General features: G+C 37.5%; 47 protein-coding genes and 1 riboswitch (2 of these 48 cut by a window edge). Of the genes, 23 read left to right on the plus strand and 24 right to left on the minus strand.

Going from position 1 to position 57,671, the window contains the following annotated elements; all coding sequences use genetic code 11:
- The 3 genes from CW736_RS10000 to CW736_RS10010 all read left to right on the plus strand — a co-directional run.
- Window positions 1-353 carry the 3' portion of a DUF4920 domain-containing protein gene (locus tag CW736_RS10000; protein WP_101013807.1) on the plus strand. 199 nt of this gene lie to the left of the window's left edge, so only the last 353 of its 552 coding nucleotides appear in the window; the start codon falls outside the window, past its left edge; the stop codon is at window positions 351-353.
- Window positions 354-1,070: a tRNA (5-methylaminomethyl-2-thiouridine)(34)-methyltransferase MnmD gene (gene mnmD, locus CW736_RS10005; RefSeq protein WP_101013808.1), complete on the plus strand. Its 717-nt coding sequence runs from the start codon at window positions 354-356 to the stop codon at window positions 1,068-1,070.
- 68 nt (window positions 1,071-1,138) lie between these two features.
- Window positions 1,139-2,596, plus strand: coding sequence for an aminoacyl-histidine dipeptidase (locus CW736_RS10010; RefSeq protein ID WP_101013809.1), 1,458 nt, complete (start codon window positions 1,139-1,141; stop codon window positions 2,594-2,596).
- A gap of 199 nt (window positions 2,597-2,795) precedes the next feature.
- Here the strand turns inward: CW736_RS10010 and CW736_RS10015 are convergent, their stop codons facing one another.
- From CW736_RS10015 to CW736_RS10035, 5 genes are all read right to left on the minus strand, one after another.
- Window positions 2,796-3,554, minus strand: a complete 759-nt coding sequence (locus CW736_RS10015) for an ABC transporter ATP-binding protein (protein ID WP_101013810.1) — start codon at window positions 3,552-3,554, stop codon at window positions 2,796-2,798.
- Entirely contained in the window at window positions 3,554-4,561 is a 1,008-nt protein-coding gene (locus CW736_RS10020) for an iron chelate uptake ABC transporter family permease subunit (protein ID WP_410503946.1), read from the minus strand. The genes CW736_RS10015 and CW736_RS10020 overlap by 1 nt, the downstream gene beginning before the upstream one ends.
- Before the next feature lie 260 nt (window positions 4,562-4,821).
- Window positions 4,822-5,406, minus strand: a complete 585-nt coding sequence (locus CW736_RS10025; protein WP_101013812.1) for a hypothetical protein — start codon at window positions 5,404-5,406, stop codon at window positions 4,822-4,824.
- A gap of 183 nt (window positions 5,407-5,589) precedes the next feature.
- Window positions 5,590-6,777, minus strand: a complete 1,188-nt coding sequence (locus tag CW736_RS10030; protein ID WP_101013813.1) for an NAD(P)/FAD-dependent oxidoreductase — start codon at window positions 6,775-6,777, stop codon at window positions 5,590-5,592.
- A gap of 58 nt (window positions 6,778-6,835) precedes the next feature.
- Entirely contained in the window at window positions 6,836-7,993 is a 1,158-nt protein-coding gene (locus CW736_RS10035) for an ABC transporter substrate-binding protein (RefSeq protein ID WP_101013814.1), read from the minus strand.
- Window positions 7,994-8,157: 164 nt separating this feature from the next.
- Window positions 8,158-8,370, plus strand: a riboswitch (cobalamin riboswitch).
- Window positions 8,371-8,533: 163 nt separating this feature from the next.
- On the opposite strand from CW736_RS10035, the gene CW736_RS10040 reads away from it, so the two are divergent.
- Entirely contained in the window at window positions 8,534-10,492 is a 1,959-nt protein-coding gene (locus CW736_RS10040; RefSeq protein ID WP_101013815.1) for a TonB-dependent receptor plug domain-containing protein, read from the plus strand.
- 106 nt (window positions 10,493-10,598) lie between these two features.
- On the opposite strand, the gene CW736_RS10045 is transcribed toward CW736_RS10040, so the two are convergent.
- Window positions 10,599-10,820 carry a hypothetical protein gene (locus CW736_RS10045; RefSeq protein WP_317044393.1) on the minus strand — a complete coding sequence of 74 codons (222 nt, stop codon included), beginning with the start codon at window positions 10,818-10,820 and terminating at the stop codon, window positions 10,599-10,601.
- 54 nt (window positions 10,821-10,874) lie between these two features.
- On the opposite strand from CW736_RS10045, the gene CW736_RS10050 reads away from it, so the two are divergent.
- Window positions 10,875-11,270 (plus strand): nucleoside triphosphate pyrophosphohydrolase family protein, encoded by a 396-nt coding sequence (locus tag CW736_RS10050; RefSeq protein WP_101013816.1) that lies wholly within the window; start codon window positions 10,875-10,877, stop codon window positions 11,268-11,270.
- A gap of 121 nt (window positions 11,271-11,391) precedes the next feature.
- Here CW736_RS10050 and CW736_RS10055 read toward each other — a convergent pair whose 3' ends face one another.
- The 5 genes from CW736_RS10055 to clpB all read right to left on the minus strand — a co-directional run bounded on the left by CW736_RS10055 (window position 11,392) and on the right by clpB (window position 22,961).
- The gene (locus CW736_RS10055) at window positions 11,392-16,110 is read right to left on the minus strand and encodes a T9SS type B sorting domain-containing protein (protein ID WP_101013817.1); all 4,719 of its coding nucleotides are present in this window, start codon (window positions 16,108-16,110) and stop codon (window positions 11,392-11,394) included.
- Between the two features lie 118 nt (window positions 16,111-16,228).
- A complete protein-coding gene (locus tag CW736_RS10060; RefSeq protein ID WP_101013818.1) occupies window positions 16,229-16,939 on the minus strand; it encodes an SAM-dependent methyltransferase in 711 nt (236 codons plus the stop codon).
- A 57-nt stretch (window positions 16,940-16,996) separates the two neighbouring features.
- Window positions 16,997-18,256, minus strand: a complete 1,260-nt coding sequence (locus CW736_RS10065) for an exonuclease domain-containing protein (protein ID WP_101013819.1) — start codon at window positions 18,254-18,256, stop codon at window positions 16,997-16,999.
- Between the two features lie 102 nt (window positions 18,257-18,358).
- A complete protein-coding gene (locus CW736_RS10070; RefSeq protein ID WP_101013820.1) occupies window positions 18,359-20,137 on the minus strand; it encodes an AMP-dependent synthetase/ligase in 1,779 nt (592 codons plus the stop codon).
- Window positions 20,138-20,354: 217 nt separating this feature from the next.
- Window positions 20,355-22,961 (minus strand): ATP-dependent chaperone ClpB, encoded by a 2,607-nt coding sequence (clpB, locus tag CW736_RS10075; RefSeq protein ID WP_101015110.1) that lies wholly within the window; start codon window positions 22,959-22,961, stop codon window positions 20,355-20,357.
- A gap of 224 nt (window positions 22,962-23,185) precedes the next feature.
- On the opposite strand from clpB, the gene ytxJ reads away from it, so the two are divergent.
- The 4 genes from ytxJ to katG all read left to right on the plus strand — a co-directional run bounded on the left by ytxJ (window position 23,186) and on the right by katG (window position 28,183).
- Window positions 23,186-23,584, plus strand: coding sequence for a bacillithiol system redox-active protein YtxJ (ytxJ, locus tag CW736_RS10080; RefSeq protein ID WP_232735344.1), 399 nt, complete (start codon window positions 23,186-23,188; stop codon window positions 23,582-23,584).
- A gap of 3 nt (window positions 23,585-23,587) precedes the next feature.
- A complete protein-coding gene (locus CW736_RS10085; protein WP_101013821.1) occupies window positions 23,588-24,412 on the plus strand; it encodes a M48 family metallopeptidase in 825 nt (274 codons plus the stop codon).
- A gap of 50 nt (window positions 24,413-24,462) precedes the next feature.
- Window positions 24,463-25,797, plus strand: coding sequence for an MFS transporter (locus tag CW736_RS10090; protein ID WP_101015112.1), 1,335 nt, complete (start codon window positions 24,463-24,465; stop codon window positions 25,795-25,797).
- Between the two features lie 142 nt (window positions 25,798-25,939).
- Window positions 25,940-28,183 carry a catalase/peroxidase HPI gene (gene katG / locus CW736_RS10095; RefSeq protein WP_101013822.1) on the plus strand — a complete coding sequence of 748 codons (2,244 nt, stop codon included), beginning with the start codon at window positions 25,940-25,942 and terminating at the stop codon, window positions 28,181-28,183.
- A 78-nt stretch (window positions 28,184-28,261) separates the two neighbouring features.
- On the opposite strand, the gene CW736_RS10100 is transcribed toward katG, so the two are convergent.
- Genes CW736_RS10100 through CW736_RS10115 form a run of 4 tightly spaced genes read right to left on the minus strand, consistent with a single transcriptional unit; the run spans window position 28,262 to window position 31,286 of the window.
- Window positions 28,262-28,990, minus strand: a complete 729-nt coding sequence (locus tag CW736_RS10100) for a head GIN domain-containing protein (protein WP_101013823.1) — start codon at window positions 28,988-28,990, stop codon at window positions 28,262-28,264.
- Window positions 28,991-29,048: 58 nt separating this feature from the next.
- On the minus strand, window positions 29,049-30,149 hold the full coding sequence (locus CW736_RS10105) for a hypothetical protein (RefSeq protein WP_101013824.1): 1,101 nt from the start codon (window positions 30,147-30,149) through the stop codon (window positions 29,049-29,051).
- Complete coding sequence (locus CW736_RS10110) at window positions 30,133-30,741, minus strand: hypothetical protein (protein ID WP_101013825.1); 609 nt, start codon at window positions 30,739-30,741, stop codon at window positions 30,133-30,135. Before CW736_RS10110 ends, CW736_RS10105 begins: the two co-directional genes overlap by 17 nt.
- Window positions 30,738-31,286: an RNA polymerase sigma factor gene (locus CW736_RS10115; protein WP_317044394.1), complete on the minus strand. Its 549-nt coding sequence runs from the start codon at window positions 31,284-31,286 to the stop codon at window positions 30,738-30,740. Before CW736_RS10115 ends, CW736_RS10110 begins: the two co-directional genes overlap by 4 nt.
- Window positions 31,287-31,558: 272 nt before the next feature.
- Between CW736_RS10115 and lon the strand changes: the two genes are divergently transcribed.
- Window positions 31,559-34,012, plus strand: a complete 2,454-nt coding sequence (gene lon / locus CW736_RS10120) for an endopeptidase La (RefSeq protein WP_101013826.1) — start codon at window positions 31,559-31,561, stop codon at window positions 34,010-34,012.
- 119 nt (window positions 34,013-34,131) lie between these two features.
- On the opposite strand, the gene CW736_RS10125 is transcribed toward lon, so the two are convergent.
- The 6 genes from CW736_RS10125 to dnaK form a co-directional block, all read right to left on the minus strand.
- Window positions 34,132-34,566: a hypothetical protein gene (locus CW736_RS10125; protein WP_101013827.1), complete on the minus strand. Its 435-nt coding sequence runs from the start codon at window positions 34,564-34,566 to the stop codon at window positions 34,132-34,134.
- A gap of 76 nt (window positions 34,567-34,642) precedes the next feature.
- The gene (locus CW736_RS10130) at window positions 34,643-36,475 is read right to left on the minus strand and encodes an ABC transporter ATP-binding protein (protein WP_101013828.1); all 1,833 of its coding nucleotides are present in this window, start codon (window positions 36,473-36,475) and stop codon (window positions 34,643-34,645) included.
- A gap of 217 nt (window positions 36,476-36,692) precedes the next feature.
- Window positions 36,693-37,598: an aldo/keto reductase family oxidoreductase gene (locus CW736_RS10135; protein ID WP_101013829.1), complete on the minus strand. Its 906-nt coding sequence runs from the start codon at window positions 37,596-37,598 to the stop codon at window positions 36,693-36,695.
- A gap of 52 nt (window positions 37,599-37,650) precedes the next feature.
- Window positions 37,651-38,370, minus strand: a complete 720-nt coding sequence (locus CW736_RS10140) for a 3-ketoacyl-ACP reductase (RefSeq protein WP_101013830.1) — start codon at window positions 38,368-38,370, stop codon at window positions 37,651-37,653.
- 381 nt (window positions 38,371-38,751) lie between these two features.
- Window positions 38,752-39,138, minus strand: a complete 387-nt coding sequence (locus CW736_RS10145; RefSeq protein ID WP_101013831.1) for a DUF6122 family protein — start codon at window positions 39,136-39,138, stop codon at window positions 38,752-38,754.
- Between the two features lie 220 nt (window positions 39,139-39,358).
- Window positions 39,359-41,266 (minus strand): molecular chaperone DnaK, encoded by a 1,908-nt coding sequence (gene dnaK / locus CW736_RS10150; protein ID WP_101013832.1) that lies wholly within the window; start codon window positions 41,264-41,266, stop codon window positions 39,359-39,361.
- Window positions 41,267-41,857: 591 nt separating this feature from the next.
- Here dnaK and CW736_RS10155 point away from each other — a divergent pair.
- The 7 genes from CW736_RS10155 (at window position 41,858) to CW736_RS10190 (ending at window position 48,818) form a co-directional block, all read left to right on the plus strand.
- Window positions 41,858-43,306, plus strand: coding sequence for an L-serine ammonia-lyase (locus CW736_RS10155; protein WP_101013833.1), 1,449 nt, complete (start codon window positions 41,858-41,860; stop codon window positions 43,304-43,306).
- Between the two features lie 169 nt (window positions 43,307-43,475).
- Window positions 43,476-43,982: a PH domain-containing protein gene (locus CW736_RS10160; RefSeq protein ID WP_101013834.1), complete on the plus strand. Its 507-nt coding sequence runs from the start codon at window positions 43,476-43,478 to the stop codon at window positions 43,980-43,982.
- Complete coding sequence (locus CW736_RS10165) at window positions 43,975-45,552, plus strand: PH domain-containing protein (protein ID WP_101013835.1); 1,578 nt, start codon at window positions 43,975-43,977, stop codon at window positions 45,550-45,552. Before CW736_RS10160 ends, CW736_RS10165 begins: the two co-directional genes overlap by 8 nt.
- A 226-nt stretch (window positions 45,553-45,778) precedes the next feature.
- Window positions 45,779-46,237, plus strand: a complete 459-nt coding sequence (locus tag CW736_RS10170) for a MarR family winged helix-turn-helix transcriptional regulator (RefSeq protein WP_101013836.1) — start codon at window positions 45,779-45,781, stop codon at window positions 46,235-46,237.
- Window positions 46,238-46,242: 5 nt separating this feature from the next.
- Window positions 46,243-46,875, plus strand: coding sequence for an NAD(P)H-dependent oxidoreductase (locus tag CW736_RS10175; protein ID WP_101015114.1), 633 nt, complete (start codon window positions 46,243-46,245; stop codon window positions 46,873-46,875).
- Between the two features lie 17 nt (window positions 46,876-46,892).
- On the plus strand, window positions 46,893-47,696 hold the full coding sequence (locus CW736_RS10180) for a type 1 glutamine amidotransferase domain-containing protein (RefSeq protein WP_232735345.1): 804 nt from the start codon (window positions 46,893-46,895) through the stop codon (window positions 47,694-47,696).
- Between the two features lie 297 nt (window positions 47,697-47,993).
- Window positions 47,994-48,818, plus strand: coding sequence for a sugar-binding protein (locus tag CW736_RS10190; RefSeq protein WP_101013838.1), 825 nt, complete (start codon window positions 47,994-47,996; stop codon window positions 48,816-48,818).
- 143 nt (window positions 48,819-48,961) lie between these two features.
- Here CW736_RS10190 and fumC read toward each other — a convergent pair whose 3' ends face one another.
- Window positions 48,962-50,356: a class II fumarate hydratase gene (fumC, locus tag CW736_RS10195; protein ID WP_101013839.1), complete on the minus strand. Its 1,395-nt coding sequence runs from the start codon at window positions 50,354-50,356 to the stop codon at window positions 48,962-48,964.
- A gap of 277 nt (window positions 50,357-50,633) precedes the next feature.
- On the opposite strand from fumC, the gene CW736_RS10200 reads away from it, so the two are divergent.
- The 3 genes from CW736_RS10200 (at window position 50,634) to CW736_RS10210 (ending at window position 52,617) form a co-directional block, all read left to right on the plus strand.
- Window positions 50,634-50,816 (plus strand): hypothetical protein, encoded by a 183-nt coding sequence (locus tag CW736_RS10200; protein WP_101013840.1) that lies wholly within the window; start codon window positions 50,634-50,636, stop codon window positions 50,814-50,816.
- 536 nt (window positions 50,817-51,352) lie between these two features.
- Window positions 51,353-52,105, plus strand: a complete 753-nt coding sequence (locus CW736_RS10205; RefSeq protein ID WP_101013841.1) for a YebC/PmpR family DNA-binding transcriptional regulator — start codon at window positions 51,353-51,355, stop codon at window positions 52,103-52,105.
- A 134-nt stretch (window positions 52,106-52,239) separates the two neighbouring features.
- A complete protein-coding gene (locus tag CW736_RS10210; protein ID WP_101015116.1) occupies window positions 52,240-52,617 on the plus strand; it encodes a LysM peptidoglycan-binding domain-containing protein in 378 nt (125 codons plus the stop codon).
- A gap of 81 nt (window positions 52,618-52,698) precedes the next feature.
- Here the strand turns inward: CW736_RS10210 and CW736_RS10215 are convergent, their stop codons facing one another.
- Together CW736_RS10215 and CW736_RS10220 are read right to left on the minus strand one after the other, a co-directional pair.
- Window positions 52,699-52,911, minus strand: a complete 213-nt coding sequence (locus CW736_RS10215; RefSeq protein WP_101013842.1) for a hypothetical protein — start codon at window positions 52,909-52,911, stop codon at window positions 52,699-52,701.
- Between the two features lie 418 nt (window positions 52,912-53,329).
- Entirely contained in the window at window positions 53,330-53,644 is a 315-nt protein-coding gene (locus CW736_RS10220; protein WP_101013843.1) for a YbaB/EbfC family nucleoid-associated protein, read from the minus strand.
- A 148-nt stretch (window positions 53,645-53,792) separates the two neighbouring features.
- Between CW736_RS10220 and CW736_RS10225 the strand changes: the two genes are divergently transcribed.
- From CW736_RS10225 to CW736_RS10235, 3 genes are all read left to right on the plus strand, one after another.
- Complete coding sequence (locus CW736_RS10225) at window positions 53,793-55,844, plus strand: S9 family peptidase (protein WP_101013844.1); 2,052 nt, start codon at window positions 53,793-53,795, stop codon at window positions 55,842-55,844.
- Between the two features lie 127 nt (window positions 55,845-55,971).
- Entirely contained in the window at window positions 55,972-57,012 is a 1,041-nt protein-coding gene (locus tag CW736_RS10230) for a PLP-dependent cysteine synthase family protein (RefSeq protein ID WP_101013845.1), read from the plus strand.
- 207 nt (window positions 57,013-57,219) lie between these two features.
- On the plus strand, window positions 57,220-57,671 hold the 5' end (the start) of the coding sequence (locus CW736_RS10235; RefSeq protein WP_101013846.1) for an aminotransferase class I/II-fold pyridoxal phosphate-dependent enzyme. 805 nt of this gene lie beyond the right edge of the window; only the first 452 of its 1,257 coding nucleotides appear in the window; its start codon is at window positions 57,220-57,222; the stop codon falls past the right edge of the window.

Consider the following 57,671-nt stretch of genomic DNA (forward strand, 5'->3'; position numbering starts at 1 on the left):
GCGACACTGCAGCTGTAAAAGTAAAAGGAATCATTGCAGAGGTATGCGTAAATAAAGGTTGCTGGATTAAAATGCCAGTAGGAGATGCATCTGCGACAGTGAAATTTAAAGATTATGCTTTTTTTCTTCCTAAGAACGGTCAAGGAAAAGAAGTTGTGTTAAATGGGAAAGCATTTAAAAACATCACTCCTGTGGAAGAACTACGTCATTATGCTGAGGATGCTGGAAAATCTAAAGAAGAAATCGCAGCAATTACAGAAGAAGAAATTACCTTGAGCTTTGTAGCCGATGGTGCTCTTGTAGAGAAGTTTGACAATCCAGATGTAGAAGAAGCTGCAAAAACAGAAGAATAAATGAAGCGTGAGATCATGACTACCGGCGATGGATCAAAAACCATTCATATGCCTGATCTCAATGAACAATACCATTCCAAACACGGCGCCTTGCAAGAGGCGCTTCATGTTTTTATACAAACCGGAATGGAATATTTTTTAGAAGTCACGCTTTCGCGAAAGCGAAACTTCCATCAAGAACCTCTACAGATTCTAGAATATGGTTTTGGAACTGGGCTTAATGCCATGCTAACAGCTCAGCATAAATCCAATACACCTATAGTTTATACTGCGGTAGAGGCTTTTCCTATTAATGAGGAAGAAGTTAGCGCTATGGATTACGGTCAGTTTTTAAACGATCAGCAATTGTACAAATCCATGCATCAATCTGGCTGGGAGGAAGATCAAGAGATCACCTCTTATTTTACTTTGTGTAAAAAGCAAAAAACTTTTGAAAACATTGCAAATGAGGATCAATTTGACTTGATCTATTTTGATGCTTTTGGGCCGCGCACTCAACCAGAATTATGGACAGAAGCTATTTTTAACGCCGCATATAAGGCATTAAAGAGTGGGGGTGTTTTAACCACTTATTGTGCTGCTGGACAAGTGCGACGCAATATGCAAAGTGCTGGATTTACCGTAGAGCGTTTGCCTGGACCACCGGGAAAAAGAGAAATGCTAAGGGCGACAAAAAATGAAGTGTCCCCAATTATAGATCAGCATTCAAATCAATAATCTTTTAGCAAATTGTTAAGGCGGGTACCCACGATGTACCGCTATATTTGTAAAAATCATAAATTTCTATGTCTAAAGAAGTAAGAGAACAACAACCCCAATTACTATGGAACCATTTTGCAGATTTAAATGCTGTACCACGACCTTCTAAAAAAGAAGAACGTGTTCGAGCATTTATGGTAGATTTTGGTAAATCACTTGATCTAGAAGTGATAGAAGATGCTATAGGTAATGTCATTATTAGAAAACCTGCTACGTCAGGAATGGAGGATCGCGAGAGTATCATCATGCAATCACACCTAGACATGGTGCATCAAAAGAATAATGATACCGATTTTGATTTCTTAACTCAAGGAATTGATATGTTTGTTAAAGGAGATATCATCAAAGCTAGAGGAACTACTTTAGGGGCAGATAATGGTATAGGGGTTGCAGCAATCATGGCAGTACTTTCCTCAACTGACATTGCACATCCAGCAATAGAAGCTCTGTTTACGGTAGACGAAGAAACTGGAATGACCGGAGCAAAGGAACTGGATACAACCATTCTTACCTCAAAAATTCTATTGAACCTAGATACAGAAGAGGATGACGAGATAGACATAGGTTGTGCTGGTGGTGTAGATGTCACAGCTACAAAAACCTATAAGCTAGAGCCTGTTTTTGATCATTATATATCTAAAAAAATCATGGTTAAAGGCCTTAATGGTGGTCATAGTGGTATGGATATTATAAAAGGATTGGGTAATGCAAATAAATTGATTACTCGTCTTTTAGATGCTATGCAAAAAAGAGGTGCGGTACATTTTCAATCTTTAAAAGGTGGTAGCTTAAGAAATGCGATTCCGCGAGAAGCTGAAGCAGTAATTAGTTTACCTGAAAGCGACTGGGAGCAAATGTGGAACACTTTTAACAGATGTAAAGATGCGATTCTAGACGAGTATGCAGCTCTAGAAGAGAATCTTACGATATCCATAGAAGCTGTAGAAAATACTGAAGTGCTTACCGAAAGTGATAGCCGTGAGCTGGTATACTGCTTATTGGGAATTCATAATGGTGTATACCGTATGAGTCCAGATATTGATGGTCTTGTAGAAACTTCTAACAACCTAGCTCGAGTAACTTTAGAAAAAGGGGAACTGCAGATTGCTTGTTTGACAAGATCCTCTGTAAAAAGTTCTAAGACTGATCTTTCTTCCAGTATCGTTGCTGTAATGAAGCTTGCGCAAATGGACACCAAACTCTCAGGGGATTATCCAGGATGGCAACCTAATGCCAGCAGTGCTATGTTAGATATTACCAAAGCAAAATATACAGAACTGTTCGATCATGAACCTAGAGTGGTAGCCTGTCACGCAGGACTAGAATGTGGTCTCTTAGGAGAGCGTTATCCTGGACTGGACATGATATCCTTTGGGCCAAATATAAGAAGAGCACACAGTCCAGATGAGTATGTAGAAATCACATCAGTACAGAAGTTTTGGAAACTTCTTTTAGAAGTTTTAAAAGAGATTCCTAAAGCTTAATTTTTTATAGAATAATCTAAAGCTCTTGAGAAATCAAGGGCTTTTTTTTGTTAGTACATTAGTAAGAAACTACAGCTCCAACGCGTATACATTTGTCATTCCAGAAAATTTGCTAAAATTAATATGGATTAAAGAAAAAACGATGGCTTCAAACTGATCTGGAATCTAACACTGCGATATAAGCTGTAATGGAGATTTGCTATTCAAACCTAAAAGCCATCTTTCCATTCTCAAAAATCACATTTTTTGATGGAAAAATGCTTTGTAATTGGTTAGACGCCATAAAGTCAAAAGTAGATTGATGGGCTATGATGCCTTTATGTATACTTACGACTTCATCGCTTAAGGACAAGGCCAGTTGGATTTCGTGCGTCGCATAAATAATCGTTTTCCCCTTTTCATGACAGTAATCTCTCAATAGCAGTAGCAAATCGGCTTTATGGTTGATGTCTAGGTGGCTGCTAGGCTCATCCATCAGTATGTATGCTGTGTCTTGAACAATGGCTCTAGCAATTAAAACTCGTTGCAATTGTCCATCACTCAAGGTGCCTGCTCTCCGGCTTTCCAGTCCTTTAAGATCAAAACTCTCTAAGACGTCATTGATAATTTCGTGATCTACATCACTAAGTTTGCCTATATAGTTAGTGTAAGGTGCACGACTTAACTCCAATAACTCTCTAACACTTAAGAAATAGCTAAAGGCCCTTTCGGTGAGGACTATGGAGATATATTTGGATCGTTCTAGTGTAGTAAAATCCCTCCAGTTTTGATTTTCTAAGAGAACCTTTCCGTTGATGAGGTGCTGTCCACTAGCTATGGCTCTTAATAAAGTAGATTTTCCTGATCCATTAGTTCCTATAATGGATATGAGTTTCGCTTTCGCGAAAGCGAGATCACCAGCATGCTCTGCCACAACACAATGACCATATCCTACTTGTATGTTTTCTAGTCGAATCATTAAAAGTGAAGATTACGTTTTCTCATGATGAGCCAGATGATCAATGGCGCTCCTAGCAATGAGGTAACTGCGTTAATAGGTAAAGAATAGTTCGAAAAGGGCAGTTGTGATACCAGATCGCAAAAGAGTAGGAGTGTAGCGCCTAATAATAAGGCAGTAGGGATTAATATTTTGTGATTCACTGTAGGTAATAAGAGTCGGGCTAAATGTGGTACAGCAAGACCTATAAAAGCAATAGGCCCAGCAAAAGCAGTAATACTACCTGCTAGAATACTGGTGATGATAATGATGATCCAACGTGTTTTCTTAATGTTGATTCCTAAACTAAGTGCGTAACTTTCTCCTAATAGCAATGCATTCAAAGGTTTGATGATCCAGATTAATAAGAGCATAGCAATTACAAACAACAAACCTATAATAAGTAAATCATCCCAATTGATGCTTCCTAAACTGCCTAAAGACCAAAAAACATAACGCTGCAATTCTTCACTACTGCTGAAGTAACTTAAAATACCTACCACAGCGCTACTCAAACTACCTACCATCAACCCTACAATCAATAAACCCATAGTGTCTTTGATCCTGAGCGACATCAGAATAATCAATAACAATACGGCTAGACTTCCTATAACACTTGCTGTAATGATCCCGAATCCAGAAATAGCGCCTAATCCTAAGGCTGTTGTGCCCATAATAACAAGGGCCACACCTAATCCTGCGCCACTAGAAATACCTAGAACAAAGGGACCCGCCAGCGGATTCCTAAACAGCGTTTGCATGAGTAATCCTGCAATGGCAAGTCCAGCACCAGTAAGTACTGCCATGATCGCACGAGGCAATCTCAAATCGGTGACGATGTACCTCAATGTGGTACTGGTATCTGGGTTTTTAAGACCTAATAAGGCATCCAAAACCTGTTGAGGTTTTATATAGACGGTACCTAGACAAATGTCTGCAATAAAGAAGACGAAGAGCAGGATGCTGAGTATGATGAATTGTTTTTTCAAAAAGATAATTATAATCTCATTTTGTAAATAAAAAACGAAGGTAAGGTAGAAAGGAGAATTAGACTTTTTTATTAGAGGTATTGTTCATTGTAAAGAAGTCCTCTTTTTAAGATGAACGTCTTTACAATGAAGAGCGATTTATGGTTATAGGCATTTAATTGAATTACTTATTTAGCTCAAAAAGACTCCCTGTATTTTAAATATATGTTTAAAATACAGGGAGTTTAAATAGAGCTTATTTCAGTCCTTTCTAGTAAAAATTAGTTGGTAGAACTTAAATCAACATTTAGTAGTTGTACAATACCAGTTCTATCGTAATAAGAGAAAATATTTTTTATTTTATCATCATCGTTAAAAGAGAAAACCAGGTGTTGCCTTACTATTGTAGAACCGGCCTTACCGTAGATAGTAATGTCACCATAGTACAGTACTACAACTCCAACGACATTATATTGATCATTGGACCTATTTGTTCTAAGAGGCATAAAATCAGAGTTATAGAATTGCATACTTTCTACGCCAGAAGTTGCTCTCCAATTTTTCCAAAAGTTGATCACATTTTCCTTTCCTTTAATAATGGAACGGGTTTCCATACCACCATTAGGCCAGTACCATTGTACATCATCTGCTAAGTAAACCCCCAAACCATCAAAGTTAAAATCTTGCATGACGTTCAAACATTCTTCAACAATATTAGCATATTTTTGAGATGCTGCTTCAACTGCTGGTTGTTCTATGATTACTTCGGCAACTTCATTTTCTTTTGTTTCTAAACAGGATATTAAAAAGACAGAACAAAATAACAGTCCTAATGGTAACCTGAATTTTTTAGTTATTGTTTTCATTTCGTTTCCTTTTGATTAACAGTAACTTAAAGATACTCTTTTTTAAGTTTATTAGTTTAAGGAGATGTGTAGCTTAGAATGTAGAATCATTTTATTTGTCATTCAAATGCTTAAAAACCATATTATTCTATTAACCTTAAAAGCAAAATTTAAAACCTACCCAACTTTGATCAATCCCTCAGCTTAACGAATCTTATTCAAATAATCAGCTAAAAAGACACCTGTACTTGCACAAGCTTGTAATAAATAACCACCAGTAGGCGCATCCCAATCCAACATTTCTCCAACACAAAATTGATGAGGTAGTTTTTTTAGTTCAAACTGGTCTGATACTGCTTTGAGATCTATGCCACCAACAGTAGAAATTGCTTCGTCTAAACTTGTTGTATGCGTTATTTCTAAAGAGAATTCTTTAATGTTTATGGCCAATGATTGGGTGTCTAAATAAGAATCTTTAGATAAATATGTTTTTAATAAGTCAATGGCAGGAGTACTTAATTTGAGCTCTTTTTTTAGGATGTCCGTTGTAGTTCTATACTTAGATAAGTGTATTTTAGAATGAATTTTTTCTAAAGTTAATGAAGGTTTAAAATCTATATACACACGAGCAGTGGAATTTGTTTGTAGTTGTTCTCTTATTTGCGGACTCAGTCCATAAATAGCGTTTCCTTCTAATCCATATGTTGTAATAACCGCTTCTCCTTTTTGAACGATATTATTGCAAGAAATAGCAATGTTTTTTAAAGGTGTGCCTTCATTCTTCTTTATAAAATCAGCTTTCCAATTGATGTGATAACCGCAGTTGGACGCTTGAAAAGCTTTGGTTTGGATTCCTTTTTTTGAAAAAGTATCCAGCCACCCACCATCAGAACCTGTGACTTTCCAGCTGGAGCCTCCTAATGAAAAGACCGTATAATTTGCCGAAATAGCTTGGTTATTAATAATCACATTTCCATATTGATCCCAATCAGAAAAAGTATGCTCATATTTTATGACCACGCTCTTTTCTTTAAGGTGTTTAAGAATAGCATTAAGTACTTCAATAGGTTTGATACCTTTCTTTGGGTATACTCTTTTACTACTTCCTATATAAGTAGGAATACCTATTTGATCGAGCCAATTTCTAAAATCAGTATTGCTAAAATGAGATAGGGCATTGGCCAAAAAGTCGTCTGGGGTATACCTCTGGATCAATTGTTCCACCGCCTCTGAATGCGTTAGATTAAAGCCACCTTTGCCAGCAACTAAAAATTTACGACCTGAAGTTTTATTTTTCTCATAGATGGTAACCGAGAACTTTTCAGCATCCAAAAAAGCAGCCAGTAAAAAAGCTGCTGGCCCACCACCAATAATCGCAACTTTTTTTTTCATGAGGTAATGTGCTAGTTATTATAAAATTAGAAATATCTTAAGGAACTCTTGATGGAGTTTAATCTTCCAGCTGTTTAAAGAAATACAATTCATGATCCAGAAGTAGCTCTGGGTGCAATATTTTAACTAAATCTTTTAAAACCAGATCTGGTCTCATGCTGGCTTCTTCGTAATAAGTCACTCCGCCTTTTGCACCTACAGTAAGGGCATGAGTATATATCTGTTTGTTTTTAAAAGCATCAAAAAGAGCGTATGATTTATTGTCTGCTAGCATTTTAGAATAACTGGTATATTGTGCGGGTGCGATCCAGTAAGTAGCTTCACGACCGTCCATCAGTACTTTTTCTATGTTATAGGCTAGAGAGCCATTTCCTTCTGTTGCGGCATAAATATAATCTGCTCCTGCGTCTTTTAAAACCTTCCCTTGCCAAGAGTTTCCGTAAGGCAAATACCATTGATCTTTATAAGTCGCGCCGCTTAATACTTTTGGTTTTTCGACCTTTTCAATAAGTTTCAAGGTGTTTAAATACTCTTTTTCTATAGCATTAAAAATGCTGTCGGCTTCCTTTTCCTTACCGTATAACACGCCAAAAAGCTTGATCCATTCTGCTTTCCCTAATGGATGTTCTTCTACCCATTCTCCATTATACAGCACAGGAATACCAGCCTCTTCTATTTTTTGATAGGTGGGGTTGCTGTCATCGATGCTAAAACCCATTACCAGGTCTGGTTCTAGTAGTATGGTGCTTTCTACATTCATGAGTTGGTTGGTCCCCAGTTCTTTTACTTTTCCAGATTCGATGAATGCTCTTATTTCTGGAGCACTGATATAATCGGTGCCTGGAAAACCAGTCAAGGATTTTCCTTCTCCTAATAACACTAATGGCGGAATGTGAGTAGTGGAAGTCAGGACTATATTTTCTATAGGAATTGGAATGATTAGGGATGCACCTGCTTCTTTAACTAATTTCCTCCCTCTATTTTTAACCAGTTTAAAAGGGTAATTGACGGCGCTTTCTGGCCATGGATTCATTATGGTCACGTCGTAACCGGTCTCGGTAGTTTGAATCTGGAAACCATGAGCATAGTTTACCTCGATATTTTGGTAGGTAGAACCATCAGATTTCTTTACAGTATTTTCAATAATTTTGTTCTCATTCTTACAAGATGGTAAAATAGAGCAACCAATAAGAAGGTATAGAAAAGTCTTTTTCATGAGACTTCAAAAGTAGCAATAATGATGGGTTTGAATGACTTTCTTTCTGATTTTGATAAATTTCTTCTGCTTCGTAGTTTCTAGATACGTTTTAAGAGTACTTTCGCGACTTGAAATATGGTTTTTTTAGCTGGAGCAAAATGCCGCTTTCTTTTTTTATAAATTAAATAAAGAAAGCCTATGCTGTACGAAAGCAAAAAATTAAAAGGGAATCTAGTGCAATTCTAGAACTGTTCCCGCAACTGTAAACAAAATGTCTCTTTAAGTAGAGGTAACCTATTTTTTATAGGATAAAATCAAAAGGCCACTGAGTCCAGGACTTGGGAAGGCGATTTTATTTTGAAGCCAGGAGACCTGCCACATTTTGAAATAAATTATTGTTCATCTTCGGGATAGAGATAACGATGAGTTTTATAATAATGGCTGGTCGAGTACTGAACTAATTTCTGTACAGTCTGCACCGATACCTTTTAATCGGTGTATCAAAAATATTATTGTACTTGCTCCTCAAATTTCCTTCCCGAGCTTAAAAACCCAAAAATGAAAAAACAAATCATCGCCTGGAGCGCCATGATTGCAGTAGCTGTGTCGGGAAATGCACAAGTAGATTCTACTGCAACAAAACTGGAAGAAGTAATCGTTACGGCTTCGTCAAAATTTGACTTACAACGCAAAGACAGCGGTAAACCAATCATTAAAATTACAAGAGCAGACATCGAAGCTCAACGAGCCTCGAGTATTGCCGATCTTTTAAATCAGTACGCTGGAATAGAAATTAATGGTGCACGCAGTAATGCTGGACAGAATCAAAGTTACTTTATTAGAGGCGGAAATAGCCGTCAAGTTTCTTTCTTAATTGATGGAGCACAGGTAAATGACCCTAGCAATATCGCTGGAGATTTTGATTTAAGATTGGTAGATCTAGATCAAATTGAAGAAATCGAAATTTTAAAAGGTGCTGCGAGCACACTTTACGGAGCTAATGCCAGTACCGCTGTTATCAATATCAAATTGCGTAAAGCTCCTACATCTGGAGTGAGAGTGAATCTAGCTTCGTTTGTTGGGACCAATAATAGTAGCCAGCAAAATACTTCTGGAATAGACGAGTACAACAATAGTGTGCAACTGCAAGGAACTGCTAAAAATGGTCTTACTTATGGAGTAGGGTTGAATCATCAAAGCACCAACGGACTCAGTGCCGCAGAGAGTGCTGATGAAAATGTAGTCTTTGATGCGGACCAATTTAATCGCGTTAATCTTTTAAGCCGCATAGGTTATAACAACCATAAGGACTTCAAATTGAGCAGTTATTTGTCTTTTGATGAGTATGTAGCCGAATTTGATAACGGAGCCTTTACAGATGGCGATAATGAGACCTATAGCCGCCAATTACGATGGGGAACCAATATGAACTGGAAGTACTCTGAAAAAGGAGAACTGGTTTATGCAGACGTCAGTACCCATACTCGAAGGGATAACAGGAGTAATTTCCCATCTCTTTTCAATGCTGATGGATATTCGTTAGACCTTTATAATAAATACACTTTTGATTTATCTGAAGATTCTAGTTTAAAAACCATTCTAGGTTTTAATTTCAATAATCAGACCTATGAAGATTTTAGTATCCCATTCGGTGGTACTTCGTTCGTTCAAAATGCAAATACAGACGAGGTGAATTTCCAGATTTATGATCCTTATTTTAATGTAGTTTACTTGAGTGGTACTGGTTTTAATTTAAATGCAGGGGCACGCTACAACTTGCACAGTAATTACGATGGACAATTGGTTTACAACTTGAATCCATCCTATAGATTTAATGTTGGCAACAACACCTTTAAGGCCTATGCTTCCTATAGTACGGCATATATTACTCCATCATTATTCCAATTGTATGCAAGTGGTTTTGGAAATGAAGACCTAGCTCCAGAAGACAATGCAACTTTAGAAGCTGGAATTTCATGGAGTAAAGACCAATCAAGTATAGGGGTAAGTGTTTTTCAACGGGAAGAAAATAACCTGGTTCAGTTTGTTACTATTGATCCAGTCAATTTTATATCTCAATATCAAAATGTGCAGGAACAATTGACTGCTAGAGGAGTGGAAGTTATGGGGCAAACTCTTTTGTTTGATGTATTGAACCTAACAGCTAACTACTCCTTCACTGAAAGAGATAATGTGCCTCAATTGAGACGTATTCCTAAACATAAAGTAAATGCAAGTGCTCGAATTGAAGCTTTTGAAGGAGCTTTTTTAACGGCAAGATACCAATACAATCACCAGCGAGCTGATGCGTTTTTTGACCTGAACACTTTTAGTACGCAAAACGTAGAGTTAGAAAGCTACCAATTGGTGGATCTGGATGCGACTTATAAATTAAAATCTAAAGAAGTTAGCTTCTTTCTAGGCGTGTCTAATGTACTGGATGATGACTTTCAAGAAGTAGTAGGTTTCCAAACCAGAGGGCGGAATTATAAAGTAGGAGTTCGGTTAGGGCTTTAAGAAAAAAGACGATAATAAATGTTGTTATATCAGGTAAGCCCTTCTATTTGATTTAAAGATTAAAATCAATATCCAAATAACCACTAAAAGAAATTTTAGTGGTTATTTATTTTTGCAGTCCAAATTTAATAGCAACGAGAAGCAAAATAAAAGAGATGAATCCTATAAGAACCCAGAATACGCCTTTATAATTTTTCTTGTGTAAATTTTTATCTTTGAGATACATGAATGAAATAATTACCACAAATACGATAAAAAAGCCTATTCCAAAATAAATTTGACCACTACTAAACATAGGATCTTTTGCAACTAGTGGAAATACATTCATAGAAAACTTATTTTTGCAAAATTACAAACCAATACAAGCAATTACACCATAGATATGAAGAAACAAATAGAAAGTGTCCATAAATTTCACACTGCCTTTAAACTAGGTATGAATAGCAGTCCTGTTGCACATATAACAGAGCGACGCAATCAATTGAGATTTGAATTGATGAAAGAAGAAAACGAAGAGTATTTAGAAGCTGCTCAAAATAACGACCTTGTTGAAGTGGCAGATGCCTTGGGGGATATGCTTTATATTCTTTGTGGAACCATTATAGAACACGGTATGCAGGATGTTATAGAAGATGTCTTTGATGAAATCCAGCAATCTAACATGTCTAAACTAGGCGCTGACGGCTTGCCTATATATCGTGAAGATGGAAAAGTGCTCAAGGGCCCTTCGTATTTTAAGCCTAATTTTGAACAGATCCTTAAGAAAACCCTTAAATAAACAGATTAAAATAAGAGGCGTTTTTATTTCGCTTTCGCGAAAGCGGAACACCTATAATTTAAAATACAAAAGCGAGTTATTGAAAAATAACTCGCTTTTATTAGTTAAGGAATCAGTTGGATTATCGCTTTAAAGCAAAGTGGCCTTTAAAACTACGCCCGTCAGCTAATTCTACCAAGTACCAGTAATCACTGGATGGCATAGGAGCTCCATTATAAGTTCCATCCCATCCTTGACCCGTAGCGCTTACTTGTTTCAATAATTTACCGTGACGGTCAAAAATATAAATACTCGCATCAGGAATGGTTTCTATTGCAATGACTTGCCAAGTATCGTGATACCCATCTTGATTAGGAGTAAAATAAGGAGGACCACCTATGATGACAGCATCCATTGATACAGTTCCACAACCGTTTTTATCTCGTACATAAATCGTGTAGAATCCTGGATACAGATTATTAAATCGCTGACTGTCTTGATACACAAAGTCATCTAATGAGAATTCGTAATCACCACTTCCAGTGACAATTGCTGTCAGTGTGTTGGTGTTTACTTCAAACTGTCCTACATCGATGCGTTCAATTATGGCTACATCAGAGGCTACAACAGTTACTGTTGCCATACTATCACAACCATCGCTGTTGGTTACCGTTACCGTATAATCGCCACCAGAGGCAACATCAATAGTCTGTGTCGTTTCTCCAGTAGACCACAGGTAGCTAGAGAATCCTGGACCTGCGTCAATAGTTTCAGCAACGCCTGCACAAATAGTATAAGGTCCTTGGTCAGCAATAAGAGGTCGTGCAAATACTTCTATTCTAAAAGTAGATAGGTCATAACAATCTTGATTAGCAGCATTCTCTATTCTTGCGTAGATCGTTTGTGATCTAGAAGTATTGGTATAAGGAAAACTCAAGGCATTGATATCATTGTTAGCATCTGTTAGACTGCTGTGATAAGTCACATTGAAGTCTGTAGTGTTTTGACCGTTATAGATCGCAGCATCTTGTGTGCTGAAATCAAATTCTTCAAAACCATCGTTGCTGATGTCATCACAACCTACCACGTCAGTTCCAGTTCCTGCCGTAGGCTGTTCACTTACGGTTAAGGTAAAACTGGTCGTATCAAAACAAACCGGATTTGAGATCGCTTCTATTCTTACAAAGATAGTTTCTGGAGTCGTCGTGTTACTAGCATAAGAAGTAGCTAACGCACCAGTATTCATGTCGGCATCATTTTGTGATGGGTGAAAGCTGATATTGAAATCACTGGAGTTTTGTCCATTTAATACTTGGCTATTGGCCATGCTTAAATCAAATACCTCAGAACCGTCATTTCCAGGATCATCACAAGTAATCATATCCACAACTGGATTTGCCGTTGGAGTAGGACTGATCACAAATCTAAAAGTAGAGGTCGTGTAACAGCTATCATTATCAGCGTTATCGATTCTGGCAAATAAACTAGGTGTGGTACTGCTCACTGCATAAGGGCTGGACAATGGATTTGCATTAGCATCAGCATCTGCTTGAGAGGCGTGATAGGTCACATTAAAACTAGGATTGGTCTGTCCATTGAGGATCGCATTATCAAACTGAGATAAGTTCACGTCTTCTGTTCCATCGTTAGACGGATCATCACACACAATAATATCTGCTGGAGTTCCTGCAAGTGGTAATGGATCTACAAACAGATCAAATACAGCAGTGTCGTAACAGCTGGTATTGGCATTGGTTTGAATTCTTACAAAAACTGTTGTAGAACCACTATTGTAACTAGTAGGTAATGGCGTTGCTCCACCTACAGATCCTAAATCAGCATCTGCTTGTGAAGTAAAGTATTCAATGCTAAAGTTAGCTGCGTTTTGAGTTCCTAAAACTTGATTGTCTTGAGTACTCAGGTCAAAATCTTCTAGCCCGTCGTTACTGGCATCATCACAAATACGGTATTCGGCAACGTTATTAGCTATTGCTTGCTCGTTGAGAATGATATTGATAGGTGTGGTATCAAAACAAGTTGGATTATCACTATTATCTATTCTTGCAATGATGGTTGTTGTACCAGTGGTAATGGTAAATGGACTCATAAGTCCAGGAGTATCAGCATCTGCATCTGCTTGATTTAAATGATAGGATACTACAAAAGTAGGAGTCGTTTGCCCATTTAAAATGCTAGCATCAAATTGTGACAGCGCAATATCTTCGGTCCCGTCATTACTAACATCATCACAAATAATTAAATCTGCTGGAGCTGTTGCTAGTGGGATATCATCTACAATGATATCAAATGATGTAGTATCAAAGCAGTCGGTATTAGTATTGTTTTCTATACGCACATACATGATTTGACCAGCACTACTGTAAAGGTTGCTCACAGGAGTCGCTCCACCTATAGATCCTAAATCTGCATCTGCTTGAGAGGTAAAGTATTCGATATTAAAATCTCCTGGATTTTGAGTGAGAAGAATTTCTGGATTTCTAGAAACCAGATCAAAGACTTCAGAATTATTGTTAGATGGATCATCACATAACCTGTAGGTCGCCACTGGGTTAGCTACTGGTTGTGTATCTAAGGTCACTATAAATGAAATGGTATCAAAACAAGGCTCGTTATTGAGGTTATCAATACGAACAAAGAAAGTTGTTGTTGCAGTAAGGTCAAATGGGGACACTTGATCATTTGCACCAGCATCTGCATCTGCTTGATTTAAGTGATAGGTAGTTACATAATCAGGATTTGTTTGAGCCGCAAGGACCTCGCTATCAAAGTCAGTTAGAAGGATGATTTCAGAGCTGTCATTTCCTGCATCACATACAGAGCTATCCATTACTGGATTTGCAATGGGAGTATCCCAAACAAATAAATCTACCTCAGTAGTGGAAGTACAACCACTAGGACTATTATCTTCAAGTCTAATAAAAACTCTTTCGGTAGTTACCGTACCGTTAGTGTAAGTTGCTGGATTAGGGATAGGATTCATTCCAGTTCCTGCTTCAGCGGCAGTATTGTGATAAGAAACAGTAAAGGCACTGGCAGGTAGTCCATTAAGAACCTCTGTTTCTGTAGATGTTAAATCAAAAGTAGAGAAACCATCATTGTCATTGTCACAATTATTTAAGTCCATAGGTCTCGTGGCTCCAGCACCACTGGCAACTATTACATCAAAGGACCCGGTATCAAAACACAATCTAGAAATAGCATTTAAATTATTCGTAATCCTTGTGTATACGGTTGTAGTACCTAAAGGAAAATCATAAGGTAAAGTAATAGCACCTACGTTATTGTCTGCTTGATTCTGAGTTAAGAAATAAGCAACTAAATAGCTAGGGTTGGTTTGCATGTTGAGTACTTGAGGAGTTTCTACTAGGTCAAGATCTCTACTTTCTATTCCATCTCCATCGCTATCACATAGAAAAACATCAGCCACTATATTGTAAATAGGGTTGGGGTAAATGGTAATATCTGAGGTTGCTGTAAATCTAAAACCACCATTACGTACAACTAAGGTAACGGTATAAACTCCAGGGCCAGGAAAGGTATGAATTGGATCCTGTAATGTACTAGATGGACTACCATCACCAAAATCCCAAGTCACTGTTGAAGTAACACAGAAATCTGCAGTAGAGGCTTCAAATTGCACAGGAGTTTGATCACAAAAGTTCACTTGGTTGATGGATCCACCACTAGCACTTCCAGCAACAAATGAACTAAATGAAGGTTCAAAAAACGAAGTGATAAACGGCGGTAATCCCTCTCGAGAATTATTGTTCAGGGCAACTCCATCATCGGTATAAGCAGCTCCAGCACCGACTATGTCAGGACTTCTTATCACTCCTAGCCAGTTTTGACATACTCGAGCGTGGTAAATTTTACCGTCAATCCCTAATTGCAAGGCACCACGACCACTATTTGCTCCAGTTGCGGCAAGCGCAACAGGCGAAGAGTTCCATCCACCACCACTATTGATGTTGTATTGTAGTATCTCTCTGGTGTTTGTTGCTCCACAACCATTTCCAGTATCATTTGAATTGGCATTTAAATAAACCAATTGCGAGTTTGGAGAGAACTCCGTACCATAAAATCGATCACGAGTACCAGGTGTGGTTAACGCGACAGGATTGCTAACGACACCAGTTATATTGTTAAAATCAGCCAGCCATGCGGTTCCGGCATTACCAATAGAGGTGTTTGATATTTTACTTGCATTTGGTGACAATCGAATATAACCTCTTGCATCAGTTAATCCATTTGTTCCTGCAACAGTTGAATTGACACCTCTGGATGGAAGTATGATACCACCAGCAGCGGGATAGGAACTGTATACCCCATTTTCAAAAGTTACAATCCAATAAAAATTACCGTTATCACTCAAGGCTGCGGTCACTTTTTCTTGAGTGTTTTGTTGTATAAGGATGTCTCGTCGGCCTGGTAAAACATCACCAAGCCCTGCGTTTAAAGTCATATCAACAATACTGTATCTCAGACCTTGAAATCCACCAATTGTGACTACAAAATACCTACTGGTACTACCTAAATCTGGAATAATAATAGCAGATTGAGCACTAGATGAATTTCCGGAGAGCCCGGTACCATTAGGCATAGGCAAGCCATTTCGATTCCAAATCGTGGTTCCATCAGAATACATTTGTAGGACTCCACAAGAGTCTGATATAGAACTACAACCTTCATCTGTATCTAAGCTACCAGCAGGGGCAGCTAAAGGAGCGCCAGTATTAAAATCTACGCTGGCATTAGTCCCGAAAAACCACCAAGCGGCTTCTAGCTGGGCAAAGGCTATTATGGGAATAAATATAAAACTTAGAAGGAATAGTTTTTTCATTACTTTTTGTTTTGGAAGCCCTAAAATACACTATTTTATTGGATTCCATGTACTGAACAAAAAGCCGATAACTAGACTATATATGAGATTTTACACTGTAGAAGTGTTAATTTATAAGTTATCCTTGAATTATAAAAATCGCTGGCCTTTTATGAAGTTCTGGAATTTGCTTTTTCCACAGATCTACGGTCAGCGTTTTTATAAACTCTGTGGGTAAACTGATATCGCAAGCGATGCATACTTTTGTGTTTCCAGATAAGGACAAGAGCAGCTCTTCTAGCATTTTGTTATTGCGATAAGGTGTTTCTATAAACGATTGGGATTGCTGGTTTTTTATAGAACTACTTTCAAGTTCTTTTATTTTTTTACGTCGTTCTTGCTTATCTATAGGCAAGTACCCGTTAAAGGCAAAATTCTGACCGTTTAAACCACTGGACATCATGGCCATAAGAATGGAGCTAGGGCCAACAAGGGGTTGTACTCGTATTCCTTTTTCATGAGCGATCGCAATAACATCGGCACCAGGATCTGCAATTCCAGGAACGCCTGCTTCACTCATAAGTCCCATGTTTTTACCTTCTAAGCAAGCTTGCAGAAAGGCTGGTAATTCGCTTTTTTCCGTAAATTTATTGATGGTGGAGAACTGTAAAGAAGGTTGTGATTTAGAAGGGTAAATACTCTTTATAAATTTTCTAGCTGTTTTTTCATTTTCTACAATATAATGATCGACCATTCCTACAACCTTTTTTACAGATAGCGGCAATACCTCTAAAGGACTTATGTCTCCTAAGGTTACTGGTATCAGAAATAATTTACCTTTTTCTTCCATGGTTTGAACTCTTGGTTTATTTTGAATAGTTGTATCGCTTTCGCGAAAGCGAGGTGTTTATAAATCAATTATTTGGTGGACTCTTTTATGCCTTAAGTAACTGCTTATAATATGAGTCACTTGCTTACCTCCGTCAATAGGAGTTAATAGGCTTTTGAGCATGGAAGCATCTGTCATTTGTATTCTTAGACTAACAAATGCATAGCCAATGACTTTTCCTTCTTCTATGAGAATGACACTGCGCTCGCTTGCCTCGCGACCTCGATCCACTATGATCTTACTTTTCCCTAAGATGCTATACTTTTCTTTTATTTCAGTAATAATAGCTTGAGGAGATTTATTTTCTTCTTCTTGCTTTTCTAAAAAATTAGTTCCAGATTTTGAAGAAGAAAAGCTAAGTATATAATTAGGATCCTTTACAGCAGACTTTACCTGAAGCGTCGGTTGATCTTGCTTATCTACATGTATATATAATCCATGTGAGAAATTAGTTCTTTTAATCTTACCATTCAAAATAGGTTCGTGCTTTCTAACTTCTATAAATTCCTTTAGGATGGAAATTAATTCATTTCCAGTTTTTTCAAAAGTAACATCGGCTACTTGCTTTTGAATTTCTTTAGATTTTTTATTAGAACCGGTAAAGAGTTGGGTTACTCTCTTCTTTATATTTTTACTTTTTCCTATATAAATAATCTCTCTACTGGAGTTATAGATGTAAAATACTCCTGTAGTGTTGGGAACGCTTTCCAAGATTACTTTAAGATTTGCCTCTATTTTTAAAGGTTTGAAATATTTTAAACTTTGAGAAATGATCTTTTTATCGACATCTTTTTGAAGTAATAATTGAAACAATTTCACGGTAGCAAGTGCGTCACCGGTGGCTCTATGTCTATCGGTAATAGGAATTCCTAATGCTTTAGTCAGTTTGCCTAGATTAAAACTTTGTTGTTCTGGTAGAAGGCTCTGTGCTAATTCTACTGTGCAAAGTGTCGGGCGCATGTAATCAAAGCCTAACCTGTCAAACTCTAATCGCAACATACGGTGATCAAAATCGGCATTATGTGCCACTAGGGTGACCCCTTCGGTAATTTCTATAATTCTTTTTGCTACTTCATAGAATTTAGGAGCGCGTTTTAACATCGCGTTATTAATTCCAGTAAGTTTTACCACAAACGGCTGAATTTCTTTTTCTGGATTTACTAAGCTTGCAAACTGATCTACTATTTCATGACCGTCAAATTTATAGATGGCGACCTCAGTAATACCCTCTTCATTATACTTTCCACCGGTGGTTTCTACATCTACTATTGCGTACAATTCTCCATTTTTAAAAGACCATTAGATCTATTATTATTATGCGTAAGCTAATAAAAAAAGCCGTGGTATAACACGGCTTTAGGTAATTTATGCAAGGACTTATTAAATCTTTGAACCATAGATCTTGATGTAAAGATCTTGGTAGCGTGCTTTAATATTTCTGCGTTTTAATTTTAGAGTAGGAGTGAGGTGTTCTGCCTGGATGGTCCACTCTTCTGGAGTGAGTTCAAAGGTTTTAACACGTTCCCATTTTCCAAATTTCTGGTTGTGTTCTTCGACTTCTCTTTGATATCTAGCGATGACTCTTTCATTGCTACACAAATCTTTCCAATTTTCAAAAGCAATTCCTTTGTGTTTTGCCCAATCAGTAAGGAATTGAAAGTTAGGCTGTATAAAGGCTGCAGGCATTTTTTCTCCTTCACCTATCACCATAATCTGTTCGATAAAACGACTTTGTTTCATCATATTTTCAATTAGTTGTGGTGCCACATATTTCCCGCCAGAAGTTTTAAACATTTCTTTTTTACGATCTGTAATTTTAAGGAAGCCTTCAGAATCAATTTCACCTATATCTCCCGTATGGAAATAACCATTTTCATCAATTGCTTCTTTTGTTTTTTCTTCATCCTTATAATAACCCATCATGCGTTGCGGTCCATTTATCATAATTTCTCCATCTGCAGCGATGATGACATCGGTATCTGCTAGCATTTTACCTACGGTGCCAATTTTAAAACCACCATCTCTCATATCATTAACAGAAATTACGGGACTTGTTTCAGTAAGTCCATAACCTTCCATTACAGGAACTCCCGCAGCATTAAATACTCTTGCTAATCTAGGCTGTAAAGCTGCACTACCACTGGCAATAGCTTTTAAATTACCGCCTAGAGCTTCTTGCCATTTAGAAAAGATTATTTTCTTTGCCAGACCTAGTTTTTTCTCGTACCACCATCCGTTTGCCCCGTAAGGTTCCCATTCGAGACCTAGTTCAACAGCCCAAAAGAATAGTTTTTTCTTTATACCGGTAAGATCACTCCCTTTTGTTATTATTTTATCATATACCTTTTCTAATAATCTAGGTACAGCGCTCATTACCTCAGGAGAGATTTCTTTTAGGTTATCTGAAATGGTTTCAAGTGACTCTGCAAAATAAATCCCAGTACCTGTGTAGGTGTACATATATTGAAGCATGCGCTCGTATATATGACAAACGGGTAAAAAACTTAAAGCTTTTGACTCACCTAATTCTAGAGGTAACCTGCCAGCACTAGTCATGGCGTTACTAGAAATATTTTTATGAGATAGCATCACACCTTTAGGGCGTCCAGTTGTTCCAGAAGTATAGATTAAGGTAGCAAGATCTTCTACATCAATAGAAGCCATGATATCTTCTAACGCTGGTTGATTGCTATCGTCTTTTCCTAATTCTTTAAGATCTTTCCAGCTTTTACATCCTGAAATGTCTTCAAAGGAATACACCTCTATTAAAGAAGCCACTTGATCTTTAATTTTCATGACTTTATCATAAACCTCTTTGTCTGAAACAAAAACATATTTTGATTCACTGTGGTTCAAGACGTAAGCATAATCTTCTTCAGAAATAGTTGGATAGATAGGTACATCCTGGGCTCCAGTTTGCATAATTCCTATGTCCATAATGTTCCACTCGGTTCTGTTAGTGGTAGAAATGATAGCTATTTTATCATTCTTCTGAACTCCTAATCTCAAAAGACCTCTAGAGACGGCATTTGCCTGCTCTACAAAGGACTGCGTAGAAGTTTTTATCCATTCACCATTTACTTTTGAAACTAGTGCATCTTCACGAGGGAATGTTTCTAGCTGATAATGAGGGAAATCAAAAAGTCTTTTATACTGCATGTTTAATTATTTCGTAGATGCAAAGTAGTGAAACATTGGGAATTTTCAAAAGCTCTTTTTACGATAATTATAATTTTATGGGTCTCGCTTTCGCAAAAGCGTAATTTTTAACAGCCTTATTCATTAAAAAAGCTCCTTCTTAACTAAGAAGGAGCTTTTTTCATCTTTTTGTATTGGAAACTAATCTTTCAAAAGTAGTTGCTTAAATGGTTTATTTTTATACATCTACATTGTTCGTTTGGTTTATAAAAACCAATTCGTTTTCAAAAGCGTCTATGAGAACAATACTATCTGCAGATATGTTACCAGATAATATCTGTTTGGAGAGTTCGTTGAGAACATCTTTTTGAATCACTCGCTTTACCGGTCTCGCTCCGTACTGCGGGTCATAACCTTTCTTTGCCAATAACTCAATAGCCTGCTCTGTTGCGTCAATAACAATCCCTTGTCCTTCAAGTAATTTAGTAATCCCTTTAAATTGTAAACTTACTATTTCCTTGATTTCAGATTCATTGAGAGGTGTGAACATAACAATATCATCAATACGGTTGATGAATTCTGGACGCACGCGTTGTTTTAAAACCGCAAGGACTTCTTTTTTAGTCGTTTCAGTTAGTGTCGCCAAATCACTTTGGTAATTATCAAAATTTTCCTGTATGATATCTGATCCCATATTAGAAGTCATGATAATAATCGTGTTCTTAAAATCTGCTACACGACCTTTATTGTCTGTCAACCTTCCTTCATCGAGCACTTGCAACAAAATATTGAACGTATCTGGATGAGCCTTTTCAATTTCATCTAGTAGTACGACGCTATAAGGCTTTCTGCGTACTGCTTCTGTAAGTTGTCCACCTTCATCATAACCTACATACCCCGGAGGAGCACCGACTAATCGACTTACGCTATGACGTTCTTGATATTCACTCATATCAATACGCGTCATAGAATTTTCATCGTTAAAAAGGAATTCTGCTAGTGCTTTGGCAAGTTCTGTTTTACCAACTCCCGTAGTTCCTAAAAAAAGAAATGAACCAACGGGTTTTTTCTGATCTTGTAAACCTGCGCGACTTCTTCTTACAGCGTCGCTTACAGCTTGTATGGCTTCTTTTTGCCCTACAACCCTATGGTGAAGCTCGTCTTCTAGTTTTAAAAGTTTCTCGCGGTCACTTTGAAGCATTTTAGTAACTGGAATTCCAGTCCATTTAGCAACGACTTCAGCGATGTCTTCATAAGTTACTTCTTCTTGAATCAAGTTGTTAGAATTGTCATTTGCTTCCATATCTGCGAGCAACTTGTCCAGTTCTTCTTGGGCTTGTTTGATTTTTCCATAACGCAACTCTGCTACTTTTCCATAATCTCCATCCCGCTCGGCGCGTTCCGCTTCGAGTTTGTAGTTTTCGATATCTGTTTTTGCGTTTTGGATATTATCGACTACGCTTTTTTCATTTTCCCATTGCGCGTTGAGTTCGTTGCGAGATTCTTTAAGATTAGCCAGTTCGGATCTTAGATTCTTTAGTTTAGACTCGTCATTTTCTCTTTTAATTGCTTCGTGTTCAATTTCTAACTGCATGATTTTGCGATCCAGCACATCGAGTTCTTCAGGCTTTGAATTGATTTCCATACGCAATTTTGCCGCTGCCTCATCCATAAGGTCAATGGCTTTATCTGGTAAAAACCTATTGGTAATATAGCGCTGTGATAATTCTACAGCACCTATAATCGCCTCATCTTTGATTTGTACTTTATGATGTGTTTCATATTTATCTTTAATCCCTCTTAAGATAGAGATGGCACTTTCTGTATCTGGCTCATCGACCATTACTTTTTGAAAGCGACGTTCCAAAGCTTTGTCTTTTTCAAAATACTTTTGGTATTCGTCTAAAGTAGTTGCGCCTATTGCTCTCAGCTCACCACGAGCAAGAGCGGGTTTTAAAATATTTGCGGCATCCATTGCGCCTTGGCCGCCACCAGCTCCAACCAGCGTATGGATTTCATCAATAAAAAGAACAATGTTGCCGGCACTAGTAGTTACTTCTTTTATAACAGCCTTTAAACGCTCTTCAAACTCTCCTTTGTATTTGGCTCCTGCAATAAGCGCTCCCATATCCAGAGAAAAAATTTGCTTGTCTTTAAGATTGTCAGGAACATCACCAGCCACTATACGATGTGCGAGGCCTTCGGCAATGGCAGTTTTACCAACACCAGGCTCTCCAACAAGTATAGGGTTGTTTTTAGTACGTCTAGAAAGGATTTGTAAAATGCGGCGTATTTCTTCATCTCGACCTATGACAGGGTCAAGTTTCCCTTGATCTGCTAGCTGATTGAGGTTTTTTGCGTATTTATTAAGGCTGTTATAAGTTTCTTCGGCACTTTGAGAAGAAACGTTATTTCCATTTCTCAATTCTTCAATAGCTAATTCTAGGTTTTTCTTAGAAATTCCTTGATCCTTTAACAGCTGTGCCGTCTTTGACTTTCCATCAAATATAGATAAGAGCAGGTGCTCAATACTCACGTACTCATCGTTCATCTTTGTAGCAAGGGTCATGGCTGCATTTAATACCCTATTAGTTTCCCGAGACATTTGCAACTCACCACCTTCAACTTTAGGTAGGGAATCAATCTGACTTTTAATTAACCTTAAGACCAGATCTAATTTTACATGAAGTTTTTTAAATAAAAAAGGCAGCACATTTTCATCTACCATAGTTATTGCGAGAAATAAATGCGCGTTCTCTATTTGTTGCTGGCCATACTCTTGTACCAGTTGTTGCGCTTTTTGAAGCGCTTCTTGCGATTTTATAGTCAGTTTATTTGGATCCATAATAGTGGTTTTTAAATTCTTTTCAATTGTTATACCTTTTATAAAAGTTGTCAATAAGACAGTTTGATCTGGTTTCGTAACAGACATTATGACATGTTTGTAAAAGCCTTGTAATTTTTGCTTATTGGGACTGGATATAGTTGTAATTTAGTACTTTATAAGTAGGAATACTATTGATATTTCGCTTTCGCGAAAGCGAAACAAAAAAAAATACTATGGGTTTTATGGATAAGCTGTTTAAAACACAGCAAAATAGTGTAAATGAAGAACAAACCGGCATCCAATGGGAACCGCTAGAATCAGTGGATCAGTTAGATAATGTGATCAAAAACTCTACCTTAAAGCCAAAGGTTATTTTTAAGCACAGCACAAGATGTGGTATTTCTAGAATGGTCCTAAGGCAGTTTGAAAACGGTTTTGAAAAAAACGATGACGAGGTGACCTTTTATTTTCTCGATTTATTAAACTATAAAGAGGTAAGTGCTGCCGTTGCCAGTAAGCTCAATGTGGTACACCAATCTCCACAAGTGATTATACTGTACAATAATGAGATTTTACACACAGAATCTCATCAAGGTATTGATATCAAAAAAGTTCAACAAATTGTGACTAATAAGAAATAGATCATGCATCCTAATAAATATCTTTTAATAGCTGTAGTTTTTGTTTTATTTTCTTGTAAAACAAATGTATTTACTGGTAAAAAAACCTTGAACTTTGTGTCTGATAGCACTTTGTTTCCAATGGCTTTTACTCAGTACGATCAGTTTCTAGGAGAAAACAAGGTAGTTACAGGGACTAAAGAGTCTGAAATGATCACTAGAGTTGGCCAAAAAATAAAAACAGCTGCTCAACGTTGGTTAAATTCCATCGGTGAAGAAAAGTACTTAGCTAATTACCAGTGGGATTATAAATTGGTTCAAGATGAAACCGTAAATGCATGGTGTATGCCTGGTGGTAAAATTGTTTTTTACACAGGTATTTTACCTATTTGTCAAGGAGAAACGGGTGTTGCCATAGTGATGGGTCACGAGGTAGCTCATGCCTTAGCAAACCACGGTGCACAGCGTATGAGTGCCTCACAAGTACAAGCATTAGGTGCTGTAGGAGTTGCTGTAGGTGGTCAAGCAGCTGGAGCAAGTCAAGAATCTCAACAGCTCTTCAATCAGGCTTATGGTATAGGTTCTCAGGTAGGAGGTATGCTGCCATTCTCTAGAGCACATGAAACAGAAGCAGATAAAATAGGTCTTTACCTAGCTGCAATTGCAGGATATAACCCAGAAGAAGGTGCTCGATTATGGGAACGTATGAAATCCAATAGCGGAGGGCAAGCACCACCAGAGTTTTTGAGTACGCACCCTTCTAATGACAGCCGTATTGCCAACTTAAAAAACCTCGCTCCTCAAGCAAAAGCAGAAGCTGCAAAATACGGAGTAACTTCTTTCCAATAATCGATTAAAAAACACATACTTTTAAAGGGTTCTTAATGAACCCTTTTTTTATGAAACATATTCTACCTCGAGGCTCTAAAAAATTACTAAATGCATGGGCATTTTACGATTGGGCCAATTCCGTATATTCTCTAGTAATCAACAGTGCTATTTTTCCTATTTTTTATGCAGCGATTAGCATCAAAGCATTTGAAGAAGGAAATGTACCCGAGATGCTTAAAGGAGTTAATAATGAATCCATCATTATCATAACCACAGCGATCGCTTTTTTAATCGTGAGTATTATTTCTCCTATTCTTTCTGGTATTGCTGACTACTCTGGGAAGAAAAAACGCTTTTTACAATTCTTCTGTTATTTAGGAGCTATTTGTTGTATGGGCTTGTCTCTATTTAGCTTTGATTATTTGTGGATCAGTTTATTGATTTATTTACTGGCACTGGTTGGGTTTTGGGGAAGTCTGGTTTTTTACAATTCTTATCTTCCAGATATTGCATTTCCCGATCAACAAGATGCTATTAGTGCTAAGGGCTTTTCTATGGGATACTTGGGGAGTGTATTGCTCCTTATAATCTGTCTCGCATTATTAGAAGGTGGTTTTTACCCAGAAGATGGTTTGTTGCCAGATAATGAGTATTTCAAACTCTATTCTTTTCAGCTTTCTTTTATTCTTGTAGGACTGTGGTGGATGGGTTTTGCTCAGTACACCTATAAATACCTGCCTTTAGGAACTAAAAAGGATCGCAGTGATGTTAAAAATATTTTTACTAATGGTTTTAAAGAACTCAAAAAAATATGGAAAAGCCTATCGGCTAACTTACAGATGAAACGTTACTTAGGAGCCTTCTTTATCTATAGTATGGCGGTTCAAACAGTTATGTTAGTGGCCACCTATTTTGGTACAGAAGAGGTGCAATGGGAAGAGGACGGTGCTACCATGGGATTAATCATAAGTATTCTATTGATTCAGTTGGTAGCTATTTTTGGAGCTTGGTTGGCCAGTTTGCTTTCGCGAAAACTAGGTAACATCAAAACCCTGATCGTCATTAACATACTTTGGGCTGTTATATGTGTTTATGGATATTTTGTGGTAACTCCTATGCAATTCTACATAACAGCAGGTTTTGTAGGCCTAGTTATGGGGTCCATACAATCTTTATCGCGCAGTACCTATTCTCAGATGATTCCTGATGGAAATCCGGACACCGCTTCTTACTTCAGTTTCTACGATGTTGCAGAGAAAATAGGAATTGTTATAGGTATGCTCATTTTTGCTGTAGTAGGAGAATTAAGCGGTTCCATGAGAGAGCCTATTTTATTTTTAATCGTCTTCTTTATCGTCGGAATTATTTTACTTTCTAGAGTGCCAACTTTAAAAAGGGGGTAACTAATTATAGATATAACATATGACATAATTAATAACGATAGTTTTTAGTTATGTCATCGTAGTCAGAAATAATAAATGATATAGCATCAATCCTTTATTTTGTTTAACTTTATACCTATAACAAACTGTAAAAATTCACCTTATGGATGCTAACGACGCTAATAAAACTCCTGTATGGGATATCAATCAGTCTTCAGCTGCAAAATGCCCATTTATGGGAGACCCTTCTCGCAATGCTGCTGGACAAGGAACTAAAAATAACGATTGGTGGCCTAACCAACTACGGCTTAATGTCCTGCGTCAAAACGCAACAAAATCAGACCCTATGGACCCTGATTTTGATTATGTAAAAGCCTTTAATAGTTTGGACATGAATGCTTTAAGAAAAGATTTAACTCATTTGATGACAGATTCTCAAGATTGGTGGCCAGCTGATTACGGACATTACGGAGGTTTTTTTATTAGAATGGCGTGGCATAGTGCTGGAACCTATAGAGTAGGCGATGGACGTGGAGGTGCTAGTGCAGGAAATCAACGATTTGCACCTTTGAATAGTTGGCCAGACAATGGAAACCTTGACAAAGCAAGATTGCTGTTATGGCCTATCAAACAGAAATATGGTAAAAACATTTCTTGGGCAGACCTTATGATACTAGCAGGGAATGTAGCCATGGAATCTATGGGATTAAAAAAGCTTGGTTTTGCAGGAGGAAGAGTGGATTCTTGGGAACCAGAACAAGATATTTACTGGGGCAGCGAGACCAAATGGTTGGGAAATGATGATAGGTATGAAAACGGTGAGTTAGAAGGAATGTTAGGTGCGGCGCATATGGGATTGATTTATGTGAATCCAGAAGGTCCTAACGGTCAACCTGACCCGATGGGAAGTGCACATGACATTAGAGAAACATTTGGCCGTATGGCAATGAATGACTATGAAACGGTAGCCTTAGTTGCTGGTGGTCATACTTTTGGAAAAGCCCACGGTGCTGCAGATCCTGATGAATATATTGGAGCTGAGCCAGCAGGAGCACCTATTGAAGAAATGAGTAAAGGCTGGAAAAATACATTTAAAAGTGGGGTAGGTGATGATACCATTACCAGTGGATTAGAAGGCGCATGGACTCCTCACCCAGATCAATGGGATCACGATTACTTTAGAGTATTACTAGATTACGATTGGGAACTAACTAAAAGTCCAGCAGGTGCCCACCAATGGAAACCCACTGCAGCTTCTAATGCCGATCAAGCTCCGAAGGCAGCTGACTCTTCAAAACGTCAAGATTTAATGATGTCTACAGCAGATATAGCCTTGAAGACCGATACAGAATACTTGAGAATTTCTAAGCATTTCAGAGAAAATCAAGAAGAATTTGAAGATGCTTATGCAAAAGCATGGTTCAAATTAACACATAGAGATATGGGGCCAGCTTCTAGATATTTAGGTACAGAGGTGCCTGAAAAAGAAGAATTATGGCAAGACCCTATTCCTGCTGTCACTCATGCATTAATAGATGAAAAAGAAACCTTACACTTAAAATTCCAAATTTTGGAGTCTGGTTTATCGGTGCAAGAGTTGGTTTCTGTTGCTTGGGCAAGTGCAGCTACCTATAGAGACAGTGACAAGCGTGGTGGTGCAAATGGAAGTCGTATAAGACTAGCACCTCAAAATGAATGGGAGGCAAATAATCCTAAACAATTACAAAAGGTACTTGATGTGCTGACTAAAGTGCAATCTGATTTCAACAAATCTCAAATAGGAGATAAACAAGTTTCTATGGCAGACCTTATAGTTTTAGGAGGAAATGCCGCTGTTGAAAAAGCAGCAAAAGATGCTGGATACGATATTACTCTTCCTTTTCATCCAGGAAGAGGTGATGCCACACAAGAACAAACAGATGTGGAGTCCTTCAGTTACTTAGAACCACGAGCAGATGGCTTTAGAAACTTTTTAGGTAATGAGCAAAAGGCAGCTGGAGAAGATTTATTAATTGATAAAGCAAATCTTTTAACCCTTTCAGTTCCTGAGATGACTGTTCTTATAGGAGGGTTAAGGGCGATGAATACCAACTATGATCATTCTGACTACGGCGTATTTACAAAGACCCCAGGGACTTTAACAAACGATTACTTTATCAATGTTCTCGATCTGAGCACTACTTGGAAATCAAAATCAAGTGCTGAGTTGCTTTTTGAAGGACGCGATCGCAAGACTGGAGATTTAAAATGGATAGGTACACGTGTAGACCTTATTTTTGGTTCTAATACAGAATTAAGAGCTATTGCCGAAGTCTACGCCAGTAACGACGGTAAAGAAAAAATGGTGAACGACTTTGCCGCTGTATGGTATAAAGTGATGAATTTAGATCGTTTTGATTTGAAATAAACACCTTTATTCTTGAAAAAAAAATCCCCAAATCATTTTGTTGATTTGGGGGTTTTTCATGTTATTTTATCGGGTACATTACATTTTTGTAATATCACCACTACCCATAATGCTTTTTTTAATTTTGCTTGTAGTTCCTTTATATCTTAAATCTCCAGAACCTATTATGGAGGCTTGAAGTTCTCCACCATTGCAATAGACAGATACGTCACCACTACCAGCAATGGAAGCATCTACATTATTTGCCTTAAGATTAAACGCAGAAATATCACCACTTCCAGCTACACTTGCATCAAGATGCTCGGTACGACCGCTCAATTTCACATCACCACTTCCAGCAATGCTTACACGAAGTTTTTCTGAGGTTACTTCTACATCAATATCGCCGCTTCCAGCTATAGAAATATGCATACTTCTAGATTTGAGCTTTACAAGGCTTCTAATATCTCCACTTCCAGCCATGCTCAAACTACTGATATTTTTTACAGGAACCCTAACTTGAATTCCTTTACGTGTATTGATATTGTAGCCATCTTCAATTCCTATTTCTAGTCGGTCCCCTTTTACTTCAACTTCGAGGTGCTCCATGATATTAGATTCTGCCTCCACTGTTATAGTTCCTTCTTCACCTTCTACAAGGACAATGTTAAGACTGTTTCGGCCAGAGATTTTGTCGTAATCAGATGTATTAAATACTTTTGTTACGATTAGGCCATTTCCATCGATGCGTTTATTACTGCTCCACCATTGGGCGTTTGCAGTATTGATTGCTAAAATAGCTATAAGTAGTAGGAGGATTTGTTTCATGATATTGTCCTTTTTTAGTTTGTTATCTTTTACTTAGTTTTTATTTTGAGTTCACTAACTAGTTGACTTTCTTTAGAGTGACCCCGCCAAAGCTAGATCTAATATTTATTAATGCTGTGCCGCCTTTCTGACCACTATAACCAGATTTTTGCTTGTCGGTACTACCACTTTTAGAACTTGTTACCGTTAGATCATCAGAGAGTTTGATGCTGGAATACTCTGTGTCAATGTCAAATCTAAAAGAGGCCTCAGGATGATAGTTGATTTTTATTCCTGTGTATTCTGATTTAATAGTGACTTCTTTAAAATCACGTCCTAGCTCTGCAATACTTATGGATCCAAAGTCTGTATTTAAATTCACTAGCTCATTGATGTTTCCTATTTTTATGGTAGTATAATCTCCACGTCCCACTAGTTTGATCACCTCATCTATTAGTAATGTAGAAAAGTCTCCATTAAAATCAAGAATTTTCACATCGTGAAAGCTAGCTTTTGTATAATCACCTTCGTAAGTTACTTTTTCTGCTCCGTAAAGTTCGAAGCCACTAAAATCGGCTTTTATGTTTCCAGACTTCATATAATCTATGTGTGAGTTATTCGTATAATCAAATTTAAGATCATTATTTTCTGCTAGGAGTTGTCCTATGTCCAGTCTTCCAAAGTCACATTTGATCGTGGCACGACCTTTTAATCTATCGAGAATCACCGCGCCATAGTCGTTACTTAGATCTAGTGAAGCGGTAACCGGCATCTTAATGATGTAATCTATTTTCATATTAGAGCTTCGGTTGGAATCGCTACCAAATAATAAGTTCCATAAACCGCCACTGTTGTTAGAGTTGTGTTCAGCATCAGTTATAGCACTTACTTTAGAAGCACTAGCTTGAAAATCTACATCTATACCTTTGAGTTGATCGATAACGCGATCTTCATTATCACCACTTACTTCAACAGTAATATCAATAGATACAATAGGAGAATCCCAGGTAGTAATGCTCACACTACCGAATTCGTTTTGAATAGCTACCAGACAATTTTTGTTGACGTTAAAAGTTTTATTAATTTTTTTGGACTTGGTATATTTCCCGTCTTCAGGACCGGCTACAAGCAGTGCTGGAAGTAAAAACAGCAGGATACTTAGTTTATATAAATGTTTCATCTTCTTGTTCTTTAAAATTTTTCAGTTGTTCTATTTGCTCCAGAGCAGTTTCTAATAAATCGATTCTATTTTGAAAATTTTGAATCATCGCAGCGATAACCGCTTTACTATCGTTGTTTATTTTAAAATCGGCCTTGATGGACTGGTAATCCAATTCTAATTTATTCAATGCGGTTTTAGTGTCGGCGATGATGCGCTCTGTATCTGGTGTTTGTTCTTTGTTAAGCTTTTCTAACTCTTCTTGGATAGTTGTTGTAAAAAAGTCTTGTGCTTGCGCCATTTCTGGTGACACACTAGAAAGTCCGTTATCTACTGCTGTGGTAGGAGCCAGGCGCATTCCTGTAAATCCTAATAAAACAGCCAGTCCGGCAACTAGCGACCACTTCAACCAGGAGTTTATAGGGATCACCTTTACATCTTTCTTAGCTTTATCAAAAGGGAGTGTTTCCATGAGGATCACGTCACTTTCTGGATTCCCTTTTTCTTCACAAGCTGCTTCCAGCTTTTCTAAAAATCTATTTCTGTGGCCGCTAGGCAATGATTCTGTGTTAAAATCTTGTTCTGCAAACCATTCTTTCATGTCCTTTTTCATATCAGTTGCATTTTATTTCTCAGGCTTTCTTTTGCTCTTGAGATCGTGGTTCTGCACATGGCATTTGACATTCCCATAATCTCACATATTTCATCATTATCCATACCTTCAATTAGGCTTAGCGTTAAAACATGTCGGTAATTATCTTTTAGTAACTTCATGACTTGGAGTACTTTTTTAGCCGTCATTCCAGCAGCTTCCATATCGATTTGCACATCTGTTTGTTGTTCCATCTCGTAGGCGACATCATCATAAGTTATTTTAGGCATTTTTTTTACTTTCTTTAAGTGTGTCAGGCTATTGTTGACCACGATTCTTTTTAACCAGCAGCCGAAAGTCGCTTCACGGTTCCATTGTGACATCTTTGCAAAAGCTGTGATCATGCTGTCTTGCATAATATCTTCGGCTTGTGCGCTGTCTTTGACAATTCTAAACGCGACATGGTACATTCCCTTAGCATATTGATCATAGACACGCATTTGTGCCTTGCGATCGCCTTGTTCACAGTGTTTATAAAGTTCTATTTCAGTTATTGTTAAAGTCACTTGGTCAGTGTTACGCTTTAAAGATGCAATTTATTCCAGTATGTTACACTTCATGGCAAGGAATTTGAAATTTATTAGAGTAGTATGTAGTGGAATGTGTGGAATAGCTTTTTACTAGAGCCTATAAGACTATTTAGTAGTTTGATAATGTGGCTTTTATGTGTTGTAATTCCGCTTTCGCGAAAGCGAAACAGTTACAGACATCGTACAAAAATTAATTATTAAAAATAAAAGCCAACAGTCTATATGACATTGTGGCGACTGAAAAAGATATGTTCAAACCAAAGAAATTTTCAATAGACAACTTGTCACTCCAAGAATTTGATCAAGATGCGGAGTTTATCCCTTTATTGAGCAGTGAGGACGAGGAAGAAATGAATAACGAAAACGTGCCAGAAACCTTATCCATATTGCCTTTGCGCAACATGGTGTTGTTTCCTGGTGTGGTAATTCCTATTACTGCAGGGCGAGATCGTTCCATTAAATTATTACAGGATGCCAATAAAAAAGGCATATCTATAGGGGTGGTAGCTCAAAAAGACGAAGATGTCGAAGAGCCTTCCATTGAAGACCTGCACACGACTGGAGTGGTAGCAAAAATTTTGAAGATCTTCAAAATGCCTGATGGTAATACGACTGTAATTATTCAAGGTAAAAAGCGTTTTGAAATGGGCGATATGGTTACAGAGCAACCCTTTATCACTGCTGTGGCTAAAGACCTTCCAGATGTACGGCCAGTAAAGGAAGACCCTGAATTCATTGCTATTATTGAAAAGATCAAGGAACTAGCTCTAGAAATCATCAAAGAAAGTCCCAATATTCCCAGTGAAGCATCTTTTGCTATTAAGAATATTGAGTCCGATTCTTTTTTAGTGAATTTTGTTTCTTCTAATATGAATCTGAAGGTAGAGGAAAAGCAAAAAGTACTTGAAATCAATGATTTAAAAGAGCGCGCACTGGAAACCTTGCGTTTTATGAATATTGAACGTCAAAAATTAGAGCTTAAAAACGATATACAGTCCAAAGTGCAGACTGATATCAATAAGCAACAAAGGGAATATTACTTGCATCAGCAAATGAAGACCATTCAAGATGAGTTGGGTGGCGGTGTTTCTTCTCATCAAGAAGTGGATGAGATGCGCCAGCGTGCTAAGAAAAAGAAATGGGATGATCATGTAAAGGAGCATTTTGAAAAGGAATTGGCTAAAATGCAACGTATGAATCCGCAAGTAGCAGAGTATTCCATACAGCGCAATTACTTGGACCTTATTCTCGATCTGCCATGGAATGAGTTTTCTAAGGACAACTTTGACTTGAAACGCGCCGTAAAAATTTTAGATCGGGATCATTACGGTCTAGACGAAGTAAAGAAACGCATCATTGAACACCTCGCTGTTTTGAAATTGCGTAATGATATGAAGTCACCTATACTTTGTTTATACGGACCTCCAGGAGTTGGTAAAACTTCTCTAGGTAAATCTATAGCAGAGGCGCTAGGACGAGAATACGTTCGTATTTCCTTAGGTGGATTGAGAGATGAAGCTGAAATACGTGGTCACCGTAAAACCTATATAGGAGCGATGCCTGGACGTATTATACAAAGCATTAAAAAGGCCAAAACTTCAAATCCAGTTTTTGTACTGGATGAGATTGATAAATTGAGCAACTCCCATAATGGAGATCCTTCTAGTGCGATGCTGGAAGTATTAGATCCAGAGCAAAACAATTCCTTTTATGACAACTTCTTAGAAATGGGATTTGACTTAAGTAAAGTAATGTTTATTGCGACGAGTAATAGCTTAAATACCATACAACCTGCATTGCGTGATCGTATGGAGATTATCAATGTGACGGGTTACACGATAGAAGAAAAGGTAGAAATAGGAAAAAAACATTTATTACCAAAGCAATTAAAGGAACATGGACTAGACAAGTCCCATCTTAAGATTGCAATGCCACAGCTCGAAAAAATAGTGGAAGGTTACACACGTGAAAGTGGTGTGAGATCTCTTGACAAGCAAATTGCTAAAATGGTACGCTATGCAGCAAAAAGTATTGCTATGGAAGAAGATTACGATCTTAAAGTGACCAACGATACAGTTATTAAAGTATTGGGGTCCCCTAGAATGGAACGTGATAAGTATGAAAACAATGATGTTGCCGGTGTCGTTACAGGACTGGCATGGACTCAAGTAGGTGGGGATATTCTTTTTATTGAATCCATTCTTTCTAAAGGAAAAGGGACGCTTACCATAACAGGTAACCTCGGTAAAGTGATGAAGGAAAGCGCAACCATTGCGATGGAATACATCAAATCAAACTCCGAAGAATTGGGAATAGACAGCTCGGTATTTGAAAAATACAACGTACATATTCATGTGCCTGAAGGAGCTACTCCTAAAGACGGTCCTAGTGCAGGGGTGAGCATGTTAACTTCATTAGTTTCCTTGTTTACACAACGTAAAGTGAAGAAAAGTCTAGCGATGACAGGAGAAATCACACTAAGAGGTAAGGTATTACCAGTAGGTGGTATCAAGGAAAAAATTCTTGCAGCAAAACGCGCTAGAATTAAAGAGATCCTGCTTTGTGAGCAAAACCGAAGAGATATTGAAGAAATCAAAGCCGATTATATCAAAGGCTTGACCTTTCATTATGTAAGTGATATGAGCAATGTATTAGAACTAGCCCTTACTAAGCAAAAGGTAAAGAATGCAAAGAAATTGTAGTTAAAAATAATTTCTAATAGATTAAAAAGGTCGAGAAGCAATTCTCGACCTTTTTTGATTTATATCATTAAGCATTAGGGCAGCATCGGGTAACCTTTTCCCTCTCACATAAAATCCTCTTACATCTTACTATAATCCACTACCAGCTTCTTGTACCATTTCCCTAAATCTCCGGGAATTTTTTTATAATTCTTAGTCAGTTCTGTTGCAAGTCTGGAGTTAGAACGTTCTTTTTCCGAAGGGTTTGCGGTCAGATAGCCTTGGAACTTCCCAACATCGTCTATAATTTTTGGAGCTTTGTTTGAAACGCTGTTCCATGGTGACAGGGGGTTATTAGGATCTCCATAATTATTTAAATCGTTCCATATGGAAGTCTTGCTAAAACTACTTCCGTAATCCCCAAAAGCATTCCAGATGGACTTGCTGTCAAATCTAGAACAATCCATACAGCCTAGATATTCGGTATAATCTGCGCCCCCATAGAGATGCAAGTTTTGAGAACTGGCGTAGGAACTGCTTGCAATTATAACTATCAAAAGGAGTGTGTTTTTCATTTTAATGGAGTGAAAGGTGTTCTATAAATTGAATTACATAAAAAATTGAGCAGCTATTCTTTAATAAAAGAACTGTTTATTGATAACCAGCAGCTTGTAAATTAAACAGCTGCTCATACAGCTGTGGAGCAGCCATGAGTTCTTCATGGGTTCCTATTTCAGCGACTTGACCATCTTCGAGTACTAAAATACGATCTGCCATACGTACTGTTGAGAATCGGTGTGAGATGATGATACTGGTTTTTCCTTTAGTAAGCCCAATAAAACGTTCAAAAACATCGTATTCGGCTTGTGCGTCTAGTGCACTGGTAGGCTCGTCGAGCACGACAACATCAGCATCCTTCATATAGGCACGAGCTAGGGCTACCTTTTGCCATTGTCCACCGCTCAATTCTTGACCTTTTGCAAAGCGTCTTCCTAACTGTTGATCGATACCGCCTTTCATTACGGCAACAACTTGATCTGCCAGGCTGCGTTGTGCGGCATCATTGATCATAGAATCATTAGAAAGCTCGTCTATATTTCCTACGGCTATGTTCTCGCGTAAGCTAAATTCATACTTAAAGAAGTCTTGGAAAATAACACCAAAACGTTTTCGGTATTCTTGCTTGTCAAATTGTGCAATGTTGACTCCATCGAGCAATATTTCTCCTTTTGTAGGTTCATAAAATCGCAAGATCAATTTGATCAATGTTGTTTTCCCTGCACCATTCTGTCCAACAAATGCTATTTTCTCTCCTGCTTTGATCTTAAAACTCACTCCTTTCAATACATCTGTGTCACTACCTGCATAACCAAAATGCACATTTTTAATTTCAAAGCCTTCTTGAATACGCTCGGGAAGTGGAGTAGTGGAGATTGCCTGATCTGTGACCTGTATATCTAAAAAGTCAAAGTAGTCTCTTAAATAAAGGGAACCTTCAGAAATGGCAGTAAATCTGGAAAAGAACCCCTGAAGGTTATTTCGCAAACGGTTAAATGATCCAGATAAAAAGGTTAATTCTCCTATAGAAAGAGTCCCTGAAATTACCTTAAAAATAATAAAGATGTAAGCCCCATAATAAGACAAAATCCCTAAAATATTAAACAAGGAACCGTACAGACTTTGCTTTAAAGAAAGCTTTTTATTGATTTCATAGTAATCGCCAGACAGCTTTTTAAATCGCGAGGCGATATAATCGGTCAGGCCAAAAAGCTTGACCTCTTTTGCTGTTTGATTATTGGCTCCTATAAAACGCAAATAATCCAGTTCACGACGCTCGGCGGTCCAGCTGCGAGCAACTGAATACCGGTGAGAACTAAATTTGGCTTCATTGATAAAGGACGGAATAATACTCAATACCAAAAGGATGATCAATAAGGGTTCAAAATAGATCAAACCTGCGATTAAGGATCCTATGGAAATAACACTTTGAATCTGGCTTAAGGAAGCACTCATCAATCCTACGCGACCGCTGGTTTGCTGTCTGGCGCGTTCTAGTTTGTCATAAAAGTCAGGATCTTCTAATTGCTCTAAAGTCAGTTCGTTTGTTTTCCTAATGATTCTTTCTGAAGAGGCATTGGAATATAAATCACCTATCAATCCATCGGTAAGGTTGATCAATCTATTTAACAAATCGGCTAGGACAGCAACACTTAATTCGATCGCAACATAAGTCCAGAGTTGGTTAAGGTCTTTTTCATCGAGTGAGATTTGTAAAATAACCTCATCAATGATCAGTTTTCCTACCCACAACAAGATAACAGGACTCAGTGCAGTAAGGAGTCTAGCGATAAAGTTGGTCACAAAAAGCTTGGGACTGACACGCCAGATTTCTTTAAAGAATCTGGGTAAGGTTTTTAAGGCGCTGAAAGAGAATGTTTTTCCCTTTTTACTCTGTTCTTTTATAGATGCTGGAACTCTTGCCACATTTTTGATTTAGAAGACAAAGGTACGATACAAGGAATTGTTTATGCTGTTCTCGCTTTCGCGAAAGCGGACTTTTAATAACCTCTTTTATCGGAATACAACTGAGAAGTAGGGAGGAAATGAATGGTCGTCATCAAGTGCGAGTATTCAAAAACTGCAACAGATTGCTTTAACGGCATTTAAAAGCCTTTAGTTTATAGGTTTCCTGAAACTTTTCCTAAGGCAATTCTTTACCCGTCGAAGCAATATAAATTTGAAACCATTGCTCTAGTGACATTTTAATTTGGAAGGAGTCTACGGCTGTTTGAATGCGCTCGATCTTACCAGTTCCCAATATGGGAATGATGCCAGATGGATGCATCAATAGCCATTGGTACAAGATTTGTTCCGTTTGGGAAACCCCTAGTTCTTGAGCTACTATTTTTACGGCTTGAAGCAGTCTGGCTCCTTTCTCGGTTTTGGGAGTTAGAAGTTCACCACCAGCAAGAGGCGACCAGGCCATAGGACGTATTTTTTTGGAGATCAGGTAATCTAGGTTTTGGTTTTCAAAATGCTCCAAAGAGTAAGCAGAAATCTCGATTTGGTTCGTGACCAGTGGTTCCTCCACATAGGCTTGCAAGGACTCCAATTGCAATGGGAGAAAATTAGAAACCCCAAAATGAAGCACTTTACCGCTAGACTTTAATTGATCAAAAGCTTTTGCCACTTCTTCAGGATTAAAAAAAGGTGATGGTCGGTGCAATAACAACACATCTATATAATCGGTTTGCAGGTTTTTAAGGGATTCTTCTACTTGAGAAACAATGTAAGAGGCGCTGTAATCGTAATATTTCACTTTGCGCTCTGGAAATTTACTGGTGTTGAGTTTGATGCCACATTTAGTAACCAGCTGCATTTGGTCGCGCAATGCGCTTTCATTTTTCATCACTTTTCCAAAAGCCGCTTCACATTCATGATTTCCATAAATATCAGCATGATCAAAAGTGCTTACTCCAGTTTCTATAGACTCTTGAATAAAAGAAAGTAATTCTTGATCGGTTTTATTCCAGTCGAGCAAACGCCACATTCCCAGAACGATTCTTGATACTTCTAAATTTGCGGCAAGCTTTGTCTTTATCTCCATAGAGGTCAAAGTTATTATTGATTTTTAATTAAATTCTCCATAGTTAGACTAACTACGGATTTGTGGACCAAAGAGAAGCAGCTTTAAGCATGGCTCTTCTAGGTAGTTTTAATCCTGCTACTACTAACTCGGCAAAATCTTCTGGTTGTAATACACTGTCTTCAGAATCTTTATCTGCTATTCCTAAATCTACCGCCATGTCTGTTGCAATGGTGCTAGGTGTAAGCGTACAAACTCTGATATTGTTTTTACGTACTTCTTTCATCAAGGATTCTGACATCCCGATTACTGCAAATTTAGAAGCCGAATAAGCCGAGGTACTGGCATTACCACTCAATCCTGCGGTAGAAGAAACGTTGATAATGTCACCGTGATTTTGATCGATCAAATAAGGCAGGACTTCTTTAGTGATATAATACATTCCCATAAGGTTGGTCTGTATGATCTGACTCCACCGGTCCACATCCATATCGTTGAGCGTACCAAAAGCCGCAATACCCGCATTGTTTACTAGAATATCTACACCACCCAAATCAGAAACTAAGGTTTTGATATGCTTTTGAACCTCTTTATAATTACCTAAATCAAACACGGCATAAGTGGCCTGGACACCTAGATGTTCTAACTCGCTAACCGTTGCTTTTAAAGCTACTTCATCTCTACCAGTAATGGCTACGTTTATTCCCTCTTTAGCAAATGCTATTGCTGTAGCTTTTCCTAAACCACGGTTACCCCCTGTGATGATCGCATTTTTACCTTTTAAATCTTGCATGTATGTTGTATTAAAGTTGAAATGAATATGGATTATATGAAAGGAAAAGAATAAAAATAGTTCCTCTTTTGTCAAATAGCTTCGAGTAGTAAAATTAAAGTTTTTATATGGTTCTCCTGGGCGATGATGTCTTAATCCTTTGTGAAGAAACAGATAATACTTGTTTTTACAACTAGAGTACAAGTCTTAGTTGTTGGGTTCCGCTTTCGCGAAAGCTTAACTAATCAATGTTTTAAGGAATTAGCTTTATCTGATGTATTTAATTCATTAGCTATTTCTTTGAACCCTACTCTTTAAGGCTTTGCTCATTTGGTTCTAATTTATTAGGACTTATAAGAGGGCAAATTTCGACATGTTTGGAAGAGTGGCATGAAATGAAAATTAATTACTCTTCCAACTGGAAATAAATTCTAAAACATTTAGGGCAGGAGATGTTGCCAGACAGTCTTTACAGTTTTGGTAAGTCAGCAAACAGTCTACTAGATCTGTAAACATGTGGAAAAGGAGTCCGATTCCTAGAATGCGAAAAGGCTTGCGTAAAAACAACAGTCCCACATAAAAGACCATAGCATAGTACGAATGTAAAGGGTGGAAATTAATACTGCATCTGTCAGCATCAAAAACCGGAGAGGTGAGAAGGTGGTCCAAATCTACCAGCATCGTTAGAAGTAAAAATAAGTAGGCTTTCTTCCATTCTTTATTAAAAAACACCAAAGCGATTCCCAATGGGAAAACAAGGTGTAAAAAATAATGGAGAAGTGTCTGCATACAGTTGATAAAACCAGTTTCTTATTACAAGAGCTAAATTACTGTTATTCTTGGTGAATAGTGCCATTGCCTTGAAGGTAACGGTTATACTTTTATGCGACTCTTTGTTAGGACGAATCACAATCAACGCATCTTTAAATAGGTAGAAATAAAAAAGACCCTGAAATGAATCAGAGTCTTTCTTGATATAAAATTTTAACGGTTACTAAAAACTGTTAACTTATTTTACTTCTTCAAAGTCTACATCTTCTACATCACTTGTAGAGTCTGAGTCGTCAGAAGTGTCAGCTCCAGCATCTGGGCCAGGTTGTCCACCTTGACCATCAGCTTGTGCTTTGTACATTTCTTCACTTGCAGCTGTCCAAACTTTATTTAGTTTTTCTAGTGCTGGATCGATTACTGCTAAGTCTTTAGACTCATAAGCAGCTTTCAATTCGTTAAGCGCTTCTTCGATAGGAGCTTTTTTGTCAGCAGGTAGCTTCTCGCCAAATTCTTCCAATTGTTGCTCTGTTTGGAAAATCATTTGATCTGCAGCGTTTAACTTATCTACAGTTTCTTTTGCTTTTTTATCAGCATCAGCATTAGCAGTAGCATCTTGCTTCATTTTCTCGATTTCTTCCTCGCTTAGTCCAGAAGAAGCTTCGATACGTACATCTTGTTTCTTTCCAGTCGCTTTATCTTCAGCACTTACTTTTATGATACCGTTAGCATCAATATCAAAGGTTACCTCAATTTGTGGAGTACCTCTTCTTGATGGTGGAATATCTGATAAGTGGAACCTACCGATGGTCTTGTTATCATTTGCCATAGCACGCTCTCCTTGGATCACATGAATCTCAACACTTGGTTGATTATCTGCAGCCGTAGAGAATACTTGAGACTTCTTAGTTGGGATGGTCGTGTTGGACTCAATTAATTTAGTCATCACACCACCCATAGTTTCAATACCTAAGGAAAGTGGAGTAACATCTAGTAAAAGAACGTCTTTTACATCACCTGTTAATACACCACCTTGAATAGCAGCACCTACAGCAACTACCTCATCAGGGTTTACTCCTTTTGATGGTTTCTTACCGAAGAATTTCTCAACAGCTTCCTGTACAGCAGGAATACGAGTAGATCCACCTACAAGAATAATCTCGTCAATGTCTCCAGTAGAAAGGCCAGCGTTTTTCAATGCGGTCTGACATGGAGCGATAGTTCTTTTTACTAAGTCTGAGATCAATTTTTCAAAAGCAGACTTGGTCAATGTTTTTACAAGGTGCTTAGGTCCGCTAGCAGTAGCAGTTACATAAGGCAAGTTGATTTCAGTCTGTGCACTTGAAGAAAGCTCAATTTTAGCTTTTTCTGCAGCTTCTTTAAGACGCTGTAAAGCCATTGGATCTTTTCTAAGATCGATGTCTTCAGCAGCCTTAAACTCATCAGCTAACCAGTCGATAATTTTTTGATCTACATCATCACCACCTAAGTGAGTATCACCATCAGTTGAAAGTACTTCAAAAACTCCATCACCTAATTCTAGGATAGAAACATCATGTGTTCCACCACCAAAATCAAATACTACAATCTTCTGATCGGTATCTTTTTTATCTAATCCGTAAGCTAGTGCAGCAGCAGTAGGCTCATTGATTATACGTTCTACTTTAAGACCTGCGATCTCACCAGCTTCCTTAGTCGCTTGACGTTGAGAATCGTTAAAATAAGCCGGTACAGTAATTACTGCTCCAGTTACTTCGTATCCTAAATAATCTTCAGCGGTTTTCTTCATTTTTTGAAGAATCATTGCGCTTAATTCTTGTGGCGTGTAAAGACGGCCATCGATATCCACGCGTGGAGTATCGTTATCACCTTTTACTACTTTATAAGGTACACGTCCAGCTTCTTTTGTAGACTCGCTGTATTTGTTACCCATAAAACGCTTGATTGAAGCAACTGTTTTTGTTGGATTGGTTACCGCTTGTCTTTTTGCAGGATCACCTACCTTAATCTCACCACCTTCTACAAAGGCGATAACTGATGGGGTAGTTCTTTTTCCTTCTGCGTTAGGTATTACTACAGGCTCGCTTCCTTCCATTACAGAAACACAACTGTTAGTCGTACCTAAGTCTATTCCTATTATTTTACTCATTATAAATTATTTTAATTAAGATTCGATTTATTTACATTCTCGTTAAGTCAATGTTTGTGCCATGACAATTCTAATGACATGATGTCATTTTGACTGTCACAATCGTCATGATAGTAGTGTGGTAGACGCCTTTTATAATGGTTTCGCTTTCGCGAAAGCGAGATCAGGACAACCTATTTAGTTTACAGTCTCAACAGGCAGCAAGCAGGTTGACTGCTATCAGCAATTCAAATCTGAGCAGGCGGTAAAATAATTATTATTGCAGGACTCAAAATAAATAAAGTCATAGGTTACCGCACCTCCTGGCGAAATTGCATAGAGTTCTTACAAAAGTTAATGGAATTGATTTTCCTTATCATGCATCTGTTTATGAGGGGATAGCCGAGAAGGAAGAATGCAAATTCATCCTTTGCGGAGCTTTTATTGATGTAAGGACAATAAGATTTCCCAGTTCTTTCGCAACAGATACGAGACTTAATTGTCATTCTGTTGAAGAGCAGAATCGATGACAAGCTTTCTTACTATTAGGTAGAATACTTTTATTTTCTATATGCTTTATGTTTACTTTTACCGAGTTAATTTGGTATAATAATGACACAAAATTCTCCTGCTAAAATTGAAGCCATCAGCGTGTTTGACATGCTTAAAATAGGTGTTGGTCCCTCCAGTTCCCACACCTTAGGTCCGTGGCGTGCGGCGCGTCATTTTTTAGCCAAACTGAAAGACAAAAATAGATTGCAATTGGTGAAATCCATAGAAGTGGACCTTTACGGCTCCTTATCCTTAACGGGTAAAGGACATGCCACAGATCTCGCTTGTATTTTAGGACTCACTAACGCAGATCCAGAGACTTGTGCGATTGATGAAATCCCTGAAATTATAGATTATATAACCAATCAAAAGTTATTGCAACTCGACGGGGTTCATTTGATCTCCTTCGATCCTAAAACACAGATTCATTTCCATCGTAACTTTCTTCCTTTCCATCCCAATGGATTTCGCTTTAAAGCCATCTTAAATGATGAAAAGGTTGTTTTTGAGACTTATTACAGTATAGGAGGTGGTTTTTTTGTGCAAAAAGAGCGTAAAAGATCTGCAAAACAAGTGGCTCTTTTTGAGTGTTTCCCAAGACCTATTGAAAAGGCAAGCGAACTACTGGCTTATTGTGAACGTGATCAAATGTCAGTTTCACAGGTTGTTCTGCAAAATGAAGAATACCTTCGGAGCCCAGAAGAGATCGATGAGCTATTTCGTAAAATTTGGGACGTCATGTTAGACTCTATATATACCGGTTGTCATACAGAAGGAATACTTCCTGGCGGTCTCAACGTACGAAGAAGGGCTTTTGATACCCATGAGCGTTTGCAAAAGGGAACACCTTATACCAATAAAGAAGAGTGGGTAGAAGCCATACGCAATACAGAGGTGAAGTTTAGAGAAATTCTCAAATGGGTTTCTTGTTTTGCCCTTGCTGTTAACGAGGTAAATGCCTCTTTAGGTCGTGTGGTTACCGCACCTACCAATGGAAGTGCCGGAGTAATTCCTGCCGTAATGATGTATTATATGACCATTGAAAATCACGATGCCAACTTTGATGACGTCAAGAAGTTTTTATTGGTTGCAGGGGAAATAGGTGCCCTTTTCAAAAAAGGAGCTACCATCAGTGCTGCAATGGGTGGCTGTCAAGCAGAGATAGGAGTGAGCAGTGCCATGGCTGCTGGCGCATTAACAGAGCTTATGGGTGGCACACCAGCTCAAGTACTTATAGCTAGTGAAATCGCCATGGAACATCACCTAGGATTAACTTGTGATCCTATAGGTGGATTAGTCCAAATCCCTTGTATTGAACGCAATGCGATGGGTGCTATTAAAGCGATCAATGCCTGTGAGATGGCACTAGATACAGATGCTAAAAATGCCAAAGTACCATTAGATAAAGTCATAGAAACTATGTGGCAAACGGCACAAGACATGAATACTAAATATAAAGAAACCAGTGAAGGAGGACTTGCTGTTAATGTGGCACTTTCTGATTGTTGATTTTTTATAAATAGGACACGGATTGTAAAGGATACAGAAGCTTTTTCTTTTAAGGCTATTGTTGTGGTTTCCGCTTTTATTCTTTATTTTGAAATGAATAAAGTTAATACTGCGCTTATTGCAGTGCGAAAGGTTAACTAGTAGTACATTTATACACTAACAAAGCATAATGACAAACGATCAAATCCTCGCTGACCGATTACCGAACATAGAAGAAGCTGATTTCCAAAAACATCCCAAAAGATTTTTAAACAAAAAACTGATCTCCAAAGTGATCTTTTTCTTGCCCTTGCTAGTGGGTGTAGGGGTGTTGTACTTTCTAGTAGAAGATAAAGCTTGGTTGTGGAAAGCAGCACTAGCAGCATGGTTATTCTTGTTCTTAACAACTGTTTTTTTAGCGTACAAAGAGTATTTTGTTAGGGGTTATGTATTGCGAGAACAAGATATTACTTACAAAAAAGGCTGGTTGTTCCACAGTCAAACGACCGTTCCTTTTAATAGAATTCAACATACAGAAATCAAACACGGTCCTATAGATCGCTTGTTTAAACTTTGTGAACTGGACATATTTACAGCCGGTGGAAGCGCCAGTGATTTGAGCATTAGTGGGCTGGACCCTGAAGACGCTGCAAAATTAAAGGACTATATTTCTGGAAAACTGTCGGTACATGCTTGATTTAACTACACCCCAAAGGCAGAGCAAAAAGATCATTCTATTCTACTTGTTCAAGAGTATAAAAGGCTTGATTCTTTACTTTTTGTTTGCCGCTATTGGAACGAAATCCATGGGAGAATATGGCTGGTACATGAACGCCTTTATCGCTTTTATTGCGGTGATGTCACTGCTATCTCCTGTTCTTAAATACCTTTATTTTACCTTTCACATAGAAGATGATGAATTGATTATTCAAAAAGGATTCTTGCAAAAGGAACGAAAAGCAATTCCTTTAGAACGCATTCAGTCTATCAATATCAATCAAAATGTGGTACAACGTATTTTAGGAATTGTTTCTCTAGAGGTAGATACGGCTGGATCCAAAACTAAGGAGTTGGAAATCCCAGGACTAGAGCGATCCTTTGCTAGCCAATTCAAGGAGCTGCTTCAAGAACGCAAAGAGGAGATTGTTGAGGAAGTTAGTGAAGCAACTGCAAATGAGAGAAGTATTTTTAAACATACTTCTGAAGGAGAACAGGAATCCGATACAGAAGAGGGGCATTTAAGCGCTGCGTATGAACACTCCAACAAAACCTTACAAGACAAGACAGAAGTTGCGATTCTCCAATTGAGTATTTTTGATCTTTTAAAAGTAGGAATTACTCAAAATCATTTGAAAAGTGGAGGTCTCGCAATTGGAGTTGCCTTTGGTAGTTGGTACAAAATAAAAGATATAGTAGAACAATATTTTGGAGAATGGCTGCAGCAATTCTCTTTTGAAAATGTTGTTTCAGGAACAAGTATAGGACTTGCCGTTGCCGCTGTGATTTCTTTCTTGTTTTTCTCAGTGGTGATCAGCATGTTATTGGCCATCAATAAATATTGGGATTTTAGTATTGTTAAAAAAGGAACCGATCTCGAAGTGAAAATGGGGCTCTTTAATAAAAATGAAATTAAAATACCACTGAGTAAAGTTCAGATTTTAGAATTCCATTCCAATCCATTGAGAAAACTACTAAACTTTCAGACGGCTCAAATATATCAAGCACAATCTACCGACAACAAGTTGGGCAGTGTTTCTGTACCCGCTTGTAAAGAAGAACATAGGGTTTTACTACAACATTTGATTTTTAAACAACCGGTGGAAGAAACGGAGCAAGAACTTCATTGCAATCCTTTTTCTTATGCTCGATTGGCGTTTTATGTCATTTCTGTAGTTGCAATACCACTAATAGGAGCTGGTGTTTATTTTGAAGCATATGCGGGAATAGGGCTGGTGATCGCTATTTCATTCTTTTTAGTTTTTGCAGCCTTCATGTATGGGAAGAATAGTAAAGTCATTAAAGATGATGATTTTGTGGTTTTTAAGAAAGGATGGATTTTCCCGCAAATCATTATTTCACCAGTTTTTAAAACTCAAGCGGTAGAAAAATGGCGTAGTGTTTTTTTACAACGCAGAAGAGAAGCACACTTTAAACTTCATAGTGCCGCTGGAACACGAGGTCTTAGATACCTGGAGGAAGTTGCCATAAATAAATTGATCAACACGATCAATAATGAAGTGATTGGTAGTGAAGAGAAATGGATGTAGCTCGTTGATCACATTCTTAAATGAGCTTTTATAGGGTTTCTTTATTCAATAAGCTGGAACTATCTCGCTTTCGCGAAAGCGAAATAATTAAAAATTTGCTACACCTGATTCCATTAATCGCCAATAAAGCATAGCTGCTTCAAACTTTCACATTTATTAAACACTTTAAATTCTTTAGGCGGGATCAAGTGTTATACATTTGTATCGCACACGATATAAATAAAAGATGAATAAGCAAGACCAATTAAAATTGAGCAGTCAGGTTTGTTTTCCGATCTATTCGGTTTCTAGATTATTGACTAAATCATACAAGCCTTATTTAGATAAAATGGGGATTACATATCCTCAATATTTGGTGCTGTTGGTACTTTGGGAAAATGATGAAGTGACCGTCAATCAAATCACTGATAAATTACTCTTAAATACCAATACGGTATCACCGTTATTAAAACGAATGCAGCAGTCTCATCTTATCGAACGACATCGTTGCACGAATGATGAACGTCGTGTGATTATTCAACTCACTGACAAAGGAAAAGAACTTAAAAAAGAAGCGATTCCTATACCTGAAAAATTATTACAAACCTTGCTCACAGCAAATATAGAATTACCAGATATCATTAATTTAAAGGAATTATTGGAAGAATGGATTGGAATACTGGGAGAACAAAAACAAAAACAATAAAAGAAATGGAATTATTAGAAAGATTAGAGTGGCGCTACGCGGCAAAAGCTATGAGTGGAGAAAAAGTGCCACAAGAGAAAATAGATAACATACTAGAGGCGGCAAGACTTGCAGCAACATCTAGTGGATTACAACCTTTTGAAATTTATGTGGTAACCAACCAAGAAGTTAAAGAGAAAATTAGGCCTGTAGCTTGGAATCAGTCCACCGTAACCGATTGTTCTCATTTATTAGTTTTTGCAGCTTGGGATACCTACACAGCAGACCGTATCAATTACATGTTTGATTTAACCAATACAAAACGTGGTTTTAAAAATGAAGGATGGGAAAATTACCGCCAGCAACTTTTAAGCACTTACCCACAACAAGATGCTGAGGTAAACTTTAATCATGCGGCCAAACAGGCTTATATCGCTTTTTCACATGCCTTAATTGCTGCTGCTTTTGAAGAAGTAGATGCCACACCTATGGAAGGCTTTGATGCAGACGCCGTTGATGAGATTTTAGGATTGAGAGCAAAAGGCTTAAGATCTACAGTATTACTTCCTATAGGTTATAGAAAGCCATCAGAAGACTGGTTGGTCAACTTAGAAAAGGTAAGAAAGAGTACCGAAGAGATGGTTACCAACATAGACTAATCTAACAAAATAAGCTATTGAAAAAATTAAAATATACAGTTATTGTACTTGCCTTGTTTGCAGCAATAGGTTGTAAAGATCAAAACGAAAAGGCAACTAGTGCCGATTTAAATAATAGTAATAATCTTAAAAAAGAAAACAATATGAAAGTTTTATTTGTATTAACATCACACGATCAACTAGGAGACACTGGTAAAAAAACAGGATTTTGGGTAGAAGAATTCGCAGGCCCATACTACACCTTAAAAGATAAAGGTGTTGAAATTACATTAGCAACGCCTAAAGGTGGAAAAGCACCTATAGATCCAAGTAGTGATTCTCCAGATGCAGCAACAGAATTTACCAAGAGATTTGATAAAGACGAAGAAGCTCAAGAGCTCATCAATACCACACATCAACTAGCAGATGTCAATGCTGCAGATTATGACGCGGTATTTTATCCTGGTGGACACGGACCTTTATGGGATCTTGCTAACGACGCAACATCTATCAAGTTGATCGAAACTTTTAACAGTCAAGAAAAACCAGTAGGCTTTGTATGTCACGCTCCAGCAGCATTGAAAAGTGTTAAAGGAACTGATGGCAATCCATTAGTGAAAGGAAAGAAAGTAACTGGATTTACCAACACAGAAGAAGAAGCGGTGCAACTTACTGATGTAGTGCCATTTCTAGTAGAAGACATGCTTAAAGAAAACGGCGGTATTTATTCTAAAGGCGCTGACTGGTCAGCTTACGCATTACAAGACGGTAATTTGATCACAGGGCAAAATCCTGCCTCCTCGGTATTGGTAGCAGAAAAACTATTTGCTGCGATCAAATAATTGTATTTGAAAAGGAATAAAAAAGCCCAAACCTTTATGGTTTGGGCTTTTTTTATGCGAAAAATTTATTCCCCAAATGATTTAGAAAATCAAACTTTGCCTGTTCTTTTACTCCCGCTGCTGATGAATTTGGTACATCAACTAGATTGCCAAAGAATTTCAGTTGCTATAGAAAGCCAGACTTTAAATTTTCTATGTCAAGTTTGTTAGGTCAAAGCTTCAAAAAGGAAGCAGTGGACCCATGCCTTACTATTGTAGGATTATATACTACTTTAGTAAAAAAACAGAACCCTTACTATGAAGAATAAGAACTTGATTCCCATAACATTTATAGGTGTACTGATTCTTTTATTTTCGGTAAGCTGTGGGACAAAAAATACGGGTAATCAAGAAAGCTTACCAACCTCTGTTGCCTGTTCATCCAGTTCAGAAAATGCTGCTACGCTGTCTATACCTGATGGCACATTTGAAGCAAAAAAAGCCACCGCACCAATACAAATTGATGGGTGTAGCAAAGAGGCTATTTGGGCTGACTTAGATTGGTATGGTTTGAACTATGTTTGGATGGGTGAACCTGTGGATGAGAATGATTATAACGGACGCTTCAAATTGGCTTGGGACGCTGAGTATTTATATGTATTGGTAGAAGTAGTGGATGAATATTTAAACCCAACACTTAAAAATGGTATAGAAAACTATTGGAAAGGGGATTATGTAGAGGTATTTATTGACGAAGATCAATCCGGCGGAAATCATAAATTCAATCACCAAGCTTTTGCATATCATGTCTCTACTGAAGGACATGCTATTGATAAAAGCACCTCAGAAGAAACTATTTTTTTAGATGAGCATATACAAGTTGCTAGGTCGCAAGAGGCTAACAAGCATATTTGGGAAATGGCCATCCGACTTTACGATCAAAGTTTTGATGAGAATTCATCCAAAAATATACCAGTTCCAATTTTAAAAAATAAACGCATCGGCTTTTCCATAGGCTATGGAGATAATGACGGCAATAACAGCAGAGAAAATTTTATGGGCTCCAAGAAGAATCACGGAGTCACTAATGATGAAGGCTACATCAATGCTGATGTTTTTGGTAGTGTATTGTTTGTAGAGTAAGCATTGTATCATTTTAAAACGTCTCCTATAATAAAGCCACTTCAATTTGAAGTGGCTTTATAGTTATAATGGAAAGAAAGTCATGGTTCCTGAATATTGGAGTGCAGCTTATGATTGCCTACTCCTTATTCCACACCATTAATTTATCGGTGACCTACCATGTCTTCTGGTTTTACCCATTCGTCAAATTCTTCTGAAGTAACGTATTCTAAGGCTAGTGCAGCTGCTTTAAGTGTGGTGCCTTCTTCATGTGCTTTATTTGCTATTTCGGCAGCTTTATAATAGCCTATTTTGGTATTTAAGGCGGTTACCAGCATTAAAGAGTTGTCGAGTAAGGATTTGATAGTCGCCTTGTTAGGCTCAATTCCTACCGCACAATTCTCGTCAAAACTTCTACAAGCGTCGCCTATCAACTGCGCACTTTCTAGCACAGCTGCAGCCATAACTGGCTTAAATACGTTGAGTTCAAAATGTCCTTGCATACCACCTACCGTAACTGTTGTGTCATTACCTATCACGCGAGCACATACCATAGTAATGGCTTCTGCTTGCGTAGGATTTACTTTTCCGGGCATGATAGAACTTCCAGGCTCATTTGCTGGAATGATCAATTCACCTATACCGCTGCGGGGACCACTAGCGAGCATTCTAATATCGTGAGTGATTTTATTTAAGGAAACAGCTACTTGCTTTAAGGCACCATGAGTTTCTACTAGAGCATCGTGAGCCGCCAAAGCTTCAAATTTATTATCGGCTGTTTTAAAAGGCAATTCGGTAAACTGTGCGATATACTCTGCTACTTTTACATCATAACCTTTAGGCGTATTGAGTCCAGTTCCTACGGCAGTTCCTCCCAGAGCCAGCTGGCTTAAGTGAGCTAGCGTATTTTCTAAAGCGATGATTCCAAAATCCAGTTGGGATACATAACCAGAGAATTCTTGTCCTAAAGTGAGAGGTGTTGCATCCATCAAATGTGTGCGACCTATTTTTACAACATCTGTAAATTCAACAGACTTATTATGCAGTGTATTGCGTAATTGTTTAATCCCTGGAATGGTGTTTTCTACTACTTTTTTATAACAAGCAATATGCATTCCTGTAGGAAAGGTATCGTTAGAAGATTGTGATTTATTCACGTCATCATTAGGCTGTATGGTCTTTTCACCTTCACCTACTGTTTTACCAGCGAGTTGCTGCGCACGGTTGGCGATTACCTCATTCACATTCATATTAGACTGCGTTCCAGAGCCTGTTTGCCAGATCACCAATGGAAATTGGTCATCGTGTTTTCCTTCTAATATTTCATCACAAACTTGAGCAATTAAGTCGCGTTTTTCTTCTACAAGAACTCCTAGATCACAGTTAGTATACGCAGCAGCTTTCTTTAAATAGGCAAATCCATAAATGATTTCTAGCGGCATACTAGCAGGTGCTCCTATTTTGAAATTCATACGGGAGCGCTGTGTTTGTGCACCCCAAAGCTTATCTGCTGGAACTTCTACGTTCCCCATCGTATCTTTTTCTATTCTGTATTCCATGTGGTTGAATTTTTAACAAATATAAAACCTGCAGTTTGTTTAATCGTCTGATTATAGATAATTATAACAAGATAGGATAGAGGTGTCGCCAGATACAGCAGGAGGTTATCCTTGGGTAGCTCAAGACGAAAGCAGGATTTTGAAAAGAAATTCTACGGAGTTACAGATGATTAAGACGTGAACTGGTCTTATAAACAGTTTTTTGTTAATAAATGCCTCCCAGTCTTTGAATTTTTAAGTTGTAGTCTCTATCTTTGCAATCAAATATAGATAGACAATGTTCGATTTTGATCAATACTTAGGCTTTTTAGCATTTTTAGGAATTCTAACATTAGGATTTTGGCTAATGATTTTCTTGACTGCTATCATTCCATACTGGATAACAGGTTCATTATTAGAAAAAAGAAAATTAAAGCAACAAGCAAAGCTTAAAAAGCAAGAAGCAAACAGTTCTTTATAAGGAATTGAGATACCATATTTTAAAAACCGTCTAGCGCTGCTAGACGGTTTTTTTATGGCTTCATTTTAGAAAAAAAATACATTGGTTTTTTGCTGTTTGGCTTGTTGGTGATGATCTACTTTCCAAAAAGCACGAGTTTTTAAAGAATAACTCGATTGAAAAATGACTAGTCACAACCATCATAAGTGCTTCTACTGTAGGAGGAGAATTTGCCACAAGGGTTATTGAAGGAATGTTTTTAGGCTGAGAGGCAACAATAATAAGTACGAGTGCTTTCAAATAGGAAGAGCATAATTGTTGACGCTTTTTGTTTACTAGAGACTTTCTAGGAAAAGCAATATGTATTATTTCAAATGACTTAAAAGAGACGTAAGCAATGCCAAGTTCCTTTTATTTTCAGAATATCATATAAATAATGCTAAGAGTTCTTAACAAAGCATTGCTAAATGCTGTTTTAAAGAGAGCTTTTTTTATTTTCTGTTGTGAGCCTTGTCTCAAGATTTTATATTTACACTTTAGAATTTTAAAGTATAGCAATGGGTAGAGCATTTGAATTCCGCAAGGCGCGTAAAATGAAACGATGGAGTGCCATGTCTAAGGCCTTTACAAGAATAGGTAAAGACATAGTCATAGCAGTAAAAGAAGGTGGACCAGATCCTGATGTCAACTCTAGATTAAGAGCGGTCATACAAAATGCCAAGGCGGTCAATATGCCTAAAGTAAATGTGGAGCGCGCTATTAAAAAAGCAACCGATAAGGATACGGCCAACTATGAAACCGTTCTTTTTGAAGGGTATGCACCTCATGGTATTGCAGTTCTTGTAGAAACCTCTACAGATAATAACAATAGAACGGTAGCAAACGTGCGCAGTTATTTTAATAAATGCGATGGTAATTTAGGCACCTCTGGATCGGTAGAATTTATGTTTGATCATAAATGTCATTTTAGAATCCCTGCAGGCGAATTAGATTTAGAAGAGCTGGAATTGGAATTGATAGATTTTGGTGCTGAAGAGTTGTTCTTTGATGAAAAAGATGAAGAAGATAACAATTCTGTAGACGGGATCATGATTTATGCAGAATTTCAAAATTATGGAGCTTTGCAAAAAGCACTAGAAGAGATGAATATCGAGATCTTAAGTTCAGATTTTGAATATATTCCTACCATTCAAAAGGAAGTAACAGCAGAGCAAAAAGAGGACATCGATAAATTATTAGAGAAGTTAGATGATGATGATGATGTAAATAATGTTTACACCACTATAAAAGAAGAAGAGGAAGAGGAGTAACTAAAGATGTTGCTGCTTTTTCTGTATCAAGAGGTGTAGCATTTTTGATTTATTTGGAAATCACTTACATGTGATCATAAATGGAATTCATTAAACGGCAATTATGTAAAAGCCAATTAAAAACGAATATTAACATGGTAAAAGCAAAATATCAAAGCGTACTGGATTTAGGAGAAAAATTAAACATCCAAAACGAAGACATACAGGTAAATGGAGATACATTAGAAATAAGGGGTACCGCTGCGACTCCCTATCATAAAAATTTATTGTGGGATGAAATCAAAAAAGCAGGGGGAGATAACCCATCAGATCTAATGGCAGATATTAAAGTTGCTGATGATTCCATCTATGCAAAGCACACGGTAATAAGTGGAGAGTCTTTAAGTCTTATTGCAAAGCATTATTTTAAAGACCCAATGAATTACAAGCAAATTTTTGCAGCCAATATCGATATATTGAAAAATCCAGATTTGATAGATCCAGGTCAGGTATTAGTAATTCCTAATTTGTAATCATCAACCTATTTAAAACAAAAAGCCTCGCAATTTGCGAGGCTTTTTGTTTTTTAGTGCGACTGACTTTCATAATTGCTTTTATCTTCTAAAAAGATCATTGTTTACCTCTTTAAGAGGTAATTGAGAAGTGTCTATTAAATAGGAGTCAACATGATGCGCTGCCTCCCGACCTTCAGAAATCGTCCAAATGATCAAGGACTGACCGCGTTGCACATCTTCAGTTTTACCATCAGCGCTTACTATACATTGATGTTTAAAATATGGAAGGCTTAGCCCTTGTTTGTTAATCAAAGCTGCTTTAGTGATATGGAATCAATGACAAGTAATGTTTATTTTATATGGTAAAAACCTATCACTAGCTGTTTATTTATTAGTAAACGGTCTACTTGGTTGCTTTTAAGACTAAAAAAGCTAGGTCAAACAAGTGGCTTTTTTTAGGATTTAACTTATTTAGGATCACCGTATGTAACTCTTGTCGTTTTTAAGAGCAAGAAGGCGGTAAGCAATTCCATATAAGAAGGTTCAGCGCTGGAAGGTGTTCAGTAGAGCTTTCTCTTTGGCGTTGAAGAATGTTAAGGGGCTGGAACAACATTAAAAGCCACTAATTTTTTGTTAGTGGCTTTTTATTAACTCATAGCTTTGTAAAGACGGCGAAGCGTTTAAAAAAAAAATAGGATCTTCTACTATGAATACTGTAATAACAACGGTGCTATTTAAACATATCCATTCCTGGGATATTTGGCATTCCATTTTTAGCAACGGCAGCAACTTCTGTATCGTAAATCCCTTCGGCTTTAGAAAGGGCATTGTTGGTTACGAGCACTAGATAATCTTCTAATTGTTCTTGGTCCTCCAAAAGTTCTTTTGCAATGGCGATGTTTTTAATTTTTCGGCTTGCTGTAACAGTCACTTTTAACAGTCCATCGCTAGATTGCTCATCTATCAATACCGTATCCATTCTCTTTTTAGTTTCTTCTACTTTTTGTTGGGTTTCTTTGAGTTTACCCATCATATCTCCGAACATAATTTTTATTTTTTATATGTATTGTTGTAAAGTGCTTGTGGTTATTCCGCTTTCGCGAAAGCGAGAACAAAATTAACTATATCACAACGATAGTAACAAATGGATTGCAATTTTATATCTTGCGGCGCTTTTAAATTTAAAGAATTCTATGGCTCATCAAGCTCCTATTGCAAAGAAATTAACACACGTTCATGATATGCATGGGCATCAAAGAATTGATAATTACCATTGGATGACAGAGCGTGATGCTCCAGAAGTTATTGATTATTTAAAAAAAGAAAATGAGTATTACGATGCAAGTACTCAGCATACAGACACTTTAAAAGAAGATCTTTTTAAGGAAATCAAGTCTCGCATTAAGGAAGATGATGAGTCTGTTCCTTACCTGTTAAATGGTTACTGGTACATCAGTAAAATGGAAACAGGTGAGAGTTACCCTTATTTTTACAGACGTAAAGACGGCAGTGAGGAGAAAGAATTGCTATTTAATGTCAATGAGATGGCGATAGGGCATGATTTTTATAAGCTTACTTCTTTAAATATATCACCAGATAATAAGCTGGTTGCCTATGCTGTGGATACTAAAGGTAGAAGAGAATACACGATATATATAAAAAATCTAGAAACGGGTGAAATCTTTAAAAATAATTTAGAATTCACTGCTGGAGAATCTGTATGGGCAAACGATAATAAAACACTCTTTTTTACTCGTAAAGATCAACAAACCCTACGGGCTAATAAAATTTTTAAATACGAAATAGGTCAGCCGGCTTCATCTAATCAGATGATCTTTGAGGAGAAAGACGAAATCTTTAATTGCTTTGTTTACAAGACCATGTCAGAGCGTTTTATCATGATTAAATCTTCTGCCACTTTATCTGATGAAGTACGTTATATAGACGCAGATTTACCAGACAGTGACTTTAAGATGGTTCAAGAACGTCAGCAAAAATTGGAATACAGCGTGTCTCATTATCAAGATAGTTTTTATATCATGACCAATAAAGACGAGGCCACTAATTTTAAAATCATGAGAACTCTCATAGCAACTCCAGAAATGGAAAACTGGGAGGATTTTATTGCTCATGATCCAGACGTGTTACTAGAAGATTTTGACCTTTTTGAGAAATATTTTGTTGTTTCCGATCGTTTTAACGGCTTGAATCGCATAAGAATCAAGGCTTGGGACCATACGGTAGATTATTTTTTACCATTTGATAATGAGACGTATACGGCTTTTACTAGTGCTAATTTTCAATTCAAGACCAATAAATTACGCTACAACTATAACTCGATGACCATGCCGCCATCGGTTATAGAGTTTGATATGGAAACTAGAGAAGAGGTGATCTTAAAAACGCAATCTATTGAGGATCCTAGTTTTGACCCAGAAAACTATATTTCTGAACGTGTATGGGCAACAGCTGCAGACGGTATGAAGGTGCCTATAAGCTTGGTTTATAAGAGGGATATGAAAAAACCTGAAGGGAATCCGTTGTTGCAATATGGCTATGGAAGTTATGGGAGCACTATTGATCCTTACTTTTCTATTTCTAGATTGAGTTTGCTGGACCGTGGATTTATTTTTGCCATTGCACATGTCAGAGGTGGGGAATACTTAGGTAGGCAATGGTATGAAGGAGGAAAAATGTTTGAAAAGCGCAATACATTTACCGACTTTATAGCCTGTAGTGAATATTTAATTAAAGAAAAGTATACTTCATCCAACCACTTGTATGCTTCTGGAGGTAGTGCTGGCGGATTATTAATGGGGGCAATCATAAATATGGCTCCTCACTTATATAATGGGGTTTTAAGTGCTGTTCCTTTTGTAGATGTGGTAACGACCATGCTGGATGATAGCATACCACTTACCACAGGAGAATATGATGAATGGGGAAATCCCAACACAAAAGAGAGTTATGATTATATGTTGAGTTACTCCCCTTACGATCAAGTAATTGCTCAGAATTACCCGCATATTCTAGTGACAACGGGTTATCACGATTCTCAAGTACAGTATTGGGAGCCCGCAAAATGGGTAGCTAAGTTGAGAGAATTTAAAAAAGGCTCTAGTTTAGTACTATTTAAGACGGACCTTTCTAGCGGCCATAGTGGTGCTTCTGGAAGATATGAGGCCCTAAAAGAAGTAGCTATAGATTTCGCCTTTCTCTTAGACCTTGAAAATATCAGCAACTAGTTTTTTTTTATGTAAATTTGCCAAGTTTTGTGCAAAAAAAAAGTGATGCACACAGGAACATTTTTAGTTGCTATCAGCTTTTTCAATATTTAAAGTAACACTAAAGGTTCCAAGCAAAAACCAACATATGAGCGACAACATTAAAGCGTACAATAATGTACTGGAATTAATAGGAGAAACACCTTTAATAAAACTTTCTAAATCAGTAGAGACGTTTCCAGGTAATTATTATGCTAAAGTAGAGGCTTTTAATCCAGGGCATTCTTCAAAAGATCGTATAGCCCTTCATATCATTGAAGAGGCAGAACGCAAAGGAATTCTTAAGGCTGGCGATACTATAATAGAGACTACTTCTGGAAATACCGGCTTTAGCATTGCAATGGTAAGCCGTATCAAAGGTTACGACTGTATTCTTGCAGTAAGTTCAAAATCCAGTGCAGATAAAATAGACATGTTAAAGTCTATGGGAGCAAAGGTTTATGTTTGTCCTGCAAACGTAAGTGCTGATGATCCACGCAGTTATTATGAAGTAGCAAAACGTCTTCACAGTGAAATCAAGAACAGTATTTATATCAACCAGTATTTTAACGACTTGAATAAAGAGGCTCACTATTTATCTACTGGTCCTGAAATCTGGAATCAAACCGCTGGTGAAATCACACATTTAGTTGCTTGTAGTGGAACTGGAGGAACTATTTCAGGTATTGCTCGATTCTTAAAAGAGCAAAATCCAAAGGTTAAAATTCTCGGGGTAGATGCCTATGGTAGCGTTCTTAAGAAATATCATGAGACTCAAGAATTTGATAAAAATGAGATCTATCCTTACCGTATAGAGGGATTGGGTAAAAACTTGATTCCTACCGCGACAGATTTTGATTTGATCGATAGTTTTACCAAGGTAAAGGATGAAGATGCTGCACATACCGCACGTCAAATTTCACAAACAGAAGGTTTATTTGCAGGTTATACCTGTGGAGCAGCAATGCAAGCGGTAAAACAACTAGTTGCTGCTGGGGAGTTTGATAAAAACTCTAAAGTGGTTGTTATTTTTCCAGACCATGGTTCCCGCTATATGAGTAAGATTTATAACGATGAGTGGATGCAGGATCAAGGTTTTTTTGATTCAAAATCTACAGCTACCCAACAACATATAGAATATATTAAGTAGGTTAGACGAATATTTAACATTATATAAACCGCTGTGTCACAGAAATATAGCGGTTTTTTTATACTGCTTTCGGGAAAGTAATATTCTTAATAACTCCTAACCACCTATTTATCAACAGATTATTGTTACCAACTTGTTTATCATGTATACATAGTTAATAAACAAATTGTGATTAGAATTGTATCTTTGTGCAATTATAACATTCCTATGAAAGATTTATTTGATAAAATTTATAAAGACAAAGGGCCGCTAGGTAAGTGGGCCAGTGTAGCTGAAGGATATTTTGTATTTCCAAAGCTAGAAGGACCTATCTCAAACAGGATGCAATTTAACGGTAGAGAAGTGATTACCTGGAGTGTCAATGACTACTTAGGCCTTGCAAATCATCCTGAGGTAAGAAAGGTAGATGCTGAGGCTGGAGTTCAATTTGGTAGTGCATATCCTATGGGAGCACGTATGATGAGCGGTCATACAGACTTACACGAACAACTTCAAAATGAGTTGGCAGAATTTGTCAATAAAGAAGCTTCTTATTTATTAAACTTCGGTTATCAAGGATGTATGTCTACAGTAGATGCCTTGGTTTCTAAAGATGACGTCATTGTTTACGATGTAGATGCACATGCTTGTATTATTGATGGTGTTCGTTTGCACCAAGG

The organism is Nonlabens sp. MB-3u-79 (genome assembly GCF_002831625.1).
In the GTDB taxonomy this organism is placed as follows: Bacteria; Bacteroidota; Bacteroidia; order Flavobacteriales; family Flavobacteriaceae; genus Nonlabens.

Coding starts and splice junctions, on each gene's coding strand:
- lon (WP_101013826.1), top strand. CDS start 31,559: ATGTTCAAACCAAAGAAATTTTCAATAGACAACTTGTCACTCCAAGAA.
- CW736_RS10060 (WP_101013818.1), bottom strand. CDS start 16,939: ATGGAAGAAAAAGGTAAATTATTTCTGATACCAGTAACCTTAGGAGAC.
- CW736_RS10165 (WP_101013835.1), top strand. CDS start 43,975: ATGCTTGATTTAACTACACCCCAAAGGCAGAGCAAAAAGATCATTCTA.
- CW736_RS10090 (WP_101015112.1), top strand. CDS start 24,463: ATGAAACATATTCTACCTCGAGGCTCTAAAAAATTACTAAATGCATGG.
- mnmD (WP_101013808.1), top strand. CDS start 354: ATGAAGCGTGAGATCATGACTACCGGCGATGGATCAAAAACCATTCAT.
- CW736_RS10230 (WP_101013845.1), top strand. CDS start 55,972: ATGAGCGACAACATTAAAGCGTACAATAATGTACTGGAATTAATAGGA.
- CW736_RS10135 (WP_101013829.1), bottom strand. CDS start 37,598: ATGGAGATAAAGACAAAGCTTGCCGCAAATTTAGAAGTATCAAGAATC.
- CW736_RS10125 (WP_101013827.1), bottom strand. CDS start 34,566: ATGAAAAACACACTCCTTTTGATAGTTATAATTGCAAGCAGTTCCTAC.
- CW736_RS10205 (WP_101013841.1), top strand. CDS start 51,353: ATGGGTAGAGCATTTGAATTCCGCAAGGCGCGTAAAATGAAACGATGG.
- CW736_RS10225 (WP_101013844.1), top strand. CDS start 53,793: ATGGCTCATCAAGCTCCTATTGCAAAGAAATTAACACACGTTCATGAT.
- clpB (WP_101015110.1), bottom strand. CDS start 22,961: ATGGATCCAAATAAACTGACTATAAAATCGCAAGAAGCGCTTCAAAAA.
- CW736_RS10220 (WP_101013843.1), bottom strand. CDS start 53,644: ATGTTCGGAGATATGATGGGTAAACTCAAAGAAACCCAACAAAAAGTA.
- CW736_RS10190 (WP_101013838.1), top strand. CDS start 47,994: ATGAAGAATAAGAACTTGATTCCCATAACATTTATAGGTGTACTGATT.
- CW736_RS10025 (WP_101013812.1), bottom strand. CDS start 5,406: ATGAAAACAATAACTAAAAAATTCAGGTTACCATTAGGACTGTTATTT.
- CW736_RS10010 (WP_101013809.1), top strand. CDS start 1,139: ATGTCTAAAGAAGTAAGAGAACAACAACCCCAATTACTATGGAACCAT.
- fumC (WP_101013839.1), bottom strand. CDS start 50,356: ATGGAATACAGAATAGAAAAAGATACGATGGGGAACGTAGAAGTTCCA.
- CW736_RS10160 (WP_101013834.1), top strand. CDS start 43,476: ATGACAAACGATCAAATCCTCGCTGACCGATTACCGAACATAGAAGAA.
- CW736_RS10200 (WP_101013840.1), top strand. CDS start 50,634: ATGTTCGATTTTGATCAATACTTAGGCTTTTTAGCATTTTTAGGAATT.
- CW736_RS10045 (WP_317044393.1), bottom strand. CDS start 10,820: ATGAATGTATTTCCACTAGTTGCAAAAGATCCTATGTTTAGTAGTGGT.
- dnaK (WP_101013832.1), bottom strand. CDS start 41,266: ATGAGTAAAATAATAGGAATAGACTTAGGTACGACTAACAGTTGTGTT.
- CW736_RS10070 (WP_101013820.1), bottom strand. CDS start 20,137: ATGCAGTATAAAAGACTTTTTGATTTCCCTCATTATCAGCTAGAAACA.
- CW736_RS10155 (WP_101013833.1), top strand. CDS start 41,858: ATGACACAAAATTCTCCTGCTAAAATTGAAGCCATCAGCGTGTTTGAC.
- CW736_RS10140 (WP_101013830.1), bottom strand. CDS start 38,370: ATGCAAGATTTAAAAGGTAAAAATGCGATCATCACAGGGGGTAACCGT.
- CW736_RS10015 (WP_101013810.1), bottom strand. CDS start 3,554: ATGATTCGACTAGAAAACATACAAGTAGGATATGGTCATTGTGTTGTG.
- CW736_RS10035 (WP_101013814.1), bottom strand. CDS start 7,993: ATGAAAAAGACTTTTCTATACCTTCTTATTGGTTGCTCTATTTTACCA.
- CW736_RS10040 (WP_101013815.1), top strand. CDS start 8,534: ATGAAAAAACAAATCATCGCCTGGAGCGCCATGATTGCAGTAGCTGTG.
- CW736_RS10175 (WP_101015114.1), top strand. CDS start 46,243: ATGGAATTATTAGAAAGATTAGAGTGGCGCTACGCGGCAAAAGCTATG.
- ytxJ (WP_232735344.1), top strand. CDS start 23,186: ATGGATAAGCTGTTTAAAACACAGCAAAATAGTGTAAATGAAGAACAA.
- CW736_RS10210 (WP_101015116.1), top strand. CDS start 52,240: ATGGTAAAAGCAAAATATCAAAGCGTACTGGATTTAGGAGAAAAATTA.
- CW736_RS10110 (WP_101013825.1), bottom strand. CDS start 30,741: ATGAAAAAGGACATGAAAGAATGGTTTGCAGAACAAGATTTTAACACA.
- CW736_RS10055 (WP_101013817.1), bottom strand. CDS start 16,110: ATGAAAAAACTATTCCTTCTAAGTTTTATATTTATTCCCATAATAGCC.
- CW736_RS10145 (WP_101013831.1), bottom strand. CDS start 39,138: ATGCAGACACTTCTCCATTATTTTTTACACCTTGTTTTCCCATTGGGA.
- CW736_RS10030 (WP_101013813.1), bottom strand. CDS start 6,777: ATGAAAAAAAAAGTTGCGATTATTGGTGGTGGGCCAGCAGCTTTTTTA.
- katG (WP_101013822.1), top strand. CDS start 25,940: ATGGATGCTAACGACGCTAATAAAACTCCTGTATGGGATATCAATCAG.
- CW736_RS10050 (WP_101013816.1), top strand. CDS start 10,875: ATGAAGAAACAAATAGAAAGTGTCCATAAATTTCACACTGCCTTTAAA.
- CW736_RS10100 (WP_101013823.1), bottom strand. CDS start 28,990: ATGAAACAAATCCTCCTACTACTTATAGCTATTTTAGCAATCAATACT.
- CW736_RS10105 (WP_101013824.1), bottom strand. CDS start 30,149: ATGAAACATTTATATAAACTAAGTATCCTGCTGTTTTTACTTCCAGCA.
- CW736_RS10170 (WP_101013836.1), top strand. CDS start 45,779: ATGAATAAGCAAGACCAATTAAAATTGAGCAGTCAGGTTTGTTTTCCG.
- CW736_RS10085 (WP_101013821.1), top strand. CDS start 23,588: ATGCATCCTAATAAATATCTTTTAATAGCTGTAGTTTTTGTTTTATTT.